Below are 55089 nucleotides of genomic sequence, written 5' to 3' on the forward strand. Positions count from 1 at the left end.
TGGGGTGGACGAGGCGAATCGTCTTGTCTGCACCCCGGGTCCATCGGGCCACTGCCAGGCTGAGCGAGTCGCCCTTCGGGGACGACCTGGCTGAGAGTTGCAGGGCTCGGTGGCCCGGGACGCGCAGATCGGCCATAGGGCTATGCGCCAAGGACCCGGCAAGGTCCCGGAGCGCCTCAGTGAGCGACCGACCGTCACGTCCCGGACCGGAGTGCTGAATCCGTGGGCTGACGGAAGGAGCACTCTCATGATTGAGGCTACGCCCACCTACGCCGGGATCGACTGGTCCTGGCAGCACCACGCGCTGTGCATCGTCGACGACGACGGACAGCGCATCGAGGAAGCAACCGTGCCGCACACACGGCCCGGGTTGACCAAGATCACCACCCTGCTGCGTCGCCATGGCGTGGAACGGATCGGGATCGAGCGCGGCGACGGACCGGTGGTCGAGCACCTGATCCGCGACGGGTTCGAAGTCGTCGTGATCAGTGCACGGCAGGTGAAGTCACTGCGTGCCCGCTACGGCTCCGCGGGGAACAAGGACGACCGGTTCGACGCGTTCGTGCTGGCCGACGCGTTGCGCACCGACGCCGGTCGCTGGGCGATCGTGCAACCAGACAGCGAACAGACGATCGCGCTGCGGATGCTGGTGCGCGCCCGCCACGATCTGATCGATCACCGGATCGCCGTGCACAACCAACTGCTCGCAGTGCTGCAGCACAACTTCCCCGGCGCGATCGGCCTGTTCAGCCAGCTCGACATCCCCATCAGCCTGGCGTTCCTGCGCCGATTCCCCAGCGAAGCCAAAGCAGCCTGGCTCAGCGAGCTGCGGATGGCGCACTGGCTCAAGGCCAACGCATACTGCGGCCGCCACACCCCGACCCGGCTGGTCGACCACCTGCACGAAGCTGCGACCGGCCGCGTCAGCGGCGCGGCAGCCGAAGCCAGCGAGGTCATCGTGCTGACCCTCGTTGATCTGCTCGCCACCCTGCGTGATGAACAAGCCCGGCTCGAGGCCCGGATCAAGGAAGCACTCCTGGCTCACCCCGACGGCCCGATCTTCCAGTCCCTGCCCCGCGCCGGGACCGTCCGCGCAGCCACCCTGCTGGCCGAGATCGGCGACTGCCGGGCCAGGTTCCCCGACCCCCCAGCACTCGCCGCAGCCGCCGGCGTCGCACCATCGACCAGGCAGTCCGGCAAGCACCTCAACGTCGCCTACCGACGCGGCTGCAACAAACAACTCCGGGCAGCACTGGTCGACTGGGCCCAAGACACGCCCCGCGCGAACGCCTGGGCACGCGACACCTACGACCGCGCCCGAGCCCGCGGCTGCCGACACCCCCACGCAGCAAGAATCCTGGCCCAAAACTGGACCAGGATCCTGTGGCGCTGCTGGCACGACCACACGCCCTACAACCCCGACCTACACGGCCGACTCAACAGCCTCCTGACGGAGGCTGCTTGACATAGGGCTCTCAGCGCCAGACGGCGACCATCGCGTCGTACGGGCCTGCGCTCATCGGCGGGGAGTCGGGCGGGAGCATCGCCAGCGCCGACTCCGGCACCACGTTGCGCATCGTCATCGACACGTCATCGCCCAGCTCGACGCTGACCTCCCACGCCCACTCCTCCATGTAGGGCGCCGAGAGATCGACGCGCGAGCCGTCCCGCGTCCCGGTCAGCTGCATGGGGCCGGGCTGCTGGTGCCACGTGTCGAGCAGCGACGCCTCGACGACCCCGTCCTCACCGACGCCTCCGACGAGCAGCACACCGCGCTGTTCGCCGTCGGCCGGGTGCACCCACGTGTAGTGGAGGGTGAAGCCCTGCTCGCCCACCCTCGTGACGAGTGCGGACGACGGCCCGTCGGCCAGCGGGTCGACCGGCATGAGCCGGAACGCGCAGGTCCCCGTGAGCGATTGGGTGGTGATCATGGGGTCGGTCCTCTCGTCGTCCCGGTGCGTCACCGGCGAACGTAGGCCCTGCGGCGCGGCCTGTCCAGATCGCGGGGTCACACTCGCACCTCGTCCCAGCTGTCCATGCGCGGAAGCGACCGCACGGGCCGGTAGGCGGCGCACACGACCGCGACGCCCACGCCGAGCAGTGCGAAGAAGCCATACGTGCCGGCCAGCCCCACCAGCCCCAAGCCCCAGCCCGCCAAGGCAGGCGACAGCGGCGCCATCAGGATGGCGAGGAAGGTGATCACCGACTCCACCCGCCCCAGCATCTCGTTGGGGACCACGTGCATCAGCAGCCCGCCGACCGCCGCGTTGACCGCCGGCGCCGACACCATCACGACGCCCAGGACCGGCAGCACCACCCGTAGGTCGGGCCAGATCGTCACGACCACCATCGCCGCCGCGAACGCCCCCATGCACGCGACGACGAGGACGCCCGTGGGGATGCGCTTGACCGCCTGCCCCGCCAGCACCGCGCCGAGGAGTGCCCCCGCACCGAGCGCGAACGTCACCATCCCGATCACCTCGGGCCTGTGGCCTGCCATCTGCATCGAGTAGAGCGTGGCCATGACCACCCCGTTCATCGCGAGGTTGAGGATCATGAACAGCCCACACGTCACGAGGATGAGTCGGGAGCGACCGACGAAGGCGAGCCCGTCGCGCAGGTCGCGCCACATCGTCGTCGGCTCCTCCCGACGAGCCCGGTGCTCGCCGTCGATGGCCGCGTTGGTCACCCACATGACGACGAACGACGCCGCCTGGGCGAGGAACGGCGCCGCGTATCCGAGCGCCAGGAGCAACCCTCCCAGCGGCCCGCTGGCCAGACTCACGGCCGCGTCGCGACCCTGGTTGTTCGCGACGGCCTGCGCCAGCTGCTTCTTGTCGACGATGGTGCGCAGCATCGCTTCCGACGCCGGGCTGAGCAGGCTCGCGCGCAACTGAAGGAGGAACCCGAGGTTCGCCAGCGCCCACGCATCGAGCAGGCCCAACGCGGCCAGCACTGCGATCGCCGCCGACAGGACCAGCCCGATCACCGCCGACCACGTCCGCAGCAGCCGCCGGTCGTACCGGTCGGCCAGCACGCCACCCGGAAGGAACCCGATCACGCCCCCGAGCGCCTGCGCGGCCGCAACGGTGCCCGCGACCGCCGGCGAACCCGTCACCGCCAACGTCAGCAGTGGCATCGCGAAGCACCCGAGGCCGAGCCCCAGTTGCTGGGCCGTGTCGCCGCCGAGCCACAGGAGGTAGTTGCGTCGGCGGAGTAGTGGCGCGCTGTGTTGGATGCACCGGTTCAGGCAGCCAGCCCGGCGATGATGAAGGCGATGTCGCACCCGCTGAGGGGGCGCATCCTCGCGATCGTCAACGTGCTCGGCCACGCTCGTTCCACCGACATCGCCGCGGAGCTGGGCGAGCCCGTGAATTCCATCAGCTTCCATGTGCGATCGCTGGCCAACGTCGGCATCCTGGTCGAGGTGCCTGAGCTTGCCAAGGACGCGCGCGAGCGGGTGTGGAAGCTCGGCCCGCCCACCATCAACGCAGACCTCGACCTTCTCAAGGACGACGCCGCCTACCGCACCTCCGCCTCCGCCTCGATCGGCCTCATCTACTCGGAGGTCGAACGGGCGATCACCGCGGCCATGGCCGCCGGACCCGAGACGCTCGCGCACTCGGAGGCGACGTCGCTCCGCCTCACGCGACACCAGGCCCGTGCCCTCGCCCTGCGGGTGCACGCGGTCATCGAGGAGTTCGACGACGACCCCGCCGCGGCCGCCGCGGGCACCCAGACCGAGGAAGACCCCGACGACACCGCCACCGCCATCTACACCGGGCTGTTCGGCATCGCCCCCGTCGGCCGCAAGGTCTAGCTCACTCGACCGACCACTGGTCGTCGGCGGGGCGCCCGGCCGCGACCACCCCGGCAGTGCCCTCGGCGACCTGGGACCAGCTGTCCAGCTCCAGCACCGCCAGCGCCGACGTCGGCATCGGCAGGAACCGCCCCGTCGCGAGGTGGATCAACTCCTCCATCGCCGGGTTGTGTCCCACCAGCACCACCGACGACGCCGACTCGGGCAGCCCCGCGACCAGGTCCGCGAGGTCGTCGCCGTCGAACGTGTAGGCGTCCTCGGCGTCGCGCACCTCGTCCGCGGACAGGTGCCGCGAGACCAGCTCCCACGTCTCCCGCGCCCGCGCCGCCACCGACACGACGGCGAGGTCGACGTCGCCGAACCGGCCAGCCAGCCACTCACCCGTTTCAGGCGCTTGGCTACGGCCCCGGCCGTTGAGCGGGCGGTCGCGGTCGGAGACCCCCGCATTCCAGTCGGACTTCGCGTGACGGATGAGGATGAGGCGTACTCCCATGATGGAACCCTAGCCACGCAGCGCCGCCGACGTGCCTGCCAGACCGGAGTGCGACGTCAGCGTCGGGCGCGCAACTCCGCCCGGACGAGCTCCAGGAGCCGTCCGATCCAGTTGCGGCCTCCGCGGTAGCTGGTCCAGAAGCCGTCGATGCCGTTGGCGTACTCGATGCGGCCGTCGGTGGCGAGCAGCGCCTTCGTCAGGTCCTTGTGTTGCGTGTACTTGGCGCGCAGGGCTGCCGCCATGAGCGCGAGGTTGGCATCGGGCCCGGCGCCCGGGCGCTGCAGCGCGTGGAACGCCGCCGTCACCGTCGGGTACGGCTGGCCGTCGACGACGATCTGCCGCGGGAAGTTGTTGTGCAGCACCTCCGGCGCCGGCGGCTGGGGCCAGTACTCGTCGCGCACGAACACCTTCTCGATGACGGTGGGAGTCCCCGTGAACTCGTGGAACTCGCGCTCCTTGTGGGCTTCCCACCGGGTGCGGTCGGCCCGGCGCTCGCAGAAGTACTCGATCCCCTGCGCCTGGACCTTCTCCGTGACGGTGACGCCCTCGGCCGTCGATCCGCCCAGAGGCGTCAGGAGAACCCGGATCGGCTGGTCCTTCACGTCCATGTCCGAGAGGACGTACGGCCGCAGGTGGGCCGGTACCCGCAGATACGCCTCCTGCATCACCAACCAGCGTTCGTGGCTCGGTTCCTCGGCGAAGGCCTCGGCGGCGTCGCGGCAGAGTTCGCGGGACGTGGGCCGACCGTTGAGGCGCTCGATCTGGTCGGCGACCTCCCTGACGAACTCCTCGTCAGCCACCGGCGGGCCCGACGGCAGGATGGAACCGTCCGCGTACACCTCGAGGTTCGTGACGCCGAAGTAGTGCCCGCCCCTCGAGTCACGGCGGCCGAGGACGTGAGTGACGACGCCGTCGACGCGCTCACCCTCGACAGGTCGGTACGTTCGCGTCCAGGTGCTCATGCGCCCAAGGTAGCGCCCGGGTGGTTCCCCGACTTCAGGACAGCCGCCGGTGCCGAGGTCGAGCGCGCTGGTCGCCGTCGCCAGCGCCTCGCGGCAGTCGCCCTCGAGGTCCCACCAGGGCTCGTCCGCGGTCATTCGCCCGTCGAGTCGGGAGAAGTCCCAGCCCACCATCGACGCCGCCGCGTGCGCGCGGTGCCACCGCGCCAGCGCGTCGTCGGCCGTCGGGTCGTTCACGGGCCCATCTTGCCCACACCCTGTGCTTGGATGCACGCATGAGCTCCACCACTCGACCCACGCCCGACGGCTCCTCGTTCCGCCAGACCCTGGCCGCGCTGACCGCAGCGGCGGAGGACCTGGGCTTCGTGCAGTCCTCCGAGGGCGACCTCGGCCGGCTGCTTCGACTCCTGGTCGCGTCGCGCCCGGGCGGCAGTTTCCTCGAGCTCGGCACCGGCGTCGGTTACGGGGCGGCATGGCTGCTCGACGGCATGGACGCCGACTCACGACTGGTCTCGGTGGAACTCGAGGACGACCTGCAGCGGATCGCGCGCGCCACCTTCGACGACGACCCCCGCGTCGAGTGGGTGCTGGGAGACGGCTCGGAGTGGCTCCGCGAGGCGGTCGCCCGCCCGGAGCGGTTCGACGTCGTCTTCGCCGACACCTGGCCCGGCAAGTACCACGACCGCGACCTCGCCATGGAACTGGTGAAGCCGCACGGCTGGTTCGTCCTCGACGACCTGTACCCGCAGCCGGGCTGGCCCGACGGCCATCAAGCCAACGTCGACCGCCTCATCGCCGACATGCAGTCAGTCGACGGCTGGCGCACCGAGTTCCTGCCGTGGGGCTCGGGACTCATGCTGTGCGTGCGCGACTGAGTCACACCACGCAGAACTCGTTGCCCTCCGGGTCCTCGCTACATCACGATCCACTCGCCCTGAGGGGGCTGCCGGAACTCCTCCACGACGTCGGCACCCGCGGCGACCAGCTTGGCCGCCTTGGCGCGCATCACGTCCCAGTCCTTCGGCTGGTCGGGGCCGCCGGCGTTGCTGTGGACGTCGATGTGCAACCGGTTCTTGGCGGTCTTGGGCTCGGGCACCTTCTGGATGAAGATCCGCGGGCCGTCTCCGACGATCGCGTAGGCGTCGTTCCAGCGCTCCTCGGGAAGACCCCAACTCGTCAGCGCCTCCTCCCACGTGGCGAAGTTCCCCGGTGGGTCCTCGGGCCGGTAGCCGAGCGCCAGCGCCCAGAAGTCACCCAGCCGCCTCGGGTCGGCGGCATCCATGGTCAGTGTGAAGGTCATGACCCATCGTCGCACCGAACGGCGTTTTCAGTGATGGATCTGGTGCCAATGACGGCACCAGATCCATCACTGAGAACGCCCCCTTCCTCACCCCTCCATCAGCCCGCTTCAGAACTTGACGTGCGTCAAGGAAAGAGACCTCGATCATGCGCAATTTCGAGGTCAAGATCACCCCGAAGGACGCATCATGAACAAGATCCACACTTGGCTCCACGGCCGCTGGGCCGTGCCCGCCATCTCCGGCGTCGCCATCGTCGCCTCCCTCATCGCCGACAAGCTGGGCGCGACCACCGTCGGCAACATCCTCATGCTGGCGGCCGCCGTCGTCGCCGGCCTGCCCATCGCCATCAAGGCCTTCCGATCGCTGATGGTCAAGCACATCAGCATCGACCTGTTGGTCTCCGTCGCCGCCATCGGCGCGATCCTCGTCGGCAACTTCTGGGAGGCCGCGGCGGTCACGTTCCTGTTCGCCGTCGGCGGCGCCCTCGAGGCCGCGACCCTCAACAAGACCCGCTCCGCGTTGGCCGAGCTGGTGGCCGTCGCCCCCGACACCGCGATCGTCCTCCGCGATGGCCAGCAGGTGGAGATCTCCGCCTACGAGGTCAAGCCGGGCGAGACCGTCCTCGTGAAGAACGGCGCCAAGGTGCCCGTCGACGGCGTCGTCATCGGCGGCAACGGCGCCATCAACGAGGCGTCCATCACCGGCGAGTCCATCCCGGCCGAGAAGAGCGACGGCGACCAAGTGTTCGCCGGCACGATCTCCACGGGCGGCTTCCTCCAGGTCGAGGCACGCGGCGTCGGCGCCGACACCACGCTGGCGCGCATCATCCACCGCGTCGAGGAGGCGCAGGACGCCAAGGCCAAGACCCAGAAGTTCATGGACCGCTTCTCGAAGTGGTACACCCCCGGGATCATGGTGCTGGCGCTGGTCGTCGGGCTCATCACCCGCGACGTGACCCTCGCCCTGACGCTCCTGGTCATCGGCTGCCCCGGCGCCCTGGTCATCTCGATCCCCGTGTCGATCGTCACCGGCATCGGCCGCGGCGCCCGCGACGGCATCCTCATCAAGGGCGGCGAGTTCCTCGAGACCTCCGCCAAGATCACCGCCGTCGCGCTCGACAAGACCGGCACCCTCACCGAGGGCAAGCCCAAGCTGACCGACGTCGTCGTCCTCGACCCGTCCCTCTCCGCCGACGAACTCCTCACCATCGCCGCCCGCGCCTAGCAGAGGCCACTGACACAACCGGTGCGCAACGACGGCGACTCGCCGCAGCAATGCCCACGGCGATCAAGACCCTTGACCCTAGGATGAGACTCAGGCTGACACGGCCTCTTCCCCCAGTTCCCCGGACCGTGTTTGGAGCAGTTTCGTGACCACTACGAGCGTCAGCGACCCCTTGGTGGGGCGCCTGCTTGATGGTCGCTACGAGATCTTGGCGCGCGTTGCTCGTGGCGGCATGGCAACCGTCTATCGCGCCCAGGATCGTCGACTCACCCGCATCGTCGCGGTCAAGGTGATGCACGACGGGCTCGGCGACGATGCCGATTTCGCGCGCAAGTTCGACCGTGAGGCCCGCGCCGCTGCCCGGCTGTCCAACCAGCACGTTGTCAGCGTCTTCGACCAGGGCATCGACCGGGACCGGCCCTACATCGTGATGGAGTTCGTGGAGGGCCGCACCCTGCGCCACCTGCTCAGCCGCGAGGCACCGCTGGAGCCGCTGCGTGCCCTCGACCTGCTCGAGCCGGTCGTCCATGCCCTGGCCAGCGCCCACGAGTCGGGGCTGGTGCACCGCGACATCAAGCCCGAGAACGTGCTGATCAGTGACCGCGGTGAGATCAAGGTGGCCGACTTCGGGTTGGCCCGTGCCGTCACCGCCCAGACCGCGACCGCCACCCAGGGTCTGCTGATCGGCACCGTCAGCTACCTGCCGCCCGAACTGGTCACCGCCGGCCGCGCCAACGCCCGCTCCGACGTCTACTCCACCGGTGTGGTGCTCTACGAGATGCTCACCGGTGAGAAGCCGCACAAGGGTGACACCCCCATCCAGGTGGCCTGGGCCCATGTCCACCATGACGTGCCCGCACCCAGCAGTGTCGTCCACGCCGACGGCACCTGGCGGCGCGACTCGCGTCGGATCATCCCGCCGTACCTGGATGCGCTGGTCCAGGCCTGCACCAGCCGCCAGCCCGCTGCGCGCCCGGCCGATGCCCGCGAACTGTTGAAGCTGCTGCGCAAGGCGCGTCGCGCCCTGGGCCAGGGCATCGTCGACGACCCCGCGCTGACCGAGTACATGCTCGCCAGCACCCGCCAGGCCCGCCCCGAGGAGCAGCCCAGCCCCACCGAGGTGACCACGGGCTTGGCTGCCGACCTCGCCGCGGTGGTGGCACCGGCCCAGCCGGTGTCCTTCCGACCGCGCAGCGCGTCCTCCCCGGTGACCTCGACCACCGGGTCGATCCCCCGGGGCACCACCCCCACCTCCCCGATCGACCTGCCGGCCGCCCGCGGCTGGCACCACGTCGACCGCGCGCAGGACGAGTCCGACGACACCGAGGACAGCGGCGCAGGGCTGGCATCCAGCCCGGTGCCCCGGCCCCGCAAGCTGGACGACACGGCTGCGCGACCGCATCGTCCGCGCAGCCAGGCCACACCGATCTTCCCGCACATGAGCCAGGACCCGGTGCACCGCCGCCGGCGGGGGCTGGTGGCCCTGGTACTGGTGGTGCTGCTCGCGATCACCGGGTCGGGAGCGGCCTACTGGTACGTGACCGAGGGCCGGTGGACCGAGACGGTCGCGCTGCAGACCCAGACCGGTGAGCAGGCGCGGGTCAATGCCGAACTGGCCGGGTTCACCTTCACCTCCACCGAGGCGTACTCCGAGACCGTCCCCAAGGGGCAGGTGATCTCCACCGACCCGGCCGGCGGCACCCGCGCACTCAAGGGCTCCGAGATCCGCGCGGTGATCTCGCTGGGCCCGGAGCGCTACGCCATGCCCAGCCTGGCCGACATGGACCTGGCCGCCGCCACCGAGGCGATCGTCAAGGCGAACCTCAAGGTCGGCACGGTGACGAAGGCCTACCATGCGAGTGCCCCGGTCGACCGGGTGCTGCAGGCTTCCCAGGCCCCCGGTGACTCGCTCAAGCGCGACACCCCCATCAACCTGGTCATCTCGCAGGGTCCGCGTCCGATCCCGATCAGCAACTACGTCGGCAAGCAGTCCACCGCTGCCACCAAGGAACTGACCGACCTCGGGTTCCGGGTCACCACCAGCGAACAGCACCACGACAGCGTCCCGAAGGGGCAGGTGCTCAGCCAGACCCCCGACAAGGGCTACGGCAAGGCCGGCGACACCATCGAACTGGTGGTCTCCAAGGGACCGGTCCTGGTCACCATCCCCAAGGTGACCGGTGCCGACGAGCAGACCGCCAAGCAGCGGCTGGCCAACGCCGGGTTCAAGGTGAAGGTCGTCTACAACACCGAGGACTGGGTGCGGCTGAACGTCGTCGCCGTGCAGGACCCGGGCGCCGCCAAGATGGCGCCGAAGGGTTCCACCATCACCATCTACGTCAGCTGACCCCAGGTGGGCTGACCCGCCCCAGCTCCACGTTCCTCCGGCGACCCGCGATGTCGCTACCGTGGAGGTCTGGCACCCGGTGGGTGCCCGGGTGAGGAGCAACGAGATGGACCCCTCTGTCATTGTCTGGATCCTGCTGGGCGTGCTGGCCCTGGCCGTGGTGGGCGTCATCATCTGGTACGTGCGGCGACGCGCCTACATCAAGTCGGTCACCGATCGCGGCTGGCAGTTCGTCGACCACCCCGGCCTCGAGGTGGTCCACGGCTACAACTGCCCGCCGTTCGGGCTGGGTGAGAACCGGCGCGTCGACGACATGATCATCGGGCAGAGCTCCTCGGGGCTGCGGTTCGAGGCCTTCGAGTACGACTCCAGCACCTACCGCGGCGGCGGGTACCTGGTCAGCATCCCGCTGCCGCGTTCCCTGCCGGAGTTCTACCACCTGCCCACCAAGGCCCGCGCGAACGGCTCGACCGGGTCGATCATCCACCAGGACGAGGCGGTCACCGTCGTGGCCGACAACCCCGACTTCGGACGAGCAGCCTTGTCGGCGCTCGGCCCGACGCTGGGCCGCTTCGGTGCGGTGCCGGCGAACCTGTCGGTGGACCACGACCGCCTGGTCGGGTTGGGCGCACCGAAGCCCGCCGAGGAACTGGCCGCCTACGTCGAGGCCCTCGCTGCCGGCGCGCAGGCCCTGGCCGGGCCGTCCCTGCAGCAGTTCAGCGGCCCGGCGAAACCGCCCCGGCTGAGCATCTACCGCCGGCCGAACTGGGAGTTCCGCAACCGGGACGATTCCCTGCTGGCCCACGTCCGCCACAGCGGCGGTGGCAGCAACCACCGCGCCGAGGGCTGCATCATCTCCTCCCACCCGACCCTGCCATTCATCGCGCTGACCCACAGGTGGGAGACCACGCGCACGGTGACCTCCACCGACGCCCAGGGCCGCACCACAACCCGCACCGTGACCGACCACCACGAGGAGGAGATCGTCGAGTTCCACCCGCGATTCACCTTCCGTCCGTTCAAGGTCAACCGCGGGCTGATGGGCAACAAGGTGAGCTTCGAGTGGCACGAGTTCAACCAGGCCTTCACCGTGCGCAGCCCCGACCCCAAGTTCGCCTCGGACGTGTTCCACCCCCGGCAGATGGAGTACATGATGCAGGCGCGGCCGGTGCCCTTCGAGTGGGACGAGCGTGGTGTCATCGAGACCGGCGCCCGGGTCGACGCGGGCACCTTGAAGCACACCGAGCAGTTCCTGGAGGGATTCTTCGCCCGGGTGCCGAACTTCGTCTGGGACGGGTTGGGCTACCAGCGGCCCCCGGTGGCCATCGAACGCGGCTGATCGGATAGACTTGGACGTTACGTCAGCATCCGCTTCACGAAAGGAAGGTGTTGAACGTGGCGAAGGACAAGGTCCAGAAGGCCGAGGAGAAGGCCAAGGCCCTGAAGAAGAAGGCCGACAAGAAGGCCGACAAGGCTGCCAAGAAGGCCCAGAAGGTGGCCAAGAAGACCGACAAGAAGGTCAAGGCTGCCAAGAAGTCAGCCGACCGGCAGGCCAAGAAGGCCGCCAAGAAGGCGAAGAAGTAGTCTCGTCCCGGGGGCAGGTCACCAACGAGGGTGACTGATCACCCAGCACGTCCGAAGGGGCCGCACCGCAACAGCGGCGCAGCCCCTTCGACGTTCCCCGGCCCGGGTGGACCTGCTGGCACAGCCGCGTCGGGTGGGCCGGCTCAGTCGGTGAACCGGTGCGGCTGCTGGTGGCGCAGGTCGACGAAGTCGGTGGCGCTCATCTCCTGGTAGCGGTTGAACGCCAGCGCCCAGCCGCGTTCGCTGAGCAGGCCGTCGTGGACCAGGAAGCCGTGGGGTGCCCCGACCGCGCGAATGAAGTCGATGTGCTCCTTCATCGCAGCCCAGGGGCCGTGCGCGGGCACCGCGAGCACGTCGACGCCGCTGGGCACGGTGTCCAGGGCATCACCGGGGTGGAAGAAGGTCTGGCCGCCGGCGACCTCGATGACCAGGCCTACGTTGCCGATCCTGGGGATGTCGGTGTGGATCACGGCGTGTTCACCGCCGACGGCACGCACCTGCACCCCGCCGCCGAGGTCGAGCTCCTCCCCCTCGACCAGTGCCCGGGCAGCCAGGTCGGGCTGCTGGGCGGCCAAGGACGCCTCCAGCGCGACAACCGCGTCCGGGTTTGCCGCGACCAGCCGGGGCCCGTGGTCGGGGTCGAAGTGGTCAGGGTGCTGGTGGGTCGCCAGGACCGCGTCGAGCCCGGTCAACCCGTGCCAGGCATCGGAGAAGTTACCGGGGTCGACCAGGATGCGTCGGCCGGCGGCCTCCACGAGCACGCAGGCGTGGCCAAGATGGGTGATCTGCATGTCACCCAGTCTTGCACCACGCCTGCGGCGGTGTCGGGCTCAGAGGTCCTTGGCCTCGAAGTGCTGCACGGGGTTGTGGCGCTGGGCACCCTCGCGCAGCCGCTCGGCGACGATGAAGGCCAGCTCCAGCGACTGGTTGCGGTTCAGGCGCGGGTCGCAGGCGGTCTCGTAGCGGGTGGCCAGGTCCTCCTCGCGGAGTTCCTCGACACCGCCGACGCACTCGGTGACGTCGTCGCCGGTGAGTTCGATGTGGACGCCACCGGGCCAGGTACCCAGGTCACGGTGCACGTCGAAGAAGCCGTTGACCTCTTCGCACACGTCGGAGAAGGCGCGGGTCTTGAAACCGTTGGCCGCCTCGTAGGTGTTGCCGTGCATCGGGTCGCACGACCAGACCACCGAACGTCCGGTGGCCTCGATGGCCTGGATCACCGGCGGCAGCTTCTCGCGGACGTTGCCGGCACCCATGCGAATGATGAAGGTGAGGCGTCCGGGGGTGAAGTCGGGGTCGAGCGCCTCGGCCAGGGCCACGGCGTCCTCCGGGGAGGTCTTGGGGCCCAGCTTGATGCCGATCGGGTTCTTGATGTGGCGCATCAGTTCGACGTGGGCGCCGTCGAGCTGGCGGGTGCGCTCACCGATCCAGACCATGTGCCCCGAGGTGTTGTAGGGCTCGTTGGTGCGCGAGTCGATGCGGGTCAGGGCGTGCTCGTACTCCAACAGCAGCGCCTCGTGGCTGGAGTAGAAGTCGACCTCGCTCATCGCGGAGTCGTCGAGCCCGCAGGCCACCATGAAGGCCAGCGCCCGGTCGATCTCGGCAGCCAGTTCCTCGTAACGTCCCTCGACGCGGGAGTTGGCCACGAAGTCGGCGTTCCAGGCGTGGATGCCGCGCAGGTCGGCGAAGCCGCCCTTGACGAAGGCACGCACCAAGTTCAGGGTCGACGCCGAGGCGTTGTAGACCTTGAGCAGCCGGTCGGGGTCGTGGCGGCGCGACTCCTCGGTGAAGTCGAAACCATTGATGGCGTCGCCGCGGAAGGCCGGCAGGGTGATGTCGCCGCGGGTCTCGGTGTCCTTGGAGCGCGGCTTGGCGTACTGGCCGGCGATCCGGCCGACCTTGACCACCGGCACCTGCGCGGCGTAGGTCATCACGACGGCCATGCTCAGCAGCACCCGCAGCTTGCCCTTGATGTTGTCGGCCCGCACCGAGGCGAAGGTCTCGGCGCAGTCACCTCCCTGCAGCAGGAACCCACGACCCTGGGCCACCGCCGCCAGCTGGTGGCGCAACTCGTCGCATTCGCCGGCGAACACGAGCGGGGGCAGCTGGCTGAGCGTGCTGACGACCCGGTCACGATGATCGGTGTCGAGATAGGTCGGCTGCTGATGCAGTGGACGCGAACGCAGGTCAGCCAGTGTGGGAATTGCCGAAGACATGCGCCCAACTGTAGCCACTGCGCAGGCGTGTCCCGCGCGGGTGCCCACAGGCGGACGCAGGTTTCCGCGACCGGCTGATTCAGTCCTCGTCCAAGCCCTGCTCGATGGCGTAGAGGGTCAGTTCGACGCGGTTGTGCAGTTGCAGCTTGCGCAGCACGTTCTGCACGTGGTTCTGGACTGTGCGGTGGCTGACCACCAGTTCCTCGGCGATCTCGCGGTAGGCCAGGCCCTTGGCAACGCGGCGCAGCACCTCCACCTCGCGGGGGGTCAGCACGGGGCCCTCGTCGTTGTGCTGCTGGGCGACGCTGACCATGCGCCGGAACTCGCCGAGCACCAGGCCGGCCAGGCCGGGGGTGAACACGGCATCACCTTCGGAGGTGCGCCGCACCCCTTCGATCAGTTCGGCCTTGGGTGCCGACTTCACCAGGTACCCCAGGGCCCCGGCCTTGACCGCCCGCAGGACGTCGTCGCGCTCCCCCGAGGCGGAGACGACCAGCACCCGTATGCCGGGGAACTCATTGAGCAGGATTTCGGCGCAGGTCGCACCGTCCGGGTGCGGGATCTGCAGGTCCATCACGATCACCCCGGGCCGAGTGGCCCGGGCCCGCCGCAGGCATTCCTCACCGTTGTGGGCCACGGCAACGATCTCGAAGCCCTCACTCTCGAGGTCCTCGCTGAGGGCATCGATCCAGATCGGGTGGTCGTCAACCAGCATCACCCGCCTGCGGTCCAGCTCGTTCACGTCGTGGCCTCCTCGTTCATCGCGGTCGGCGTGGTCAGGTTGCCCGGGTCGGGCCAGTGGATCGCGTCGGCGTCCTCACCATCATCGGCGGTGTAGGGAATCGTCAACTCCCATTCCACCCCACGACCGGGGCTCGAACGCACCTCGGCAGTGCCGCCCAGTTCATGGATGCGCCCGATGATGGACTCGCGGATACCCAACCGACCCGCGTCGACGGCCCTCTGCACCTGTTCGCGGGTCATGCCCACCCCGTTGTCACGCACCGAGATCATCATCTCGCCGTCACCCTCCTCCAGCAGCACCCACACCTGCGCGTCGGCGCCGGCGTGCAGTTCGCTGTTGAGCAGCACCTGGGCCACGGCGGCCCGGATCTCCAGGGCGACGGCGGCCGGCATGACCACCGAACCGGCCATCCGTGAGACGGTCACCCGGTCGGTCGACATCGCGTCCAGCATCGCCGACACGTCGACGCGACGTTCGCCGGGGTCGTCATCGGCGACCTCGACGGTGCGGTCCTGCAGCACAGTGCGCAACTGGATCTCCTGCTGGCGGGCCAGTTGCGCGAGGCGCTGGCCGCGGGGACCCATCGTCCGCCCCTCACGTTCGACCATCGAGAGCACCTGCAGGGCACCGTCGTGGACGATGCGGTTCATCCGGTCGCGTTCGGCCAGGGCCATCGTGGCGGCCAGGCTCCGGTCACGTTCGGCGGTGGTCTTGCGGAGGGTGTCGACCAGCTGGCCGATGCCCCAGGCGGCCAGGCAGGTGATGAAGATCGCCGACCAGAAGTGCATGTGGGTCAGCGGGGTCTGCACCACCCCGGCCAGACCGATCACCGCACCGGCAGCGAGCCCCAGCCAGCCGCCGAAGGTGACCGCCACCGCCAGGGCGGCCGCCACCTGCCAGTAGACCGAGGCGGGTGGGAAGGCGTTGGCACCCTCGGTGCCGACCACCCAGCGCGACGACAGCACGATCAGCAGCGCGATGCTGACGTCGAGCGCCAGCAGCACCGGTTGCCAGCGCTGCGGGGCGCCGGCCAGGTTCGCCAGCAGCAGGCTCCAGGCCAGGATGACGACGGTGATCGCGAGGAGCCACCCGGGCCGCAGCACGTCGTTGAGCCGCAGGATGTTGAAGATGGCGGCATGCAGCGCCAATGCGACCCTCGTCCACGACAGCACCCGCTGCGTGGACCGCATCAGGTGCTGGGAGGAGGGCACCTGGTTGCTCACGAGTCGGCCTGCTCCGTGTGGTCGTGGAGGGGCCGGTCGGGAACGGGGCTGTCGGGAACGGGGTTGTCGGGCGGGGGGACGACCCGGCGTTGGCGGTCGCGTTCGGCGGCCTGCTCGGCGCGGGTGCGGGCCTGCTCCTCGGCCTCACGGTGCAGCCGGGCCAGGTCGCGGCGTTCCTCGAGGTCGGCCAGTTGCCTGGCCTCGATCGCGCGACGCTCGGTCATTCGACGCTGCTCGGCGCGGGCCCTCAGCTGGTCGCGGCGCTTCTGCGTGCCGCTGCGCAACTGGTCGCGTGCGGTGGTCGGGTAGGTGTCTCGGTACCTGAGCCCACCCAGGTCGGCGATGGCCGCCATGGTCTCGTCGGTCACCCCGCGGGCCAGGGTTCGCTCGACCGGCAGGCCGCGGAAGCGGGAGAAGTCGAGTGCGGGCCCGAACACCAGGGAGGCTGCGCGGGTGTCGAGCACGGCAGGCACCACCGTCACCCCCGCGGCCAGCACCAGCCGACCCACGGCGTCGCGGCCCTTGTGCAGGTCGGAGTCCGGGGAGGGCGCACCCTCGGGGAACACGGCCACGACCTCACCCTCGGCCAACGCATCGAGGGCCTGCTGCCAGGCATCCCGACGACGGGGCTCGTGGCCGGCGCGGCGGGCACGGGTCGCGACCTCCAGGTCAGCGGTGGCGACCACGTGGACGGGGCGTGGCAGTGCGGCGGCCAGCGCGCGGGCATCGAGCACGTGGCGGTGGTTCACGGCCAGGATGACCGGGCCCTCCTGAGGCAGGTGGCGCAGGCCGGCGGTGGTGCCCTGGCCGCGCAGTGCGGTCAGCAGCGCACGACCCGGGGCTGCTGCCCGTCGCGCCAGGTCCCCGGCCTGGTCGGCGGCCCGACGGGAGGCACTCACGGCCAGGTCACGCACCCGCCCCGCGGCCGAGGCCACCGCAGCCAGCGTGTCCTGGTTCGGGGCGTCCGGGTTCGGGGCGGGCGGCTGGGGCAACCCGGGGTCGGGCCCCGCGGGCACCGGCGGCGGGCTGGTCATTCCGACGTCCCCGCGGGGGTGGGGTCAGCCGGTGGCGTGGGCTCGGCCGCGGGGGCGGCGTCGCTCGCGGGGGCGGGTTCCTTCGTGGCCGGTTTCGGCGGCGGGGGCAGTTCACCGGTGCCCGGTCGGGGCTTGATGTACTGCGAGCGGTCGACGTCCTTCAGGTCACCGAACTTGGCCCGGGTGGCGTAGACGTCGACGTAGTCCTGCCCGGTGAGCTGCTGCACCGCAGCCATCACCTCGTCGGTGACATAGCGCAGCACTTTCATCTCCCCCGCCCGGTCGGCCAGGTGGGAGAAGTCCATCGGTTCACCGATGATGATGCCCGGGTGCTTCATCACGGGGATGCCGAACAGGCCCTTCTGGAACTGGGTGCCCACGAACCCCACGGGGATGATCGGCACGCCGGCCTCCAGGGCCATCTTGGCGACACCGGTCTTGGGTTTGTACATCCGCCCGTCCGGTGACCGGGTGCCCTCGGGGAAGATGCCGACCATGCCGCCGTCCTGGAGCACCTGCATCACCGGGCTGAGGCCGGCGGCGCTGGCCTTGCCGCCCGAACGGTCCAGGGGCACCTGCCCGACCGCGGTGAGGAACCAGCCCACGATGCGCCCACCGAGGCTCTTCTGCTGGAAGATCTCGGCCTTCACCGGGAAGGTCATCCGACGCTTGATCATGGCCGGGAGCAGGAACGTCTCACCATAGGACAGGTGGTTCGCGGCGGTGATCACCGCACCTTCCTCGGGGATGTTGTCCGCACCCCGCATCCACGGACGAAACACCAGTCGGCAGACCGGGGTGAAAAGTCCGTACTTGAACAGGTTGTAGGCGAGCATGGCCATCACGATATGGCATTGGATGCGGCTGGACGGCGGGGACGTGCCCGGGGGCGCCTAGGCTGGTGCAATGACGCCCCATGACCCGGCCGAGGTTGACCGTCGGTTCCGGGAGATGATCCGCACCGAGTTCGCCGAAGAGGTCGACACGGTCGACCCCACGCCAACGGCACCGCCGCCACCCGACGTGGACGACGACGACCCGGACCCGTTCTTCGACGAGTCCTACCGTGAGGTGGACGAGGAGCCGCACACCTGGTCGCACCTGTCGCTGCTCGGCTTCGTCCTGTTCGGCGGGGGCCTGGCGGGGATGTTCGCGATGCTGTTCGGGATCCGGCTCGGGGCGCCCTGGGCGCAGGTGGCACTGGCGGCCACCATCGCCGGGCTGGTGGTGCTGATGGCGCAGGCGCTGCGCACGCCGGCCTCCGAGGACGACGACAACGGCGCCCGGCTCTAGTCCCGCGCCGCCTCGCGCCCCAGTCGCAGCGTCCGTCGACGGCGTCGGCGTCGCAGGCGGGGCCAGAACGCCCGACCCGGGCCGGGTGGTTCGGCCAGGGAGTGGCGGGCCAGGTCGGCGGCCCCCACCATGCCGGCGTCGTGGCGCAGGCCGGCCAGCACGATCGTGGCCGGCGGGCGGAACCCCCGCCCGGCCAACTGGGTCCCGAAGGTGTGCACGGCCGGCGCGAGGACGAGGTCACCCGCGCCGCTGACTCCCCCACCGATCACGAAGGTGTCGGGGTCCACCGCGGCCGCGACATTGGCCAGTCCCCGGCCCAGCCAGGTGCCCATCTGCGCCAGCAGTTCGACGGCGACCTGGTTGCCGGCCAGGGCGGCGTCGGTGATGCCGGGCCCGGTGAGTTGCGCCGGGTCACGGTCTTTGACGTGGTCGAGCAGTGTTTCGGCGCGGGGGCCACCGGCCTCCAGGATGGCGCGGGCTTCCCGCAACAGGCTGTTGCCCGAGGAGTACTGCTCCCAGCAGCCCCGGTTCCCGCAGGGGCACCGGTGGCCGTCTGGCACCACGGTCATGTGCCCGAACTCGCCGGCCATCCCGTAGCGGCCGCGAAACAGGCTGCCGTTGACCACCATCGCCCCGCCGATCCCGGTGCCCAGCGTGATCATGACCATCACCCGCGAATCGCAGCCGGCCCCGAAACGGTACTCGGCCCAGGCCGCGGCATTCGCGTCGTTGTCGACCAGCACCGGCACCGGCAGGCGGGCCTGCAGCCGCTGCTGCAGGGGCTCGTTGCGCCAGGCCAGGTGCGGTGAGAACCGGACGAGGGAGTGTTCGGCATCGATCCACCCCGCCGCCCCCACACCGACGGCGGTGATGGGCAGGTCGGTGCCCAGGTCGGCGACCACGGCGCAGATGGTGTCCTCGACCTGTTGCGGGTCGGTGGACGGCGTGGCCACCGTGGTCTTGGACAGGATCCGCCCCTGGGGGTCGACCACACCGGCGGACAGCTTGGTCCCCCCGATGTCAATCCCGATACTGAGCACCCGCCGAGTCTAGTGACCCTGCCCCGGCGACAAGCAGCGCACCCCCGGCCGGGCCCGTTGCAAGAAACAAGTAGCCAGCAGCACGAAATCGGCGTTTTGCCACCAGTGGAGGCCGCTGGCTACTTGTTTGTCGGGGTAGCGCACGCAGCAGCGCACCCCCGGCCGGGGCCGGGGGTGCGCTGTGAGTGTGGTGGTCAGCCGACGCGGCGGATCGAGTGGATCGGCATCCAGGAGTTCTGCAGCGAGATCATCCGGACGCCTGCCCGGGGGTTGGCGGCGTCGACGATCATGCCGTTGCCGACGTAGATGCCGACGTGGCTGGCACCGGAGTAGAACACCACGATGTCACCGGGCTGGATCTGGGACAGTGACACCTTCACACCTGCGGAGGCCTGGCCCTGGGAGGTGCGCGGCAGGGAGACCCCGGCCTGGCGCCACGCGGCCGAGGTCAGCCCGGAGCAGTCGAACGCATTGGGGCCGGTGGCGCCCATCACGTAGCGCTTGCCGACCTGCGCCTTGGCGTAGGCCACCGCGGCCGCAGCGCCACCGCTGACCGAGGGGGCCTTCGTCTCGGTGGGGGTCTTCGTCTCGGTGGGGGTCTGCTGGGTCTTCTTCTGGGTCGAGGTGCTGGTGCTGGTGGTGTTGCCGGTGTTCGCCGTGGTGTCCTGGTCGGCCAGGGCCAGCTGGCGGGCGGCCTCCTGGCGGCGCAGTTCCTCGAGGCGGGCGGCCTCTTCAGCGGTCAGCTTCTCGAGCAGCTTCTCGGCCTCGTCCAGCTTGGCGTGGTACTCCTTCGACAGCTCACCCTGCTTGTCCTTGGCAGCCTGGATGGACGCCTGGGTCTCGCTGAGGGTGGTCTCCTGCTGGGTCAGGTTGGCCTGCTCGGCCTGGAAGTCCTGCAGCTTGCCGTTGGTGCGGGCGGTGAGGCTCTGCACGGTCGACAGCTGGTTCAGCAGCGACTCGTCGTCGGGGCTGGCCAGCAGCTTCGCGGTCAGGTTCAGCCCGGAGTTCTGGTACTGGGTGAGGGCCAGGCTGCTCATGGACTTCTTCATGGTGTCGACCTTGGCGCGCTGCGCGGCAATGTCGACCTCGAGGGTCTTCACCTTCGCGTTGGCCTGGTCGAGCTGCTCGGTGAGCCGGGCGTACTCCAGGTCGATCTGGGTGCTCTGCTCCTCCAGCGCCTGGACCTTCTTCTGGGTCTCCTTGACGGCATCAGGATCGGCGCTGGCCAGCGCCGGGGAGCTCAGTGCGAGCCCGGCAGCCATGCCGAATCCGAGCAGGGTGCCCACGCCGGCCTTCAGCAGGGTTCGCACTCGCGTCACAGGGTTTCCTTCGTTCGAGGGTCGGATCCGGAGGCCGAATCCAATGACTGAGAAAATCCTAAGACACTCTTAGCGAGATTCAAAGCCGGACCCCGAATCTGGACACCCTCCCCCAGCGCCCCGCGGCCGGGTCCGTCGGCCGGCCCGTCACTGGGCGCGCGGCAGGTGCGCGGAGCCCCGTCCGCGGCCAGACCCGACCGTGACGACCACCTGCGGCGGGTCGTCGGGGGCGAGCATCCCCAGGGCATCGAACAGTTCCATGGCGCGGCGTTCGGCCAGGGTCAGGGGGTCAGCGCCCAGGGGGTCAGGGGCTACCACGGACGGGGTGGGCGCGGCCGGGGCGCTCACCGGCAGCAGGGCTGCCACCAGGCAGTCTTCCGGGGAGTGGCCGGCCTCGGCGCAACCGGGGCATTCGATCCTCAAGGTCTCCATGCGGTTCAGGGTGCCAACCGGGTCGGACATTTCCTGCAGGGCCCCGCGACCAGCAGCTGAGTGACAAAGATGTCAGTACCCCCACCTAGCGTGACCGACATGCCCAGCACAACACTTGCCCACCCACGACACCCGGCCGCCTACCGCGCCGTGCAGCCCTCCCTCGAAGACCTCGGTACCCCGTTGCCCGACGTGACCTTCGTGGTGGTCGACCTCGAGACGACCGGCGGCTCGGCCGACGACACGATCACCGAGATCGGTGCGGTCAAGGTGCGCGGCGGGCAGGTGCTCGGTGAGTTCCAGACCCTGGTCAACCCCGGTACCCCGATCCCCGCGCTGATCGCGGTGCTGACCGGCATCACCAACCAGATGGTCGCCACCGCACCCCGGTTGGGTGCGGTGCTGCCGTCCTTCCTGGAGTTCGCGGCCGGCAGTGTGCTGGTCGCCCACAATGCGGGCTTCGACACCGGGTTCCTGAAGCGGGCCTGCCAGCAGCAGGACCGGGAGTGGCCCGGCTTCCCGGTGGTCGACACGGTGGCCCTGGCCCGCCAGGTGCTGCTGCGCGACGAGGTGCCCAACGTGAAACTGGCGACCCTGGCCCGCTACTTCCGCGCCGGGACGACCCCCGACCACCGCGCCCTGAGCGACGCCCGGGCCACCGTCGACGTCTTGCACGGCCTGCTCGAACGGGTCGGCAACCTGGGTGTGGCCACGCTGGAAGACCTCAACGACCTCACCCACCGGGTCTCCCCGCAGCGGCGGGCCAAGCGGGTGTGGGCCGACCAGGTGCCCGAGAAGCCGGGCATCTACTGGTTCCACGCCGACCTGCCCGACCCGGACGACCCGTCGACGACCCGGCGTGAGGTGCTCTACGTCGGCAAGTCGGTGAACCTGCGCCGGCGGGTGCGCACCTACTTCACCGCCACCGAGAAACGCGCCCGGATGGAGGAGATGGTGCGGGTGGCCACCGGTGTCGACCATTTGGTGTGTGCGACCCCGTTGGAGGCCGAGGTGCGCGAACTGCGCATGATCGCCGCGCACTCGCCGCGCTACAATCGCCGCTCCCGCCGGCAGGACAAGGTGGCCTGGGTGAAGCTCACCCGCGAGGCCTTCCCGCGGCTGTCCATCACCGGCCGGGTGCTCGAGGACGGCGCCGACTACTGGGGCCCGTTCACCGGTCGCAAGCAGGCCGAAGAGGGGGTGTTGGCGCTGCACGACGGGTTCCCGATCCGTCAGTGCACCCGCAAGCTGTCGGCCCGCACCCCGAGTGCGGCCTGCGCCCAGGCCGAGATGGGTCGCTGCCCGGCTCCCTGCGAGCTGGGTGCCGGCGCCGAGCAGTACTCCGAGGTGGTCGAGCGGTTGCGCCGGGCCCTGCGCCAGGACGTCAGGCCGGTCGTCACCGCCATCGGGCAGCGGCTCGACCGGCTGGCCCAGCAGCACCGCTTCGAGGAGGCCGGGGAGCTCACCGGCCGACTGCACACCTTCCTCGCCACGACGCGGCGCTGGCACCGGCTCGCCTCGATCGCGCGCTGTGAACAGATCGTGGCGGCCCGCCACGACGGCCTGGGGTGGGAGATCCATGTGATCCGGCGGGGTCGGCTCGCCGGGGCGGCCTTCAGCCCGCCCGGCAGCAACCCGCGCACCGTGGCCGAGCAAGCCGTCCTGACCGCCGCGTCAGCCCCCGCAGCGCCGGCGGGGCTGCCGGCAGCCTCGGTGGAGGAGGCCGAGCGGATCGCCGCCTGGTTGGAGTCCGACGGGGTGCGGATCATCGAGATCGACGGCGACTGGGCCTGGCCGATCCGGGTGGGGCTGCCGGCGATCGACATCGCCCGCCTGGCCGATGTGAACCTGGAGGTCGATGCCTAGACTGTCGCCATGATCAACGCCATCGTCTTCGTGCACGCCGACGTCTCGTCCATCCCCGAAGTGGCCGAGGCGATCGCCGCGATCCCCGGGGTGACCGAGGTGTACTCGGTGACCGGCCAGATCGACCTGATCGCGCTGGTGCGGGTCAAGCAGGTCGATGAGGTGGCCGCCGTGGTTGCCGACCAGCTCAACAAGGTGCCCGGGGTGCTCGAGACCGAGACCCACATCGCCTTCCGGACCTTCAGCCGCCACGACCTCGAGGCCGCGTTCTCCCTGTGAGTCAGCACCCTGTGATCGGCAGCACCCTGTGATCTCGGCACCCCCGTGATCCCGGCACCCCTGTGATCTCGGCACCCCTGTGATCTCGGCACCCTGTGATCGCGGCACCCTGTGATCACCACGGTGAACGACAGCACCCAGCCGGACCGCCCGCCGGTGGCAGGCGTGGTGCGACTGGGTGCTGTGGAAGGTGTCGGGCTGCCCGGTGTGCCCGGGCAGGGGCTCAGACGAGTTCGACCGACTCGATGACCACCGGCTCGACCGGGCGGTCACGGCGGTCGGTCTTCACCGCGGCGATGGTGTCGACGACCTGCTGCGAAGCGGCGTCGGTGACCTCACCGAAGATGGTGTGGCGGTTGTCCAGGTGCGGGGTCGGGCCCACGGTGATGAAGAACTGCGAGCCGTTGGTGCCCGGGCCGGCGTTGGCCATCGCCAGCAGGTAGGGCTTGTCGAACTTCTTCTCGGGGTGGAACTCGTCGGCGAACTGGTAGCCGGGGCCACCGATGCCGATGCCCTGGGGGCAGCCGCCCTGGATCATGAAACCGTCGATCACGCGGTGGAAGATCAGGCCGTCGTAGAACTTGCCAGTGGTCTGCTCACCGGACTCGACGTCGGTGTACTCCTTGGTGCCACCGGCCAGTCCGACGAAGTTGTCGACCGTCTGGGGCGCGTGCTCCGGGAACAGGTCGATGGCGATGTCGCCGTGGTTGGTGTGCAGGATGACCTTGTCAGTCACGTGGGAACCTCTCGATGGGAACTGTTTTCCCGACCAAGTCTAGGACCCCACTCGTGAGCGCTACCACCTGTGGCGGTGTGGTGCGGCCTTGTACGGTGGAAGCACGCTCGACCACGAGCCTGCTCGACCACGAGCCCAAAACACTCCACGGAGGAAACGTGTCCCGCAAGAACAAGCACTTGCAGAAGGCCGCCGCGCAGTCGCAGTCGGCCGCCGACAAGGGAGCCGCAGCCATCGACCATGCTGCCGCCGCCCTGAACCAGGCCCTGGCCGCGCTGGGTGACTACGTCACCGCTGCGCAGGAGAAGGCCGGCCCCGCCGCGAAGAACGCGATCGGCAAGACCATCGAGGCCGCCGAGAGCGCCCGCGAGAAGGTCGAGCCGAAGCTGACCGAGGCGGTCTCCGCCGTCCAGCCGAAGCTGAGTGGCGCCTACGCCGCCGTCTCGCCCGGCATCGACCAGGCCCGCCACAAGGTTCAGGACGACCTGCTGCCGAAGCTGACCGAACTGCTGCACGAGGCTGAGCAGCACCCCGCCGTCGCCGAGGCCCAGAAGCGCGGCAACGCCGCCATCAAGTCCCTCAAGGGTGAACTGGTGGTCCCCGAACCGGCGCCGGTCGCCAAGAAGAAGAGCCGCGCCAAGTCGTTTGCCAAGATCGTGGCTGCCGGCGCGCTGCTCGCCGGTGCTGCCGTGGCCGTGCGCCAGTTCCTGCTGTCGAAGGACGACGGCTGGACCGCCCACGAGCCGAGCCCGGCCTACACCCCGCCGACCCGCCCCGAGGACGAGGTGGTCTTCACCACCAGCACCCCCGAGGCCGCTGCGGCTGACGCCGAGGCCGTCACCGAAGAGGTGCCGGTGACCGACGAGCACGGCCACCATGTCAAGCATGACCCGGACGTCACCACCGAGGGTGATCCGATCAGCGACATGGAGGAGGAGGGCGGCCTTGTCGCCGGGGCCGACGAGCACGACAACGGCACCCGCGACGAGCAGGCGGCCACCGCTGCCAGCCCCTACGGTGAGGGTGCCTACGTGGGCACCGAGCCGCCGGAGGGCTACATCATCAAGGGCAACGAGCGCTCGAAGAAGTACCACGTGCCCGAGTCGGGTGGCTACGAGCGCACCATCGCCGACGTGTGGTTCAACTCCGAGGACGCGGCCCAGGCGGCCGGGTTCTCCAAGGCACAGCGCTGAGCCGGCCTGACCGGCGCTGGCTGATGTGACCAGCACGGGGCCTGCGCCCCAGCACGCGGGGTCCGGACATTCGTCCGGGCCCCGCGTTTGCGTCCGGCGGCAGGCCGCAGCCGGTGGGGGTCCCGCGGGCGCGTGATCCCGGAGGGCCGTTCCTGAAGATTGGCGGCCCCGTCACACAAACACTGTTCCGGGATGGGCATTGACAGGTGAAAGCACCCGTCACCCAGGAGCCCCCCATGTGCCACTCCCCCGCCGGACCATCTCGCCACACCGCCCCGACCCGCACCACCGCCCGCACGCCGGCGCGTACCCTCACCCCGGGTGCCACCCCCACCGACCCACCGCAGGGGGTACCCGGCTGGGCGTTCCGGGCCCAGGTCCTGCATGTCGCCGAGGCCACCGGCTTGCCGTGGCGGGTGGTGACCCAGCAGGCCGGCCTCGATGCTGCTGCTGCCGCCCGGCTGCTGCGCTGCCGCCCACGCCGCGGGCGGGTGCCGTTGGCCGAGGCCACAGCCGTGTTCGGGCTGGACGCGGCGCGCCTGCGACACCGGGCCGAACTGTCGGTCGATGCCCACCACACGAGGGTGATGGTCCAGGCCCTTCGCCAGGCCGGTTTCCCGCTGGGTGATGTGGCCGGGTTCCTGCGCCTGTCCCGTCCGCAGACCAGGGCACTGTTCGATGCGCGCACCCGGCGCTGCTCACAGCGCACCGAGTGGTTGGCCCAGGCGGCGTTGCAGGCGCTCGGGGTACCCTGCCCGTTGTCGCAGCCGACCTGGGACCAGCCGCGCCTGACGGCTGCCCGACCCCGCGTTGCCTAGGCTGGCGGCGTGGAGACCACGGACTGGCACCTGCTGCTGTGGCCGGGCCTGGGCACCGGGCTGCTCGGTGCCGTGCTCGCCCTGCTGGTGGCCCGGTTCGTCGTGCCGCGCCTGCCCGAGCCCGAGCTCGAGGACGACTACGCCAAGCCGCTCTACCGTGACCTGCTGCACCCCCGCGCCATCGTCGGCAGCATCGTGCTCGGGTTCTGCGCCGCCCTGGTCGCCCCACAGGCAGGCTCGATGATGTGGGCGGCCGTGGCGCTGGCCGCGGCCGGGGCCGCGCTGGTGGTGGTCGATGCCCACACGACCTACCTGCCGGCCCGGCTGCACTGGCTCACGGTGGCCCTGGTCATGCTCGGGGGCCTGCTGGGCGTGACCCTGGGTGAGCCGCCGGGACGCTGGCTGGTCTTCGCGCTGGGAGCACTGTTCGGCGCGGTCGCCGGGTACGCGCTGTTCTGGGTGGTGTGGCGCTTCGGTGACGGCTTCGGTTACGGCGATGTCCGGCTGGCGGGACTGGTCGGCGGTTTCGCCGGCGCCATGGGCATCCAGCCGTGGTGGCAGTCGCTGCTGGCCTCCGCGGTGATCGGGGCGGTGCTGGGCATCGGGGTGGCCCTGTGGCGGCGACGCCGACCCTCACCGCTGGGCTCGGCCTTCCCCTACGGCCCGGCGCTGTGGGCCGGGCCCTTCGTGGCGCTGTGGATCGGGCTGGTGCCTTGACCCGGGCGCCGGTGCCTGCCCCACCTGCCGGCGGGGCCGGTCTTCAGTTGGCGGCGGCCAGGGACTGGCTGAGCGGCGCCCAGGATTCCAGCAGCCGCTGCGCAGCCCCCGAGTCGATCGCCTCGGCCGCGCGGCCCAGGGATGCCCGCAGTTGGTCGTCGAAGCCCCCGGACAGGTCGGGGTGGTCGTAGGCGACCAGGGCGGCAGCGGCATTCAGCACGACGATGTCGCGCACCGGCCCGGTCTGCCCGGCGAACACGTCACGCACCACCTGGGCGTTGTGCTCGGGCGGGCCACCGACCAGGTCGTCGGGCTGGGCGGCCTGCAGGCCCAGGGTGCTCGGGTCCAGGGTGGTCTCCACCACGGTCCCCTGGTCGAACAGCCACACCGAGGAGGTGGTCGTGGTGGTCAACTCGTCCAGACCGTCACCGCCGTGGAAGACCAGGCCGCGCGAGTCGCGGCGCGCCAGCACACCGGCCATGAGCGCTGCCATCCGCTCGTCGGCGACACCGATGGCCTGCGCCCGGGGCCTGGCGGGGTTGGACAGCGGGCCGAGGAAGTTGAAGGTGGTCTGCACGCCCAGTTCCTTGCGTGCGCTGGCGGCGTGGCGCAGCGACGAGTGGAACCGCGGCGCGAACAGGAAGGTCATGCCCACGGTGTCGAGGATCTCGGCGTGCTTCTCGTGGGGCACCTCCAGCGCCACCCCGAGTGCCTCCAGGCAGTCGGCGGTGCCGCACATGGAACTGGCGGCCCGGTTGCCGTGCTTGACGACCTTGGCGCCGGCGGCTGCCGCCACCATGGAGGCCATCGTCGACACGTTGACGGTGTTGGCCCGGTCGCCGCCGGAACCGACCACGTCCACGGCTTCCCGGTCGAGGTCCAGTTGCACGGCGCGCCCGAGCATGGCGTCGGCCATGCCGCCGATCTCGTCGATGGTTTCACCCTTGGCCCGCAGGGCCACGGCCAGGCCGGCGATCTGCACCGGGGTGACATCACCGGCGAGGACCTGGTCCATCGCCCAGCGGGCGGTGTCGTGGTCGAGGTCGCGGCCCTGGATCAGGCCGGTGACCAGGTCGGGCCAGGTGCTGGCCTTCAGCAGTCCGGGGTCGCCCTCAAGCATGGGTCACCGGGGCGTCGAAGGTCGCCACCTCGTCGGTGTCCCGGTCACGGTGCTTGCGCATCATCTCGGCGAAGATGCCGGGCAGGGTCAGCGGGTCGACGGGCAGGCCGGTGACGGCCTCGGCGCGCGACCAGGCCGCCAGCCAGGCGTCGTCCTGCCGGGCCACCAGCAGCAGCACCGGCGGGCAGTCGGCGATCTCGTCGTGCAGCTGGTAGCTCAGCCCCATGCCGCCGGTGGGCACGGCCTCACCGTCGAGGACCAGCGCGTCGAAGTTTTCGTTGTCGAGGGTGTGGATCACGGCCTGGCCGGTGGCCACGTCGACCGTCTCGATCGGCGGCAGGTCGGCAGCCACCACCCGGCCGAGCGCGGTCCGGATCGCCTGGCGGGTGTTGCGATCATCGGAGTAGACCATGACCTTCAGCGGCTGCTCAGCGCTCATCAGTGGTGCCCTTCACGTGGTTGTCCTGCTGTTGCCTCATTGTCCTGCGGGGCCTCGTCGTCCGGCTCGTGGGTTGCGACCTCGGCTGGTGCGACCTCGCGTGCTGCGACAACGGCGTCCTGCTGCCCCACTGTAGCGGTGGCTCCACCGGTTTCGTATCCGGAGGCGGCCTGCCAGACCTGCCGCAGTCGCTGGGCCTCCAGTTCCTCCTCCCGGTCGAGCGCGCGGTCTATTCGCCGGGCCTCCTTCTGGGAGTCCTTGAACCAGTTGATGCCCAGTGCGGTGAGCACGGTGAGCATGGTCAGGTCGCCGGTGGCCCACAGGATGCCGCCGGCCCACATCTGGTCGCGCATCGGGCTGATGCCCCAGTCCCGGTTGAAGGCCAGGTACCAGTCCTCGGCGATGAGCCGGGTGGCGCCCATGATGGTCACCCCGATGAAGGCGTGGCCGGGCATCGCCAGCAGAACGAGGAAGAACCGCAGCGGGTAGGGCAGCTTGTTCGGCAGCGGGTCGACACCCATGATCGGCACGAAGAAGGTGACCCCGGCGTAGACCATCCAGACGTGCAGCAGGTCGTGCATCCAGTCGTTGCGCATCGTCATGGCGTACAGGTCGGTCATGTACAGCAGGAACGGGTAGCCGATCATCACCAGGGTGGTCAGCGGCGGGAACAACAGCACCCGGGCCACCCACGAGTGCAGTACCGCGAGCAACCAGCCCCGCGGACGACGCGGCAGGGCGCGCAGGGCCAGGGTCACCGGCGCCGACTGGGCGATGTGCACCCCGACCACCATGGTCAGGATCATGTGCTGGACCATGTGCACCCAGAACAGGACGTTGTCGTAGACCCCCAGGAAGCTGAAGGCGGCCACCGCGATCCAGGTCATGCCCATCAGCCAGGACAGTGTGCGGTAGACCGGCCACTTGTCGCCGCGCCGCCGCAGCCGGGCGACCCCCCACAGGTAGAGCCCGACCGACACCAGGATCGGGACCAGCGCCCACAGGTTGACCTCCCAGGCGGTCAGGTAACGCCACCCCACGAGCGGTTCGACGGCGTCCTCGGAGCGGGCATGCAGGGGCAGCAACAGCATGTGGGGAATTATGGCACCCGCCCAACTGGGGCCCTTCCCCGGTGGCGTAGCGTCGTCGTCGGCAAGTTTCGTAGCCACAACGTGGTCACAAACTGCGTCCTGACATGACCGGACGCAGTTTTGTGGGCATAATCAGCCGCGTGGCTACTCAACAGACGACTCGCACCATCGCGGTGCCCAGTGGTGCGCTGCATCCCATTGCCCCTGCGCGCCTGAACAAGCCCGTCGGACGACCGGACATGGTCCCGGTGGGCACGTGGGTATGGCTTGCCTCCGAACTCATGTTCTTCGCAGCACTGTTCGCTGCGTTCTTCATGATCCGGGAGAACACCTACGCCCTGGCCGAAGCCGCCGGCACCACACCGTTGTGGGTCAGCGAGAAGTCACACCTGGCGATCACCTTCGCCGCGGTGAACACCGGCATCCTGGTGCTCAGCTCGATCACCTGTCAGTTCGGTGTCCACGCCGCCGAGCACTCCCACGTGAAGCGGCGCGGCAGCCTCGCCAACATCGCCAAGTGGGGCATGCGCGAGTGGTACATCCTCAGCTTCGTGCTGGGCTCGATCTTCATCGCCGGCCAGGTCTACGAGTACGCCACCCTGGTCAGCGAGGGCTTCACCCCCTCGTCCAACGTCTACTGGTCGCTGTTCTTCCTGGCCACCGGTTTCCACGGCCTGCACGTGCTGGGCGGGCTGATCGCCTTCCTGTTCGCCCTCGGCCGCACCTACCTCGCGAAGACCTTCACCCACGAGCAGACCGTCACCGCGATGGTTGTCTCGTACTACTGGCACTTCGTCGACGTGGTGTGGATCATCCTGTTCGCGGCCATCTACATCCTGCCCTGACCCGAAAGGAAGAACGCATGCGATTCCTCTCCAAGCGGCGCCGCCACCCTGCCGCCAAGCCACTGGCGCTGGTGCTGGCCCTGTTCGTGATGGGCGCCCTGTACGCCGTCCTGCTGCCGACGACGCAGTCGAACGCGGACGATTCCACCGCCCAGTCCCAGATCGCGCAGGGCAACGACCTGTTCGAGCTGAACTGCTCGTCCTGCCACGGCCTCAATGGCGAGGGCACCGTCGAGGCCCCCAGCCTGATCGGCGTGGGCGCGGCCTCGGTGGACTTCCAGATGGAAACCGGGCGCATGCCGATGGCACGCCCCGAGGCCCAGGCCCCACCCAAGAAGACCCTGTACACCGCTGAGGAGATCGCCGCGATCGCCGCCTACGTGGCCAGCCTGGCCCCCGGCCCGGCGATCCCCGAGGAGGACCAGTACAGCAACACCGGCCTGACCGCCGCCGAGCTGGCCCGCGGTGGCGAACTGTTCCGGACGAACTGCTCGGCCTGCCACAACTTCGAGGGACGCGGTGGCGCCCTGCCCGACGGCCGCTACGCCCCCGCCCTGACCAACACCTCGGACAAGCACATCTACGAGGCGATCCGCACCGGCCCGCAGCAGATGCCGGTCTTCTCCAGCAGCGTGCTGACCGATGAGGACATCACCCAGATCGTGGGCTACCTGAACAGCCTGCACGCCTCCCCCAACGGCGGTTTCGACCTGGGCGGTCTCGGCCCGGTCGGTGAAGGCCTGTGGGGCTGGGTGCTCGGTCTGGGTTCACTCATGTTGATCGCCGTTTGGCTTGCCAAGAAGGGAGCTCGTGCACGATGAGCGACAATTCCACCTTGCCGCTCAGCTCGAGTGTGCACCAGGGCCCGCTGGCCCCTGAGGATTACCCCGGCTCCGAGGTCGACGTCCTGCCCCCGGTGGACAACCCCGGGGTGGAGGAGCACGTCCCCCGCTACACCGACGCGGACCCCGCCGCCGGTGACCGTGCCTACCGCCAGGTGCTGTTCATGCTCGGCCTGGTGCCGGTGCTGGCCATCGCCTTCGTGGTGATCTACTTCGCGGTCGACAAGGAGACCACCTTCTCGTTCGGCCCGCTGCACACCTGGGCCCAGCACCTGGGCCTGGGCATCACCGGCGGCCTGGCCGTGCTGCTGATCGGCCTGGCCTGCATCCACTGGGCCAAGCAGCTGATGAACGACGCCGAGGTGGTCGAGGAGCGCCACCCCTCCGCCTCCAGCGACGAGGACAAGGCGATCGTCGCCCAGCAGTTTGCCGATGGTGTCGAGGATTCGGCCATCGGTCGCCGCAAGCTCATCGGTGGCGCCCTGGCCGGGGCCATCGGCATGGTCCTGGTGCCTGCCGTGGTCGTGCTCGCCGACATGGGCCCCCACCCGGGCCGCGGGCTGCGCCGCGCCACCATCGAGACCACCCTGTGGGCCGAGGGCGTCCGGCTGGTCAACGACGTCAACCGTGAGCCGCTGCGCCCCGAGGGCATTGAGATCGGCCAGTTGATCAACGGCCAGCCCGAGAACCTCTTCGACCTGCACGGCACCCCGTTCCAGCAGGCCAAGGCCAAGTCGTCCATCGTCGTGGTGCGCATGGAGCCCGACCGCATCAAGATCCCCGAGTCGCGCAAGGACTGGCACGTCGGCGGAATCCTGTGCTACTCGAAGATCTGCACCCACGTCGGCTGCCCGATCGGCCTGTGGGAACGCACCACCCACCACCTGCTGTGCCCCTGCCACCAGTCGACCTTCGACCTGGGCAACTCGGGCGTCGTGGTCTTCGGCCCCGCCGCCCGGTCGCTGCCGCAGCTGCCCATCAAGGTGGACGCCGAGGGCTACCTGGTCGCCCAGGGCGACTTCACGGTGCCGGTCGGCCCGAGCTACTTCGAGCGTGATTCCCGAAACGACTACAAGGACGGTGACAACTGATGGCCAAGCCAACATCAGTCTCTGACACCCCGTCGGACTCGATCACGCCGGGCAAGCCCGCCGAGAAGAAGGGCATGCCGAAGGCCGCCGCCGGAACCCTGAATTGGGCCGACGAGCGCCTCGGCCTGGCGGGCATCGGCCGGGCCGGCCTGCGCAAGGTCTTCCCCGACCACTGGTCGTTCCTGCTGGGCGAGGTGGCGCTGTACTCGTTCATCGTCCTGCTGCTGACCGGCATCTTCCTGACCATCTGGTTCAAGCCTTCGATGGCCGAAATCGAATACCAGGGCTCCTACCAGCTCATGCAGGGCCTGCAGATGTCGGAGGCCTTCGCCTCCACCCTGGACCTGTCCTTCGACATCCGCGGTGGCCTGCTGGTGCGTCAGATCCACCACTGGGGCGCCATCCTGTTCATGGCCTCGATCACCGCGCACATGCTGCGTGTGTTCTTCACCGGCGCGTTCCGCAAGCCCCGTGAGATCAACTGGCTGATCGGTGTCGGCCTGTTCGCACTGGGCACCATCGAGGGCTTCGCCGGCTACTCACTGCCCGACGACCTGCTCTCGGGCACCGGCCTGCGGTTCGTGGACGGCCTGATCCGTTCCATCCCGCTGATCGGCACCTGGGCGGAGTTCTTCGTCTTCGGCGGGGAGTTCCCCGGTGAGCTCATCGTGGCCCGCCTGTACATGGTCCACATCCTGCTGGTGCCGGCGATCCTGCTCGGCCTGGTCGCGGCCCACCTGGCGCTGGTCGTGTACCACAAGCACACCCAGTACCCCGGCCCCGGCCGCACCGAGAAGAACGTGGTCGGCTACCCGCTGTTCCCGATCTACATGGCCAAGGCCGGCGGGTTCTTCTTCGTCGTGTTCGGCGTGCTGGTGCTGATGGGTGGTCTCATGCAGATCAACCCGGTGTGGAAGTACGGGCCCTACAACCCGGCGCAGGTCACCGCAGGCTCCCAGCCCGACTGGTACATGGGCTGGCTCGAGGGTGCGATCCGCATCGTCCCGCCGATGGAGACCCACTTCTTCGGCACCACCTGGACGTGGTCGGTCTTCCTGCCCGGTGTGGGCCTGATGGGCCTGCTGTTCACCGGCCTGGCAGTGTGGCCGTTCATCGAACGCTGGATGACCGGTGACACCCGTGACCACCACATCCTGCAGCTGCCCCACCAGGCACCGACCCGCACCGCCTTCGGTGTGGCGGCGATGACCGCCTACGCGATGTTCTGGATCGGTGGGGGCAACGACATCATCGCCACCCAGTTCAGCCTGAGCCTCAACGCCATCACCTGGTTCCTGCGGATCGCGGTCTTCGTGGCCCCGGTGCTCGCCTTCATCATCACCAAGCGCATCTGCCTGTCGCTGCAGCGGCGCGACCGTGAGCGGGTATTGCACGGCGGCGAGACGGCGATCATCCACCGTGATGCTGAGGGCGGCTACTCCGAGCCCCACGAGCCGATCTCGCAGGACGAGGCCTGGACCCTCACCTCGCATGACGCGCTGCCCCCGCTGGAGGCCAACGAGGGCGTCACGGCGGCAGGTGTGCCGGACGGCACCAAGGTCTCGAAGTTCCGGGCCCGGATGTCGCGCTGGTTCCACGGCTACCAGATCCCCCAGCTCACCCGCGAAGAGATCGAGGCGGCCAAGCACCACCATGACGATGATCATGGGGACGACGACCACGCGCTGGGTGCCGACGAGCGCACGAAGGAGTTGGACTCGACCCACTGACCCGGCCCAGCCGGACTGGTCACACGAACGGGCGTTCCCTGCGGGGGCCGCCCGTTCGGCGTCCCCGGGGCCGCCCTGGGCGATCTGAGCGGCTCCCGGGTCAGGGTTGGCCGGCAGGCGGGTCGACCACCACTCCCCCGGCCGCCTCGAAGTCGGCAGCGAGCCTGGCCAGGTCGGCATGGTGGTCACGCATCCGAGTGCCCAGCCCGTTGGGTTTGATCCGGATGCCTTCTGCCGCCCACATCGCGCGGGCGGCGTCCAGCACGACCAGGTCACCGGCGGCGTTGGTCACCCGCCACCAGTTCGTCCGGTGCCCGTGGGTCGCCATGATGCGACCCACCCGGCGCGGGGAGGTACCGACGAGTGCCGCGAGGTCGCCGTAGCTGACCACTCGCCCGCTGGGGACCAGGTCGGCGGCCAGCAGGACCTGTTCGACGAGTCGGTCAGTCGCCGACGGCATCGCGCCCGCGCTGTACGATCTGCGGGTCTGCCTCGTAGACCACCGAGTTGTCGCGGCCCTCGTAGTCGAACTGGTTGAGGAAGAACCGCATCGCGTTGAGCCGGGCGCGCTTCTTGTCGTTGGACCGCACCGTCGTCCAGGGGGCGTGGTCGGTGTCGGTGCCGAGGATCATCGCCTCCTTGGCCTCGGTGTAGGCCTCCCACCGGTCCAGGGACTCCAGGTCCATCGGGGACAGCTTCCAGCGCCGCACCGGGTCGATCTGGCGGATCGCGAAGCGGGTGCGCTGCTCGCGCTGGGTCACCGAGAACCAGAACTTGGTCAGGTGGATGCCGGACTCGACCAGCATCCGCTCGAACTCGGGGGTCTGGCGCATGAACACGTCGTACTCGTCCTGGGTGCAGAAACCCATCACCCGTTCGACCCCGGCGCGGTTGTACCAGGACCGGTCGAACAGCACCATCTCACCGGCGGTGGGCAGGTGGCGGATGTAGCGCTGGAAGTACCACTGGCCGGCCTCTTCGTTGTTGGGCTTGGCCAGGGCCACGGTGCGCGCGGCCCGCGGGTTGAGGTGCTCGGTGAACCGCTTGATGGTGCCACCCTTGCCGGCGGCGTCACGGCCCTCGAAGACGATCAGGTGCTTCATGTCGTGGTCCTGGCTCCAGTACTGGAGCTTCAGCAGTTCCACCTGGAGCTTGTACTTCTCGTCCTCGTACTCGTCGCGGCTGAGCAGTTCCTCGTAGGGGTAGTCCTGGCGCCAGGTCTCGACTGCGCGCCCGTGCGGGTCGATGAGCGCCGGGTCGGGGCCTTCGGGGTCGCCGACGGTGTAGCCCTCGTGGACCAGCTGGTCGATGAACTCACGCAGGTTCACCCGGTCCTCGTGGAGCGTCTCGATCTTGTCGTCCAACTCGTTCAGGTCCACTGGTCGTCCTCTCCCGACGCGGCTGTGCTCACGCCCAACACTAGCCATCCGCACCGACGCGGAGAGGGCCTCCCGGGTGAACATTCGGTGCATCTGCGGTGCAGGTGAGACAATGCAGCACGTGAAGTTTCTAGGTGGCAACCCCGATTACGACCTGACCTACAACGACGTGTTCATGGCACCAAACCGTTCATCGGTGGGCTCGCGTGGCAATGTCGACCTGACCAGCACCGATGGCCTGGGCACACCGCTGCCGCTGGTGGTGGCCAACATGACCGCGATCTCGGGCCGAAGGATGGCCGAGACCATCGCGCGCCGCGGTGGCATCGCGATCCTGCCCCAGGACATCCCCACCGACTTCGTGGCCCGGGCGATCACCCGGGTCAAGGGAGCACACACCCAGTTCGACACCGCCATCACGCTGGCGCCGACGGCCACCATCGGTGAGGCGATGACCCTGCTGCACAAGCGGGCCCACGGGGTGGCCATCATCGTCGAGGACAGTGCCCCGATCGGGATGGTCTCGCCGGTCGAGTTCGAGAACGCCGACCGGTTCGCGCAGGTGCAGGACGTGATGACCAGCGACCTGACCCTGGTGTCCCCCGAGGCCACCCCGGAGGACGTGTTTACCACCCTCGCGGCCCAGCACCAGAAGGTCGCCCTGGCCGTCGACGAGAACGGCAAGCTGGTCGGCCTGATGACCTCGAAGGGCGCGCTGCGTTCGGCGCTGTACACGCCGGCGCTCGACCCGCAGGGCCGGCTGATGATCGGTACCGCGGTCGGCATCAACGGCGACGTCGCCGGCCGCGCCAGGGTGCTGCTGGAGGCCGGCTCCGACGTGCTGGTGATGGACACCGCCCACGGCCACCAGGAGAAGATGATCGAGGCCCTCGAGGCGGTGCGCGTGGTGCGCGACGAGTTCGAGGCCGGTACCGGACGCCGGATCCTGCTGGTGGCCGGCAACGTGGTCACCGCCGAGGGCACCCGTGACCTGGTCGAGGCCGGCGCCGACATCATCAAGGTGGGCGTCGGGCCGGGCGCCATGTGCACCACCCGCATGCAGACCGGGGTCGGACGCCCGCAGTTCAGCGCCGTGCTCGAATGCGCCGCTGCCGCCCGTGAGCTGGGTCGCTCGGTGTGGGCCGACGGTGGGGTCAAGCACCCCCGCGACGTCGCGCTGGCGCTGGCTGCCGGGGCCGGCAGCGTGATGATCGGGTCATGGTTCGCCGGCACCCATGAGTCGACCGGTGACCTGCAGGTCGACCACGAGGGCCGTTTCTACAAGGAGTCCTTCGGGATGGCCAGCGCCCGCGCGGTCCGTGCCCGCACGGCCAGCCAGACCCCCTTCGAGCGGGCCCGGGCGGCGCTGTTCGAGGAGGGCATCTCGAGCTCGAAGATGTACCTCGACCCGGCCCGCCCCGGGGTGGAGGACCTGGTCGACTTCATCACCTCGGGGGTGCGCTCCTCGTGCACCTACGCCGGAGCCGCCAACCTGACCGAGTTCGCCCAGCGCGCGCTGGTCGGTGTGCAGAGCTCGGCCGGCTACGAGGAGGGTCGGGCCGTCCCCGTCAGCTGGTGACCCCCGTCAGGCGACCCGGGTTCAGCCCGGACCCACGCCGGCCCCGGTTCCACCTGGGAACCGGGGCCGGAATGGTGTGGCGGGGTGTCTCAGTGGGCGTAGTCGCCGCGGTAGAACTCGAAGACCCAGCCGGACAGGGACCACAGGCCCATGCCGATGCCGGCCAGGGTCAGCCACCAGCCGAGCGGCGGGCCGAGCAGGATGACGGCGATGGTCAGCGCCACCCACAGCGGCCAGATGCTCTTCGGGGGGAAGAAGCCCATCTCGCCGGCACCCTGGTAGATCTCGCCGTCCACGTCGTCCGAGACGATCTGGCCAGTCCCCTTCGAGGCGATCGAGATGTAGGTGAACACGATCGCGCACATCACCCCGGACAGGGCCAGTGCGACGGTGCCGACCGGTTCGCGGGTCGTGAAGAAGTAGAGCGCGGTGACCCCGATGAAGTAGATCAGCAGGAACAGGAAGATCTTGGCAGAGGTCTTCATCGGGTGAGCTCCTTCGCGCGTTCCTCCTCGTACTGGGCGATGACGGCGTCATCGACCTCGTACTCGGCGTTGACCAGTTCCGGGTGCTTGGCGTCGAAGGCCGGGTAGGGCGAACGCACGCGCGGCAGCTTGGTGAAGTTGTGCCGCGGCGGCGGCGAGGAGGTCGCCCACTCCAGCGAACGTCCCCAGCCCCACGGGTCATCGACCCCGACCACGGGGCTCTTCCGGCTGATCCACACGTTCCAGAAAAACGGCAGGAAGCTGATGCCCAGCAGGAACGCCCCGAAGGTGGAGATCTGGTTCAGCAGGGTGAAGCCCTCCCAGGCGCCGTAGTCGGCGATGCGTCGCTGCATGCCCTCGACACCCAGCCAGTGCTGGACGAGGAAGGTCAGGTGGAAGCCGAAGAACAGGGTGAAGAAGTGGATCTTGCCCCAGGTCTCGTTCAGCATCCGCCCGGTGATCTTGGGCCACCAGAAGTAGAGGCCGGCGAACATGGCGAACACGACGGTGCCGAAGACCACGTAGTGGAAGTGCGCCACCACGAAGTAGGTGTCGGAGACGTTGAAGTCCAGCGGCGGCGAGGCGAGGATGACGCCGGTCAGGCCACCGAACAGGAAGGTGACCAGGAAGCCGATCGCCCACAGCATGGGTGTGTCGAGACTGATCGAGCCACCCCACATCGTGCCGATCCAGTTGAAGTACTTCACACCCGTCGGCACCGCGATCAGGAAGGTCATGAACGAGAAGAACGGCAGCGAGACCGCGCCGGTCACGAACATGTGGTGTGCCCAGACCGACACCGACAGGGCGCCGATGGCCAGGGTGGCCATGACCAGGCCGACGTAGCCGAAGACCGGCTTGCGGCTGAACACGGCGATCACCTCGGTGATGATGCCGAAGAACGGCAGGGCGATGATGTAGACCTCGGGGTGGCCGAAGAACCAGAACAGGTGCTGCCACAGGATCGGCCCGCCGTGGGCGGCGTCGAAGATGTGGGTACCGAGCACGCGGTCGGCCTCGAGCAGCAGCAGGCCCGCCGAGAGCACGGGGAAGACCAGCAGCACCAGGATCGAGGTGACCAGGATGTTCCAGCAGAAGATGGGCATCCGGAACATGGTCATGCCGGGGGCGCGCATGCAGACGATGGTGGTCAAGAAGTTCACCGCACCGAGGATGGACGACAGGCCCAGTAGGTAGAGGCCCATCAGCCACAGGTCGGCCCCCACGCCGGGGCTGTGGATCGCGTCCGACAGCGGGGCGTAGGCGAACCAGCCGAAGCTGGCGGCGCCGCCGGGTGTCAGGAAGCCCGAGCAGGCCATCAACGAGCCGAACAGGTACAGCCAGTAGGCCAGCATGTTCAGGCGCGGGAAGGCCATGTCGGGGGCACCGAGCTGGAGCGGCAGGATCGCATTGGCGAACCCTGCGAACAGCGGGGTGGCGAACATCAGCAGCATGATCGTGCCATGCATGGTGAACAGCTGGTTGAAGACCTCCTGGTGCATGTACTGCATGCCGGGGGCCGCTAGTTCGAGGCGAATGCCCAGCGCGAGCAGGCCGCCGAAGCAGAAGAAGGCGATCGTGGTGATGAAGTACAGGTGCCCGATCTTCTTGTGGTCGGTAGTGGTCAGGTAGTCCATCACCACCGAACCGATGGTGCGGGCCTTCGCCTCCTGGCGGGTTTCGGTGCGCAGGTCAGTGCGAGCAAGAGTGGTCACTCGTGGGGCTCCTTTGCGGGCTGGGTGGCCAGAGCAGTACCGGAGACCTGCGGCTTCTTCTCGCCGACCTGGCCGTTGGCGGCCAGTTCGTTGAGCTTGGCGAGGTACTCCTGCTCGGTCACCACGTGAACCTTGAAGATCATTTGGGCGTGGTAGGTGCCGCACAGCTCGGCGCACTTGCCGTCGTAGGTGCCCAGCTTGGTGGGCGTGACGTCGAAGGAGTTCGGGTGGCCGGGGATCGCGTCGAGCTTGAAGTAGAAGGCGGGAATCCAGAACGAGTGGATGACGTCGGGGGATTCCAGGTTGAAGCGGATGGTCTTGTCGACCGGCAGGTACAGGTCGGGGATCTGGCTCATGGTGCCGACCTGGTGGACGACATTGCCCACCTCACCGTTGTCCTGCTCCATGTAGTTGAAGGTCCACGACCACTTCTGGCCGACCACGTTGATGGTGTGGTCGACGGGCTCGCTCTGGTCGAGCACCTCGTTCTGCGCCCGGACGGTGAAGAAGAACAGCACCGCGACGATCAGCAGCGGCACCAGGGTGTAGAGCAGTTCCATCGGCAGGTTGTACTTGGTCTGGCGGGGAACGGCGTTGCCCTTGCGACGGCGGTAGCGCACGGGCGCGTACAGGATCAGCGCCAGGGTCAGGCCGCCGACGACGAACGCGGCGATCCAGAAGCCCAGCCACAGGTTGCCCATTGCGGGAGCCCGGTCACTGGCCGGCTCCAACAGGCCCAGTCGTGCCCCCTGGCCGCTGCACCCACTCAGGATGAGCAGCGACCCGGCGGCGATCGCCACCATCGCGCGGCGGAATCGCGATCGATTCAAGCTCACGTCGTCGTCCCTTTCGCCTACTCGTGCCGTATACCACCTCGACCTCGAGCGGTATCTACCCGGGTAGCGTAACGCAAAAGCGCCACCCCATCGGCCACTGCCGAACTTGGGATGGCGCAGTTGACAAGGAGCTCCGCTGGGGGCAGCTGCTTGTGGGTGCGGATCAGTGGAACGAGTCCCCGCAGGCGCAGGAGTTCTGGGCGTTCGGGTTGTCGATCGTGAAGCCCTGCTTCTCGATGGTGTCGACGAAGTCGATGACCGCACCCGACAGGTACGGGGCGCTCATCCGGTCGGTGACGACGCTGACGCCGTCGAACTTGTTGACCATGTCGCCGTCGAGGGAGCGGTCATCGAAGTACAGCTGGTAGCGCAGGCCCGAGCACCCGCCGGGCTGCACGGCAATGCGCAGCGACAGGTCGTCCAGGCTGCCCTCGGAGGTGAGCAGCGCCTTCACCTTGGCGGCGGCCCCTTCGGTCAGGGCGATGCCTTCGAGAGCGGGTTCAGCGGTGGTGGTCATGGTTTCCCTTCCAGAGGCATGAGACGGGTCCGGCACCATTTCTTCAGTGCAGTTGGGGTGATTCTACGCGTCGAGTCCAGCACAGCGAAGCCCAGTCAACAAGTGGCCGCGATGTCGCGCCCGGGTGTTCGCCGACGGCTGAGCACCACGAGCAGGTCCCAACACGGCGGACGAGCGGGTCACCAGGCCCAGGACCGGGCGATCCGCTGCGCGGCGGCCAACAGCTCGTCGGCATCGACCGGGTTCGGGTCGCTGGTGTCGCTGCGCACCGAGTAGGCGGCCTCGACCCCGATCGAGCGCAGTTCCCGCGGGGAGATGAAGTTGTTCTCGGCGACCACCACGACCGGTCGCAACGCGTCGGAGGCAACCGCCAGCACGGTGAACAGCACGTCGCCGCCCATGGTGCCGAAGTCGAGTTGCCCGGCGCCGGTGACGACCAGGTCGGCCTGGCCGATGGTGGTGGCCAGGTTGGCCAGGTCGCGCCCGTAGGCCGCGCCGGTGGAGACGCTGCCACCCAGGGCCAGGGCGGCGAAGCCCAGCCCGCCGGCGGCCCCGGCACCGGCAGCGCGTGACTGCGGCACCCGGTCGAGGGCTGCGGCGAGGTCGACGAGGGCCTGGTCGGTCGACAGCAGGCTGGCCGGGTCGAGTCCGATGGCGTGGCCGCGCACCGAGGTCAGTCCGCGCAGGCCGACCAGGTGACGGGTGTGTTCCTCGGCCGGCACGACCAGGTCGAGGCGGGCACCACCCAGCCAGTCGACCACCCCGGCCAGGTCGGCCCGGGTGATCCCGGCCAGGGCGGCGACGCCCTCGTCCAATGGTCGGTCGGCGGTGGCACCCCACGCTGCGAGCAGTCCCGCTCCCCCGTCGTGGGCAGGCCGGTCACCCACCTCGAGGACGATCCGCTCGACATGCCCGCGTTCGCGTGCCTGCTCGACAACGGTGCGCACGAGTCGGCCCACCTCGACCGAGCTGGCCTCGACGTCGATGCCCTCACCGGCGGGGACGTGCTCGGGGCGCACCGCCACCAGCAACCCACCGTCACCGGTCTCGGCCTCGACCACGTGGGCGATGCCGTGCTCGGTGCTGATCAGGTCACCGGAGGCAGCCAACAGGTCTGCCAGCGCCTCCTGAAAACCCTCCAGCGCATTGCCGAGGGGGACGACGGCCACCTGTGCACGTTGTTCCGCCCAGGCGGTGGCCAGTACGGCACTTGCCTGGGCGGAACTGAGTGCGGGGTAGCGGTCGGTGGCGACCACGACCCTCATCAGGCGGGGATCAGGCCTTCGTCGGAGCCCATGTCGTCAAGAAACTTGGCGACCTCTTCGAGGGTGGCCGTGGTGTCGGGGATGATCAGGTCGGAGTCGGCCAGTACATCATCGGGAACCGAGGAACCCAGTTCCTTGATGTGGGCGACCAGGCCCTCCAGCGCCTCGGTGAGGGCGTCCTGGTCCTGGTCCTGCAGGGCCTGCTCAACCTTCGCATCCGAGCTCTGCAGGTCGTCGAGCTGTTCAGGCTCGACGGTCCACTGACCCTCCCCCAGGATGCGAATGATCATGCCGTCTCCTCGGACTCGCCTGCCTCGACCACGTCGCCGACGGCCTCGGCGCGCTCGCGCTCCAGCCGGGTCAGGTCTTCCTTCGCCTGGGCCTGGTACTGGGGGGCGTCGTCGTCGACCTCGGGCTGGTAGCCGGGGTTGGTGTGGCTGTGGTGCTCCGGCTGGTAGTTGGGGTTGGCGTGCGTGCCGTCCTGGCCGGACTCGAACTGATCAGTCATGATGTGCTCCCTTGCTCGTTGTGTCACTAGAAATTCTGAGGGCCCTGGCCCTCGCCCTGCGGGTACTGCTCCGACGGCGAAGCAGGAGTGGCCTGGTCCGCGGTGTCGGGGGCCTGGTAATGGCCGGGCTGCTCGGCCTGGTAGCCGGCGTCCCCCTGGGGGGGCTGGTAGCCCGGGTCGGCGCCGGGGGCCTGGTACTGGCCGGGCTGCTCGACCTGGGGGGCCTGGTAGCCCAGGTCGGCGGCGGGGGCCTGGTACCCGCCCTGCTGGGCCGGCGGGGCCTGCTGGGGGGTGGCGCCGTTGCCCGCGGGCAACGCGGCCTGAGGCTGGGTACCGGCGCCGATGGCCATCTGGTTCTTCAGCGCGGCCAGCTCGTCCTCGACCTGCGAATCGGAGGCGAGTGCGTCGAGTTCGCGAGTGATGTCGTCCTTGTAGACACCCGAGGGGTCATCGAGCGCACCGGAGGCCAGCAGCTCGTCGACGGCCGACGCGCGGGCCTGCAGTTGCAGCGTCTTGTCCTCGGCGCGCTGGATCGCCAGGCCGACATCGCCCATCTCTTCGCTCATGCCGGTGAAGGCCTCGTTGATGCGGGTCTGCGCCTCGGCGGCCGAGTAGGTGGCCTTGATGGTCTCCTTCCGAGTGCGGAAGGCGTCGACCTTGGCCTGCAGTCGGGTGCTGGCCCGCACCAGCTTCTCCTCCTCGCCCTGCAGCTGGGCGTGCTGTGCCTGGAGGTCGGCGAGCTGCTGCTGCAGCCCGGACTTGCGAGTCAGCGCCTCACGGGCGAGGTCTTCGCGGCCGGCCTGCAGCGCGCGCTGGGCCGACAGGTTCAGCTTCTCAACCTCACCGTTGAGCTGGTTGGCCTGGAGTTCGACACGCTTGCGGCTGGTGGCCACATCGGCCACGCCGCGGCGCACCTTCTGCAGCAGTTCGAGCTGGCGCTGGTAGGAGTAGTCAAGGGTCTCGCGGGGGTCTTCCATCTTGTCCAGGGCCTTGTCGGCCTTGGCACGGAAGACTGTCGAGATGCGGGAAAAGATTCCGGCCATGAGAGTCTGCGTGTCCTTCCAGTGGTTGCCATGACGGCGGTACTCCCCCAGCCTATGCGCACCGGGGTGCGTGCGTAAGGTTTGTCAGGGACCAATGGGTGCCCACCCCCATACCCCGATGGCCCGAGGCGGCCCGGCGGGGGTCGATCGCCTAGACTGTGGCGGTACTGCCCGAGACTTCCGTCCAGAACCAAGGGGACACCACCGTGGGACTCCTGCGCCCGTACCAGCGCGACAACTCGAAAGACCAGGCCGCCGGTAACGACCCGGTCGACCCCGCGCCGGACACCGAAGAGGTCACCGTGATCACCACGAAGGGCCCGCGCAAGAAGAGCGGCCCGACCCCGACCCGCGCCGAGGCCGAACGTGCGCGGATGGACCGGCTGCACCCCAACCTGACCCCCAAGGAGCGCAAGCAGGCTGAGCGTGAGGCCAAGCGGGCGCTGCGCGAGGAGCGCTACGAGGCACAGCTGAACACCCCCGAGAAGACGCTGATGCGCGACTACGTCGATGCCCGCTGGACGATCACCGAGTTCCTGCTGCCCACCATGCTGGTGCTGGTGGCGGTGAGCTTCATGTTCAGCCGCAACGCCCTGGTGCAGTCGATCATCATGGGCGTGATGGTCTTCCTGCTGCTCAGCTGGTTCGCCAACGTCTGGTGGGCCTGGCGTGGGTTCAAGGCCGAAGCCAACCAGCGGATCAAGAACCCCCGCTTCCAGGGCCTGCTGCTGGAGATGAACTCACGGATGATGTCGATCCGCCGGTTCCGCAACCCGGGGCCGCGGATCAACCGGGGGGACTCCTACTGATGGCCTGGTACTGGGACGCCGAACTGTCCGCCGGGGCCGAGATCAGCGACGACGACCTCACCGGCGCCGGGATCGGACGACGCTTCGAGGACCAGGGCGCTGCCGAGCAGTGGCTGACCGAGAACTACCTCGACCTGGAAGACCTCGGTGTCGCCCAGGTCAGCCTCTTCGAGGAGGACCGGCTCGTCTACGGGCCGATGTCGCTGCAGCCCGAGTAGGTCGTCCGGCTTCGCCGAACGCACCCACAGGCGGACGGGACTTTTTTTGACCCTGCCTGTGGAAAACTGTGGACAGTTGTGGACGGAGCCTGTGATTCTCCCCGTCATCCCCGCGTGTCGGGCGTGTCGAAACGTCGTTTGGTAGCTGTGGACAACCGGTGGACAACGTGTGCGGCAGTGGCCGACATCACATCCGTGCCATCATCTCCGTGCGGGAGTCGGGTCAGGGGCCACCGCAGATGGGGTTGTAGGTCGGGGTGAACCAGATCGAGCCCTGCAGCGAGATCGACACCACCGTGTTGTCGATGACCTCGAAGTAAATGCTGACACTGCTGTCCTCGCTGACCCCGTCGGGGACGCGGTAGACCTGCATCCCCGAGAAGTTGCCCACGACATGGTCGGTGAGCCTGGAGCCGTACATGGCCCTGAGTTCGGTCAGGGAGGTGCCGATTCGGGCACGGAGGCGGTGCTGGCCCTGGCGTCGCGGAGAATGACCTTATTGATCTGTGACTCCAGGTCTCCCTCGATCGTGTGAACCTCGATCTCGCCGTACTTGGCGTGCGTCATTCTTGGGCCAATGCATTCCCACGCCGGCGTGAATTGCTTGCGCAGGTCTGAAGGGATGGGCTTCCAGTACTGCAGGGGGCCGAATCCGGTGGTGGTGAGGGTCCACTCCGGCTCGGCGACGGTCGTGGTCACGGTCACAGTGTGGACGAGCTGCTGGGTGGGGAAGGTGTCGACGAGGCCACGGATTTCGGTCACCAGGTGACCGCTGAGGGAACGCAGAATGGCGAGGATGACCGACAGCACTGGGACCTGGACCCCGTAGTTCTTGCCAATGATCGTGGCCCAGCACTCGAACACCCCCAGGCCGGAGTTGGCCGCCTCCCCGGGATTGGTGGCGGTGACCCGTTGGTGGGCGTCAATGATGCACTTGCCGACTTCCAGCAGTTCGGCCTCGGGGATGTCCAGGCCACCATGCATGGTGACCAGCATCTCGACACCAGTCAGCAGTACGGGCACCTGGGTCAAGGCGCTGCTGATCTCGAACGCAACGACCTGCTCCCCGGCTTCCAGCGGACCGGGGAACACCACCGTCGCCTCACCGCCCGGCTGCAGGATGCCCTGGTGGCCATTCAGGAACAGCGGCACGGCAAGTTGACCCATGACGACGCCCTCGAGGGTGCTGGGCGGGGTGAAGGTCGTCGTCCGGGCCGTCCTGGCCGAGGCCAGCCACATGTACGGCGAGTTGGGGGCAAGTTTGAGGGTGACCTGGTCACCGTCAATACCCACGCACGCGTGCATGAGGTCGGTGCTGCTGGCCAGGCTCACGGTGACCTGCCCCTGGGTGACCTTCTGCTGGCAGCCCTGCGGGGCATCCGTGGATTGCCCGAGGAACTTCGAGGCATTGTCGAGGAACTCGCCGGCCAACTTCTTCGCGTCCACGAACCACGCCCAGGACAGGTGGTCCAGTTCGGCGGTGGCCTGCGCCCCGGTGATCTCGACCGGCACCCCACCCCACTGGGCGTCGTCCGAGGGTCGGGTGATGAAGGCCACGGTCTCGGCGTCCACGCCGGCTGGGACGTCCCACTGGAACCGGATAGGTTGCGCCGGCTGCTTCGCACCGTCGTTGATCGTGACATTGAGCACCGGCGAACCCGACAGGTCCAGCCCATGCAGGTCGGCGGGGAGAGTGACCTCTTCCACGGTGACCGTGTCACCGATGTGGGCCACCCCGGCGGGTCCACTCACCTGGACGTCACCGACTCGAACCTGGAACCCGTCTGCGGTGACGCTCACCTGGTTGCCCGCAGAGGTAGCTGCTGGGCTGCTGCTCGCCGGTCGGTCGGGCGCGGGGTTCTGGTCCTGGGTGCACCCGGTCACCACCACCAGCAACACGCTGCACAGCACTGCCACAGTTGCACAGAATCGACGTGCCATCACCCTACTCCCGGGGACTCCTGCGGCCACTGCATTGACCGTCACCGAAAGGCTGGCAGGTTGCTGATCAGAACGCCATGCTGGGATGCCATATTTCAGTGTGGGCCCGGCCAGTGGGCTGCGCCGACGATCTCCGGCTCAGTGCTGGCTGAGCAGGCGTTCCTCCTCGGCGCTGGCGACACCGCGCGGCGCGCCTGTGCGGCGGTGCAGGAACAGGCCGAAGCCGGCGATCACCAGGCCCGAGATGATCACGGTCGGACGCTGGGCCAGGGCGGCAGCCTTGCGCTGCTCGTAGGTCTGGGTCTCGGTGGTGTGCAGTTCGGACATGCTCGACTTGTGGCACACGTCGCCCGGCCCCATCTCGACCCCACGGCACGTCTCGGGGCCGCGACCCTGGACGAAGGCCCCGTAGAGCACGACCAGCACCCCGACGACCACCAGCGACAGGTTCAGCCAACGCTGCCACGTCCTGCTCGCTGCCATGGTTGTCTCCTGGTGGTGGGGCGCCCGGGTCGGGCACCACGAGGTTACCCGGTCGGGCCAGCGGGGTGCTCCAGCGCCCACTGTTCGTAGGCCTCTTCAGCGGTGGGCAGGGTGGCGAAGATGAATTGCTCCCCCACCAGGTCGATGATCCCGGCCCGGGCGAGCTGGTCGCGCAGGTCCTGCTTGACCCTGGCCAGGGCCAGCACGACGCCACGCTTGTCCAGTTCCTCGTGCAGCGTGACCAGGGCGTCGACCGCGGTCAGGTCGACCTCGACATTCGCCTCGGCATTGATCAGCAGCCACCGCGCCGGGCTGGTGGCGGTGTCGACCGCGTCCAGCGCGCGGTGGATGAAGTTGTCGGCGTTGGCGAAGAACAGCGGGGCGTCGTAGCGGTAGACCACCAGGCCCGGCACCTGCACCGCGTCGGGGTAGTCGTCGATGTCGTGCATGCCCGCCACGCCCGGGGCCCGGCCCAGGATGCCGTCGTGCGGGCGGGCCAGTCGGCGCAGCAAGTCGAGCACCGACAGCCCCACGGCGATGCCGATGCCCACCAGGACACCCAGGAACATCACGCCGAGGGCGGTCAGCACGGCCAGCACCAGTTCGCTGTGGCGGAAGCGGGCCAGCCGGCGCCAGTCGGCCACGTCGACCAGTCGTATGCCGGCGTGGACGACCACCGCCGCCAGGGCCGCCTTCGGGAAAAGCGCCAGCACCGGGCCACCGACGAACATCACCGCGATGATCGCGGCTGCGGCGACCAGTGCGTGCAGTTGGGTCCTGGTCCCGGCGGCGTGGCCCACCGCCACCCGCGAACCACTGCAACTGACCGGCATGCCGGCGCTGAGGCCGGCGGCGAGGTTGGTGGCCCCGAGGGCGAGGAACTCCTGCCGGGGGTCGATCTGCTCACCGCGCCCGGCGGCGAATGAGCGCCCGACCAGCACCATGTCGGAGTAGGCGACCAATGCCACGCCCACCGCCGCCACGAGCAGGGGCGCGAGGTCCAGCCCGGTGACGTCCGGCAGCCCGGGGACCGACAGCCCGCGGGGAACCTCGCCGACCAGCGCGACCCCTCGTCCGCCCAGGTCGAACAGCCACGACGCCAAGGCCGCCAACGCCACGAACACCAGCGTGCCGGGCACCTTCGGCGCCACCGCCCGCAGCACGAACAACAGCACCAGCCCGGCCACCCCCAGCAGCAGGGTCGGCAGGTGCACCCCGCCCAGGCCGGTGAGGAAGGCGACCACCTCCCCGTAGGGGTTGTCGGCCTCGATGCTGATGCCGCTGATCGCCCCGAGCTGGCTGGTGACCATCAGCACCGCGATGCCGGTCATGAAGCCGATCAGCACCGGCTTGCTCAGCAGGTCGGCCAGGAACCCCAGTCGGGCCACCCAGCCCAGGAGTGCCACCAGGCCCACGCAGATCGCCAGCGCGGCCGCGATGTCGGCGACCCGCTCGGGGGCGAGTCCGCCGCTCAGCCCGGCGATGGCGGCGGCAGTCATCAGGGCGGTGGTCGATTCGGGCCCGACCGAGAGTTCGCGCGAGCTGCCCAGCAACAGGTAGACCAGCAACGGCCCGATGGTGGCCCAGAGCCCGACAACCGGGTCGAGCCCGGCCAGGGTGGCGTAGGCCATCACCTGCGGCACGAGGTAGGCGGCCACCGTGACCCCACCGACCACGTCGCCGCGCAGCCAGGCCCTCTCGTAGTGGCGCAGCACCACCAGGCCGGGCAACAGGCGTTGCCAGCGCGCCGGGCTGCGCTCCCCGGCTGATGCCGTGGTCACCATTGACCAATCCTAGGTGGACCCTCGGGCGTCGGGGCAGCCACGTGCGGCCTGTTTGCACCGCTTGCGCATCGCTGCCTCACTTCAACGCGGGGCAAAGCGTCGAACTGAGGCAAATGGCCCCGCCGGCCCTTGCGCTACACAGTAGTAGCGCTACGCTGGAATAGTACCAGTTCAGAAGTCACTGGTACTCCCACCAGATGAAGGAAAAGCCATGTCGCAAGACACCATGAACCCCACCACCACCTCGTCCAATGCCGCCTGGCCGACCGATCGCAAGTGGAAGACCTGGCCCGACTGGGTCAACCTCGTCCTCGGTGGCTACATGGCACTCGCCCCCCTGTGGACCACCGGCGCCAGCGCCGGCTGGTTCGTCACGCTCGGGCTGCTGCTGGTCGCGGGATCGCTGTGGGCACTGGGCAGTGCCTCCTCCCCCGCCTCCGAGTGGACCATGATCGTCCTGGCCGCCGTCCTGTTCCTGGCCCCCTGGATGGGTGGCTTCGCCGCCGCCACCGGTGCCGCCTGGACTGCCTGGATCGTCGGCCTTGCCGTGATCGTGTTCTCCGCCGTCGGGTTGAGCCAGCGGAAGAAGTCGGCTGCATGACCCGCGGCCGCCCCACGGGGCGGTCGGAACATCCAGTTCGACCCGGCGTCATCACTGCGATGGCCCGGCCCCACCAGGGCCGGGCCGTCGTGGCGTCGGGCACAATGTCGACAACCACGACGCGGACGAGAACCACGGCGCGGACGAGAACCACGAGGAGGCAGCAGGTGAGCGTGCAGTCGGCCACGACCCCCCGAAAGGCCGCGATCCGGTCGGCCACCGACAGGAAGATCGCCCGGGCGGCGCTCGACCTCGTCCGCAGCCAGGGCCTCGACGCGGTGACGATCGAAAACGTGGCCGCCGCCTCTGGCGTGGCGAAGACGACGATCTATCGCCGCTACAAGGACCGCTACGAGATGCTCTCGGGCATCGCCGCACACCTGTCCGAGGGTGTCGTAACCGACTACCCCACCACCCGGACGGGGCTCGCCCACCTGGTCGCGGACGTGCAGCGGGTCTTCGAGGACAGGATCGGCCTGCGGGCGGTGGGCGCGCTGCTGGCCAGCCCCGCCTCGTCCCTGCAGGACTGGAGGGACCGACTGGTGTCACCCTCCATGGAGGCCCTTGAGGGCTTCTTCGCCACCGGCGTCGAGGCCGGCACCCTCAGGTCGGACGTCGACTACGACCAGGTGGTCGAGTTGATCGTCGGCGGCATGTTCGCCAGGGACGCCCTGCGCGGGGACGTGCCGGACGAGTGGGGTGAGACCCTGGCGTCGCTGATCTGGCCCTCGATCGCGGTCGGTGGCGGTGAGTCGGCGCAGTGACGCCACATTCGTCAACGCCAGGAGGTCCTGCATCAAATCCCGTGCCCGCGTTGGCGACCTCCTGACCAGCGAACGTTGGCCGACGTCCGGGCTGTGTGCACCGCTTGCCCATCGTTGCCTCACTTCAACGCGGGGCAGGGCGTCGAACTGAGGCAAGGCGCTGATCGATGTCCGGCCTGGTCCAGCGAGGGGCCGGCGCCGTGACCGCAACGGGCCCGGCCTGTGCATGAATCCCCAGCACCCTTGCCGAATGGCAGGGGTTTTGAGCCCTCCAGGTAAACAAACGGTTAACAGCATCACGAAGTTATCCACAGATCTGGCGAACAGTGTCAGGAATGGCCTCGTCACTGCCTAGCCTCGGCGGGGTGAGCGACATCAATGGCGCGCTGACCGCTCAGCGCACCCCCTCAGCCATTCCCGCCGACAGCTGGGAGGCCGGACCTGTCCGAGCCCCCGGGGCGGCGATCCGGGGACGCCGCAGCCCCCGGCTGGTCCTCATCGGCGTGCTGTGCGCGGTGTTAGGGGCCCTGGGCGTCACCGCGGCGTTCACCCAGGCCAACCAGACCCACACCGTGGTTGCCATGGCCCGCAGCGTGCCCCGCGGGGTGGTGGTCCAGCCCGGAGACCTCACCACCGTCACCATCGGCTCGGTGCCCGGGGTGAGCACCGTGCCCGCCGACCAGCTCACCGACCTGATTGGCCAGACCGCCCTGGTCGACCTGCCGCAGGGGACCCTGGTCGGCTCCGGGGCGGTCGGCACACCTGTGCTTGACCCCGGCACCACGCACCTCGGGCTGAAGCTCGGCGCCGGGCGACTCCCGGACACCTCGATGCCACCGGGCACGAAGGTGGTCCTGGTGGCCGTCAGCAGCGCCGCCGAGGGTGCGGCCGGGGCCACCGCGTCAACCGCCGGCCAAACCTTTGAGGCAACCCTGGTCAGCGTGCCACGGGAACTGCCCGACGGCACCAGCTGGGTACTCGACGTGAGCGTCAGCCAGGCCGATGCCGCCACCATCGCCGAACTGGCTGCCGCCGGTCGGCTCGTGCTGGCCAGGAGTTCCTGATGGCCGTCGTGCTGTTGTGCTCCATCAGCGGCGCGCCGGGGACGACCACCACCGCGCTGGGACTGAGCCTGCAGTGGCCCCGGCCCGTGGTGCTGGCCGATTGCGACCGGGACGCCCCGCAGGCCATCACCGGCGGGTACCTGGGTGGTCAGGGTGACGGTCGAGGGCTGACGACGCTGATGCAGGCCGCCCGGCTCCACTCTTCCATCCGCGGCGGGCTGCTCGAGCACACGCAGCGCCTCGACCTGGACGGCCGCCGCCTGTTCCTGCCCGGTTTCCGCCACCCGAGCGCCTCGGCGATCTTCTCCTCGTGGGCGCAGGTGGCCGAGGAGTTCAGCGACCTGCACCACCGCGGCATGGACGTGCTGGTCGATGCCGGCCGGGTGGGGCCGGCCGGCCTGCCCACCGAGCTCGTCCGACGTGCCGATCAGGTGCTGGTGGTGACCCGCTCGACCCTGCGATGCCTGGTCGCCCTCTCGGCACACCTGCCGACGCTGCTCGACCAGGTCGAGTCGCTCAGCGCTGCCTGCGAGGTGGGCCTGGCGGTCGTGGGGCCGGGTCGTCCGTACTCGAATGCCGAGGTCAGCGCCCAGTTCGGGGTGCCGGTGGCGCTCAGTGTCGACTGGGCGCCAGACCACGCCGCGGTGCTCAGCGACGCCGCCGACCCACCCCGCCGCTTCGACACCAGCGCCTACCTGACCAGCCTGGTGAAGGCGGCCCACGGCCTGCAACGCCGGCTGGGCACCCGACTGGCCCACCGCGACCCGGTCGCACCGCTCGCAGTGCACCCGTTGACCACCCACGGGAGCACCCGATGAGGCGCGCCGAACCCGTGGCCGGCGGAAGGCCCAGCACCCAGGAAGCACTCGAACGGGTGCTCACCCGGCTGAGCGCCGAGCCGCTGCCCCCGCTGGCGGCACCCCACCTGTCGGCGGCCGACGACCGGCCGACCCGCATGGCCACTCGTCCGGCCCACGACCCCGGCCCGCGGGTCGACTGGGGTGAGGTGGTCGTCCTGCGCCGCCGCGCGGCCGAGCAGATGACCGAGGCATTCTCCGCGTGGGAGACCGAGCACCGACGCACCCTGGGCACCCAGGACCGGCGGATGCTGGGCCGCAGCGTGATCAGCCAGGTGGTCCGGGCCCGCGGCGAGGAACTGGCCGCCGGCGGGGAGGCGCTGTGGACCCCCGACGACGAGGCCGACTACCGGGTGGCGGTCGACTCAGCCATCTTCGGGTACGGGCGGCTGCAGCCCCTGTTCGAGATCGAGGACGCCGAGAACATCGAGATCCACGGGTGGGATTCGGTGGTCGTCCAGCACACCGACGGTCGGCGATCCCACCACCCGCCGGTGGCCGACACCGACGAGGAACTCGTCGAGGCCATCCGCTTCCTCGGTGAGACCGCCCAGCCGGCTCGTCCGTTCGACGATGCCCACCCGATGATGACCATCGCGCTGGGCAACCGCTTCAGGCTGCACGCGATCGGCTTCGGGCTGAGTTTCCGGCCCTCGATCGTGATCCGCCAGCACCTGCACACCGACATCACCCTGGACGACCTGGCCGACGGTGGGCTGATGCCGCGGGAGTTGGCCACCATCCTGCGGGCCGGGGTGCTGGCGCAGAAATCCACCGTGGTCTCCGGTGACCAGGGCGCCGGGAAGACCACGCTGCTGCGGGCCCTCATCGATGCCATCCCGACCAGCGAACGCTTCGGCACGCTGGAGACCGACTACGAACTGCTCACCCACCTGCAACCGCACCGGCGCAACATCCTGGCGCTGCAGGCGCGGGTCGGGCTCGGGGAGCAGGTCGATGGCCGCTCGCTCGGTGCCTGGACGGTGGCCGACCTCATCCCCGAGGCGCTACGGCAGAACCTGACCCGGCTGGTGGTCGGCGAGGTACGCGGCGAGGAGGCCGGCGCGCTGTTCCAGGCGATGCAGTCAGGGGCGGGTTCACTGTCGACGACCCACTCGCACTCCGCGGTCTCGACCATTGACCGACTCGCCAGCCGGGTGGCCCAGGGCGGGGTGGTCACCGTGGAGGAGGCCTACCGGCAGATCGCGCACCACCTGCATTTCCTGGTGCACGTGAAGCTGGTCGATGACACCTGGCGGGGCGGCGCCCGGACCCGCTACATCAGCGAGGTGCGCACCCTGACCGGCGGGCTCGAGAACGGACGACCCACCACCCACCTGCTGTACCGCGCCGACGGCCCGGGCAGGCCTGCCCTGCTGCACCCCGAACCCGCCCTGCTCGACGAGCTGGCCCCCTTCCTGCAGGAGGCGCGATGAGTGCCCCGCTGGTCGTGCTGGCCGGCAGCTTCCTGGCGATCCTCGGGATGTGGTGCCTGGTCCGTGGGTTGGTGCCCGCCGATCGCCGGCAGCCCGAGGACCCCGGCCCCGGTGTTATCACCCGGCTGCGGTCGGCCTGGGGTCGGCTGTCGCGGCGGTGGCGGGTGCTGCTGGTGAGCGCGCTGGCCGCCGGGGTGGTGGCCTTCGCACTGACCGGCTGGGTGGTGCTGCTACTGGTCGTCCCGGTGACCGTGCTGGGGCTGCCGTGGCTGCTGGGCACCCCGCCCAACCGTGAGTTGGTGCTGCTGCAGGCACTGGACCAGTGGGTGCGGTTGTTGAACTCCTCGATCCTGACCGGCAAGTCGGTGGCCGACGCGATGCGGGCCACCCGCCGGCAGAGCCCCGAGGTACTGCAGCCCTCGATCCAGTTGGCCGTCAGCCGGATGGACGGACGCTGGTCGACCGCCGACGCCCTGCGGGCACTGGCCGACGAGCACGGCACGCCCGAGGTGGACACGGTGGTGGCGGCGCTGATGCTGGCCTCCCAACGTGGCGGCACCGGCACCAGCGACACCCTGGCCGGGATCGCCGAGGCCACCCAGGAGCGGTTGCGGGCCATGCGTGAGGTCGAGGCCGAGCGGGCCAAGCCGCGCATCGTGGTGCGCCAGATCACCCTGATCACTCTGGTCGTGCTGGCCGCCGCACTGCTGCTCGGCGGGGACTACTTCGCGCCCTACGGCACGCTGACCGGGCAGGTGGTGCTGGCCCTGCTGCTGGCCGCCTACGTCGGTGCCCTGGTCGTGCTGCGGCAGCGGACGATGCCCCCACGCCGCCAACGGATCCTGAGCGGGGGCTGGTCATGACCGGGCTCGCGGTGGCGCTTCGCTGGTCTTCCCTGCTGCCCCTGGTGGGCGGGGCGCTGTGTGCGCTGGGGCTCTGGGCGGTTGTTGTCGGCCTGACCCGCCGCGCGCCCCGACTGGCCGATGTCCTGGGCACTTCGCCGAGCGCCGGCCCGAGCAACCTGATCGTCGAGCCGGGCAACCCGGACGACGGCCTGCTCGACCGGCTGGGGCTGCGGCTGTGGAACCTGGTGCCGGTCAGCCGGCGCACCGCGACGACGCTGCAGATGCAGGGCCGCACCGGAGCCGACTTCATGGCCGAGAAGTTCGTCATGGCCCTGATCGGGGCGCTGGCCCCCGGCCTGGTCTCACTGCTGGGCTGGTTGATGGACCTGCCGCTGGGGTTCGCCTCGGCCGGCTGGGGGCTGCTCGGCGCGGTGGTGGGGTGGTTCGTCCCCGACCTGCTGCTGGCCCGGTCCCGCGGCAACCTGCACGAGGCCGCCGGTGAGGCCGTGTTCACCTACATCGACCTGGTCACCCTGGAACGGCTGGCGAACCAGTCCTCGACGCTGGCCCTGACCCGTGCCGCCGCCCTGTCGGACAACATCCTGTTCGTCCAACTGCGGCAGGCGCTGGAGCGGGCCCGGTTGGAACAGCGACCCGCCTGGCAGGGGCTCGAAGAGGTGGCCGACCGCCTTGACCTGCCCCCGCTGCACGATGTCGCCGATGTGATGCGCCTCGACGAACAGGGCGCGGCCCTCGGTGGCGCGCTGCGGGCACGGGTCCGCGAACTGCGCGACAGCCACCTGATGACCCAGAAGATCGAGGCCCAGAAGGTCAGCGAATCGCTCACCGTGTGGATGGTGATCCCGGCGCTGGTGTTCGGGCTGATCCTGCTCGCACCTCCCCTGCTCCGGATGATGTCCGGCTGAACCACCCCCTCCCGTGGCCGGACTTCGGCCCCGGGACCCACCCCTCACCACGAAGGAACCCGATGCGTACCCTCAACATCATCGTCGGCCTGCTGGTCACCACCCTCGTCACCACCCTGATCGCCGGCCCCCGCCCTGCGACCCGCCCCGGGCGGGGTGGCGAGCGTGGGCTGTCGCAGTCCACCGAGAACGCGATCCTGCTGGCCGGGGCGGTGGCCGTGGCCGGGATCGTCATCA

Annotated in this window: 59 protein-coding genes and 2 pseudogenes (1 of these 61 only partly in view); 29 read left to right on the top strand and 32 right to left on the bottom strand. The window is 69.3% G+C overall.

Translation table 11 applies throughout. The features are described 5' to 3' along the window. The first annotated feature begins 247 nt into the window (after window positions 1-247). Complete coding sequence (locus tag ACQE3C_RS12760) at window positions 248-1465, top strand: IS110 family transposase (protein ID WP_434539564.1); 1218 nt, start codon at window positions 248-250, stop codon at window positions 1463-1465. Between the two features lie 10 nt (window positions 1466-1475). On the opposite strand, the gene ACQE3C_RS12765 is transcribed toward ACQE3C_RS12760, so the two are convergent. Further along, window positions 1476-1931, bottom strand: coding sequence for a hypothetical protein (locus ACQE3C_RS12765; protein ID WP_434539565.1), 456 nt, complete (start codon window positions 1929-1931; stop codon window positions 1476-1478). A 77-nt stretch (window positions 1932-2008) separates the two neighbouring features. Continuing rightward, window positions 2009-3391, bottom strand: a complete 1383-nt coding sequence (locus tag ACQE3C_RS12770; RefSeq protein WP_434539566.1) for an MFS transporter — start codon at window positions 3389-3391, stop codon at window positions 2009-2011. Between ACQE3C_RS12770 and ACQE3C_RS12775 the strand changes: the two genes are divergently transcribed. After that, on the top strand, window positions 3278-3820 hold the full coding sequence (locus ACQE3C_RS12775; protein WP_434539656.1) for a hypothetical protein: 543 nt from the start codon (window positions 3278-3280) through the stop codon (window positions 3818-3820). The two genes, ACQE3C_RS12770 and ACQE3C_RS12775, sit on opposite strands and share 114 nt — an antisense overlap. A gap of 1 nt (window position 3821) precedes the next feature. Here ACQE3C_RS12775 and ACQE3C_RS12780 read toward each other — a convergent pair whose 3' ends face one another. Further along, window positions 3822-4313, bottom strand: coding sequence for a SixA phosphatase family protein (locus ACQE3C_RS12780; RefSeq protein ID WP_434539567.1), 492 nt, complete (start codon window positions 4311-4313; stop codon window positions 3822-3824). Between the two features lie 56 nt (window positions 4314-4369). Next, complete coding sequence (locus ACQE3C_RS12785; RefSeq protein WP_434539568.1) at window positions 4370-5509, bottom strand: DUF7639 domain-containing protein; 1140 nt, start codon at window positions 5507-5509, stop codon at window positions 4370-4372. A gap of 38 nt (window positions 5510-5547) precedes the next feature. On the opposite strand from ACQE3C_RS12785, the gene ACQE3C_RS12790 reads away from it, so the two are divergent. Then, entirely contained in the window at window positions 5548-6147 is a 600-nt protein-coding gene (locus tag ACQE3C_RS12790) for an O-methyltransferase (RefSeq protein ID WP_434539569.1), read from the top strand. Window positions 6148-6185: 38 nt separating this feature from the next. On the opposite strand, the gene ACQE3C_RS12795 is transcribed toward ACQE3C_RS12790, so the two are convergent. After that, the gene (locus ACQE3C_RS12795; RefSeq protein WP_434539570.1) at window positions 6186-6572 is read right to left on the bottom strand and encodes a VOC family protein; all 387 of its coding nucleotides are present in this window, start codon (window positions 6570-6572) and stop codon (window positions 6186-6188) included. Window positions 6573-6759: 187 nt separating this feature from the next. Between ACQE3C_RS12795 and ACQE3C_RS12800 the strand changes: the two genes are divergently transcribed. From ACQE3C_RS12800 to ACQE3C_RS12820, 5 genes and pseudogenes are all read left to right on the top strand, one after another. Continuing rightward, a complete protein-coding gene (locus ACQE3C_RS12800; RefSeq protein ID WP_434539571.1) occupies window positions 6760-7797 on the top strand; it encodes a heavy metal translocating P-type ATPase in 1038 nt (345 codons plus the stop codon). Window positions 7798-7942: 145 nt separating this feature from the next. Beyond that, a pseudogene (locus ACQE3C_RS12805) lies at window positions 7943-9307 on the top strand (protein kinase domain-containing protein); the annotation flags it as partial. Window positions 9308-9334: 27 nt separating this feature from the next. Further along, window positions 9335-10144 (top strand): PASTA domain-containing protein, encoded by an 810-nt coding sequence (locus ACQE3C_RS12810; protein ID WP_434539653.1) that lies wholly within the window; start codon window positions 9335-9337, stop codon window positions 10142-10144. A 106-nt stretch (window positions 10145-10250) separates the two neighbouring features. Beyond that, window positions 10251-11483, top strand: a complete 1233-nt coding sequence (locus tag ACQE3C_RS12815) for a hypothetical protein (RefSeq protein WP_434539572.1) — start codon at window positions 10251-10253, stop codon at window positions 11481-11483. A gap of 56 nt (window positions 11484-11539) precedes the next feature. Next, window positions 11540-11728 (top strand): hypothetical protein, encoded by a 189-nt coding sequence (locus ACQE3C_RS12820; protein WP_434539573.1) that lies wholly within the window; start codon window positions 11540-11542, stop codon window positions 11726-11728. A 143-nt stretch (window positions 11729-11871) separates the two neighbouring features. On the opposite strand, the gene ACQE3C_RS12825 is transcribed toward ACQE3C_RS12820, so the two are convergent. The 6 genes from ACQE3C_RS12825 to ACQE3C_RS12850 all read right to left on the bottom strand — a co-directional run bounded on the left by ACQE3C_RS12825 (window position 11872) and on the right by ACQE3C_RS12850 (window position 17788). Further along, complete coding sequence (locus ACQE3C_RS12825; protein ID WP_434539574.1) at window positions 11872-12519, bottom strand: MBL fold metallo-hydrolase; 648 nt, start codon at window positions 12517-12519, stop codon at window positions 11872-11874. Between the two features lie 39 nt (window positions 12520-12558). After that, entirely contained in the window at window positions 12559-13944 is a 1386-nt protein-coding gene (locus ACQE3C_RS12830) for a class II 3-deoxy-7-phosphoheptulonate synthase (RefSeq protein ID WP_434539575.1), read from the bottom strand. 79 nt (window positions 13945-14023) lie between these two features. Beyond that, a complete protein-coding gene (locus tag ACQE3C_RS12835) occupies window positions 14024-14686 on the bottom strand; it encodes a response regulator (RefSeq protein ID WP_434539576.1) in 663 nt (220 codons plus the stop codon). Further along, window positions 14683-15912 (bottom strand): sensor histidine kinase, encoded by a 1230-nt coding sequence (locus tag ACQE3C_RS12840; protein ID WP_434539577.1) that lies wholly within the window; start codon window positions 15910-15912, stop codon window positions 14683-14685. Before ACQE3C_RS12840 ends, ACQE3C_RS12835 begins: the two co-directional genes overlap by 4 nt. After that, on the bottom strand, window positions 15909-16946 hold the full coding sequence (locus ACQE3C_RS12845; protein ID WP_434539578.1) for a lysophospholipid acyltransferase family protein: 1038 nt from the start codon (window positions 16944-16946) through the stop codon (window positions 15909-15911). Before ACQE3C_RS12845 ends, ACQE3C_RS12840 begins: the two co-directional genes overlap by 4 nt. Further along, window positions 16943-17788 carry a lysophospholipid acyltransferase family protein gene (locus ACQE3C_RS12850; protein WP_434539579.1) on the bottom strand — a complete coding sequence of 282 codons (846 nt, stop codon included), beginning with the start codon at window positions 17786-17788 and terminating at the stop codon, window positions 16943-16945. The genes ACQE3C_RS12845 and ACQE3C_RS12850 overlap by 4 nt, the downstream gene beginning before the upstream one ends. A 64-nt stretch (window positions 17789-17852) precedes the next feature. Between ACQE3C_RS12850 and ACQE3C_RS12855 the strand changes: the two genes are divergently transcribed. Then, the gene (locus ACQE3C_RS12855; RefSeq protein WP_434539580.1) at window positions 17853-18239 is read left to right on the top strand and encodes a hypothetical protein; all 387 of its coding nucleotides are present in this window, start codon (window positions 17853-17855) and stop codon (window positions 18237-18239) included. Here the strand turns inward: ACQE3C_RS12855 and ACQE3C_RS12860 are convergent. From ACQE3C_RS12860 to ACQE3C_RS12870, 3 genes are all read right to left on the bottom strand, one after another. Next, entirely contained in the window at window positions 18236-19279 is a 1044-nt protein-coding gene (locus ACQE3C_RS12860) for an ROK family glucokinase (protein ID WP_434539581.1), read from the bottom strand. The genes ACQE3C_RS12855 and ACQE3C_RS12860 overlap by 4 nt on opposite strands. A 194-nt stretch (window positions 19280-19473) precedes the next feature. Then, window positions 19474-20598, bottom strand: coding sequence for an NlpC/P60 family protein (locus ACQE3C_RS12865; protein ID WP_434539582.1), 1125 nt, complete (start codon window positions 20596-20598; stop codon window positions 19474-19476). Window positions 20599-20745: 147 nt separating this feature from the next. Further along, window positions 20746-21030, bottom strand: a complete 285-nt coding sequence (locus tag ACQE3C_RS12870; RefSeq protein WP_434539583.1) for a hypothetical protein — start codon at window positions 21028-21030, stop codon at window positions 20746-20748. Between the two features lie 99 nt (window positions 21031-21129). Here ACQE3C_RS12870 and ACQE3C_RS12875 point away from each other — a divergent pair, with 99 nt between their 5' ends. Further along, the gene (locus tag ACQE3C_RS12875) at window positions 21130-22896 is read left to right on the top strand and encodes a DEDD exonuclease domain-containing protein (protein WP_434539584.1); all 1767 of its coding nucleotides are present in this window, start codon (window positions 21130-21132) and stop codon (window positions 22894-22896) included. Between the two features lie 9 nt (window positions 22897-22905). Beyond that, on the top strand, window positions 22906-23175 hold the full coding sequence (locus ACQE3C_RS12880) for an Lrp/AsnC family transcriptional regulator (protein WP_434539585.1): 270 nt from the start codon (window positions 22906-22908) through the stop codon (window positions 23173-23175). Window positions 23176-23398: 223 nt separating this feature from the next. Here ACQE3C_RS12880 and ACQE3C_RS12885 read toward each other — a convergent pair whose 3' ends face one another. Next, window positions 23399-23911 (bottom strand): peptidylprolyl isomerase, encoded by a 513-nt coding sequence (locus ACQE3C_RS12885; protein WP_434539586.1) that lies wholly within the window; start codon window positions 23909-23911, stop codon window positions 23399-23401. A 158-nt stretch (window positions 23912-24069) separates the two neighbouring features. Here ACQE3C_RS12885 and ACQE3C_RS12890 point away from each other — a divergent pair, with 158 nt between their 5' ends. The 3 genes from ACQE3C_RS12890 (at window position 24070) to ACQE3C_RS12900 (ending at window position 26639) form a co-directional block, all read left to right on the top strand. Next, entirely contained in the window at window positions 24070-25104 is a 1035-nt protein-coding gene (locus ACQE3C_RS12890) for a sunset domain-containing protein (protein WP_434539587.1), read from the top strand. A 236-nt stretch (window positions 25105-25340) separates the two neighbouring features. Further along, window positions 25341-25922, top strand: a complete 582-nt coding sequence (locus ACQE3C_RS12895; protein WP_434539588.1) for a hypothetical protein — start codon at window positions 25341-25343, stop codon at window positions 25920-25922. Between the two features lie 9 nt (window positions 25923-25931). Further along, window positions 25932-26639, top strand: coding sequence for a prepilin peptidase (locus tag ACQE3C_RS12900; RefSeq protein WP_434539589.1), 708 nt, complete (start codon window positions 25932-25934; stop codon window positions 26637-26639). A 43-nt stretch (window positions 26640-26682) separates the two neighbouring features. Here the strand turns inward: ACQE3C_RS12900 and trpD are convergent, their stop codons facing one another. From trpD to ACQE3C_RS12915, 3 genes are read right to left on the bottom strand one after another with little or no spacing between them, the layout of a single operon-like run. Beyond that, on the bottom strand, window positions 26683-27759 hold the full coding sequence (gene trpD, locus ACQE3C_RS12905; protein WP_434539590.1) for an anthranilate phosphoribosyltransferase: 1077 nt from the start codon (window positions 27757-27759) through the stop codon (window positions 26683-26685). Then, the gene (locus ACQE3C_RS12910; RefSeq protein WP_434539591.1) at window positions 27752-28198 is read right to left on the bottom strand and encodes a response regulator; all 447 of its coding nucleotides are present in this window, start codon (window positions 28196-28198) and stop codon (window positions 27752-27754) included. Before ACQE3C_RS12910 ends, trpD begins: the two co-directional genes overlap by 8 nt. Further along, a complete protein-coding gene (locus ACQE3C_RS12915) occupies window positions 28198-29289 on the bottom strand; it encodes a cytochrome c oxidase assembly protein (RefSeq protein ID WP_434539592.1) in 1092 nt (363 codons plus the stop codon). Before ACQE3C_RS12915 ends, ACQE3C_RS12910 begins: the two co-directional genes overlap by 1 nt. Window positions 29290-29429: 140 nt before the next feature. Here ACQE3C_RS12915 and ctaE point away from each other — a divergent pair, with 140 nt between their 5' ends. From ctaE to qcrB, 4 genes are read left to right on the top strand one after another with little or no spacing between them, the layout of a single operon-like run. Continuing rightward, entirely contained in the window at window positions 29430-30134 is a 705-nt protein-coding gene (gene ctaE, locus ACQE3C_RS12920; RefSeq protein ID WP_434539593.1) for an aa3-type cytochrome oxidase subunit III, read from the top strand. Window positions 30135-30151: 17 nt separating this feature from the next. Next, the gene (gene qcrC / locus ACQE3C_RS12925) at window positions 30152-30955 is read left to right on the top strand and encodes a cytochrome bc1 complex diheme cytochrome c subunit (RefSeq protein WP_434539594.1); all 804 of its coding nucleotides are present in this window, start codon (window positions 30152-30154) and stop codon (window positions 30953-30955) included. Beyond that, entirely contained in the window at window positions 30952-32067 is a 1116-nt protein-coding gene (gene qcrA, locus ACQE3C_RS12930) for a cytochrome bc1 complex Rieske iron-sulfur subunit (RefSeq protein WP_434539595.1), read from the top strand. Before qcrC ends, qcrA begins: the two co-directional genes overlap by 4 nt. Beyond that, complete coding sequence (qcrB, locus tag ACQE3C_RS12935; protein WP_434539596.1) at window positions 32067-33797, top strand: cytochrome bc1 complex cytochrome b subunit; 1731 nt, start codon at window positions 32067-32069, stop codon at window positions 33795-33797. The genes qcrA and qcrB overlap by 1 nt, the downstream gene beginning before the upstream one ends. A gap of 100 nt (window positions 33798-33897) precedes the next feature. Here the strand turns inward: qcrB and ACQE3C_RS12940 are convergent, their stop codons facing one another. Continuing rightward, window positions 33898-34257: an MGMT family protein gene (locus ACQE3C_RS12940; RefSeq protein ID WP_434539597.1), complete on the bottom strand. Its 360-nt coding sequence runs from the start codon at window positions 34255-34257 to the stop codon at window positions 33898-33900. Further along, on the bottom strand, window positions 34241-35176 hold the full coding sequence (gene ppk2 / locus ACQE3C_RS12945) for a polyphosphate kinase 2 (RefSeq protein ID WP_434539598.1): 936 nt from the start codon (window positions 35174-35176) through the stop codon (window positions 34241-34243). Before ppk2 ends, ACQE3C_RS12940 begins: the two co-directional genes overlap by 17 nt. A 112-nt stretch (window positions 35177-35288) precedes the next feature. On the opposite strand from ppk2, the gene ACQE3C_RS12950 reads away from it, so the two are divergent. Beyond that, window positions 35289-36755, top strand: coding sequence for a GuaB1 family IMP dehydrogenase-related protein (locus ACQE3C_RS12950; RefSeq protein WP_434539599.1), 1467 nt, complete (start codon window positions 35289-35291; stop codon window positions 36753-36755). Between the two features lie 89 nt (window positions 36756-36844). Here the strand turns inward: ACQE3C_RS12950 and ACQE3C_RS12955 are convergent, their stop codons facing one another. The 8 genes and pseudogenes from ACQE3C_RS12955 to ACQE3C_RS12990 all read right to left on the bottom strand — a co-directional run. Further along, on the bottom strand, window positions 36845-37240 hold the full coding sequence (locus tag ACQE3C_RS12955; RefSeq protein ID WP_434539600.1) for a cytochrome c oxidase subunit 4: 396 nt from the start codon (window positions 37238-37240) through the stop codon (window positions 36845-36847). Next, window positions 37237-38877, bottom strand: a complete 1641-nt coding sequence (gene ctaD / locus ACQE3C_RS12960) for an aa3-type cytochrome oxidase subunit I (RefSeq protein WP_434539654.1) — start codon at window positions 38875-38877, stop codon at window positions 37237-37239. Before ctaD ends, ACQE3C_RS12955 begins: the two co-directional genes overlap by 4 nt. 74 nt (window positions 38878-38951) lie before the next feature. Then, on the bottom strand, window positions 38952-39791 hold the full coding sequence (gene ctaC / locus ACQE3C_RS12965) for an aa3-type cytochrome oxidase subunit II (protein WP_434539601.1): 840 nt from the start codon (window positions 39789-39791) through the stop codon (window positions 38952-38954). 163 nt (window positions 39792-39954) lie between these two features. Next, window positions 39955-40308: a HesB/IscA family protein gene (locus ACQE3C_RS12970; protein ID WP_434539602.1), complete on the bottom strand. Its 354-nt coding sequence runs from the start codon at window positions 40306-40308 to the stop codon at window positions 39955-39957. Between the two features lie 179 nt (window positions 40309-40487). Further along, window positions 40488-41573 (bottom strand): glycerate kinase, encoded by a 1086-nt coding sequence (locus tag ACQE3C_RS12975; RefSeq protein WP_434539603.1) that lies wholly within the window; start codon window positions 41571-41573, stop codon window positions 40488-40490. Continuing rightward, on the bottom strand, window positions 41573-41863 hold the full coding sequence (pspAA, locus tag ACQE3C_RS12980) for a PspA-associated protein PspAA (protein WP_434539604.1): 291 nt from the start codon (window positions 41861-41863) through the stop codon (window positions 41573-41575). Before pspAA ends, ACQE3C_RS12975 begins: the two co-directional genes overlap by 1 nt. After that, on the bottom strand, window positions 41860-42081 hold the full coding sequence (locus tag ACQE3C_RS12985) for a hypothetical protein (RefSeq protein ID WP_434539605.1): 222 nt from the start codon (window positions 42079-42081) through the stop codon (window positions 41860-41862). The genes pspAA and ACQE3C_RS12985 overlap by 4 nt, the downstream gene beginning before the upstream one ends. A gap of 287 nt (window positions 42082-42368) precedes the next feature. Beyond that, window positions 42369-43124 (bottom strand): annotated as a pseudogene (locus tag ACQE3C_RS12990) (PspA/IM30 family protein); the annotation flags it as partial. 206 nt (window positions 43125-43330) lie between these two features. Here ACQE3C_RS12990 and ACQE3C_RS12995 point away from each other — a divergent pair. Together ACQE3C_RS12995 and ACQE3C_RS13000 are read left to right on the top strand one after the other, a co-directional pair. Beyond that, window positions 43331-43933 (top strand): DUF3043 domain-containing protein, encoded by a 603-nt coding sequence (locus tag ACQE3C_RS12995; protein ID WP_434539606.1) that lies wholly within the window; start codon window positions 43331-43333, stop codon window positions 43931-43933. Continuing rightward, window positions 43933-44151 (top strand): hypothetical protein, encoded by a 219-nt coding sequence (locus ACQE3C_RS13000; protein WP_434539607.1) that lies wholly within the window; start codon window positions 43933-43935, stop codon window positions 44149-44151. The genes ACQE3C_RS12995 and ACQE3C_RS13000 overlap by 1 nt, the downstream gene beginning before the upstream one ends. A gap of 223 nt (window positions 44152-44374) precedes the next feature. Here the strand turns inward: ACQE3C_RS13000 and ACQE3C_RS13005 are convergent, their stop codons facing one another. The 4 genes from ACQE3C_RS13005 to sulP form a co-directional block, all read right to left on the bottom strand. Continuing rightward, window positions 44375-44572, bottom strand: coding sequence for a hypothetical protein (locus ACQE3C_RS13005; RefSeq protein WP_434539608.1), 198 nt, complete (start codon window positions 44570-44572; stop codon window positions 44375-44377). A gap of 14 nt (window positions 44573-44586) precedes the next feature. After that, window positions 44587-46092: a hypothetical protein gene (locus tag ACQE3C_RS13010; RefSeq protein ID WP_434539609.1), complete on the bottom strand. Its 1506-nt coding sequence runs from the start codon at window positions 46090-46092 to the stop codon at window positions 44587-44589. 138 nt (window positions 46093-46230) lie between these two features. Continuing rightward, window positions 46231-46575 (bottom strand): hypothetical protein, encoded by a 345-nt coding sequence (locus tag ACQE3C_RS13015; protein WP_434539610.1) that lies wholly within the window; start codon window positions 46573-46575, stop codon window positions 46231-46233. Between the two features lie 44 nt (window positions 46576-46619). Then, complete coding sequence (gene sulP, locus ACQE3C_RS13020) at window positions 46620-48359, bottom strand: sulfate permease (protein WP_434539611.1); 1740 nt, start codon at window positions 48357-48359, stop codon at window positions 46620-46622. A 211-nt stretch (window positions 48360-48570) separates the two neighbouring features. Between sulP and ACQE3C_RS13025 the strand changes: the two genes are divergently transcribed. The 8 genes from ACQE3C_RS13025 to ACQE3C_RS13060 form a co-directional block, all read left to right on the top strand. Then, window positions 48571-48960 (top strand): SPW repeat domain-containing protein, encoded by a 390-nt coding sequence (locus tag ACQE3C_RS13025; protein ID WP_434539612.1) that lies wholly within the window; start codon window positions 48571-48573, stop codon window positions 48958-48960. A 167-nt stretch (window positions 48961-49127) separates the two neighbouring features. Continuing rightward, a complete protein-coding gene (locus tag ACQE3C_RS13030) occupies window positions 49128-49724 on the top strand; it encodes a TetR/AcrR family transcriptional regulator (protein ID WP_434539613.1) in 597 nt (198 codons plus the stop codon). A 365-nt stretch (window positions 49725-50089) separates the two neighbouring features. Then, window positions 50090-50788: an SAF domain-containing protein gene (locus ACQE3C_RS13035; protein WP_434539614.1), complete on the top strand. Its 699-nt coding sequence runs from the start codon at window positions 50090-50092 to the stop codon at window positions 50786-50788. Further along, window positions 50788-51606: a hypothetical protein gene (locus tag ACQE3C_RS13040; protein ID WP_434539615.1), complete on the top strand. Its 819-nt coding sequence runs from the start codon at window positions 50788-50790 to the stop codon at window positions 51604-51606. The genes ACQE3C_RS13035 and ACQE3C_RS13040 overlap by 1 nt, the downstream gene beginning before the upstream one ends. Beyond that, window positions 51603-53081, top strand: coding sequence for a CpaF family protein (locus ACQE3C_RS13045; protein WP_434539616.1), 1479 nt, complete (start codon window positions 51603-51605; stop codon window positions 53079-53081). Before ACQE3C_RS13040 ends, ACQE3C_RS13045 begins: the two co-directional genes overlap by 4 nt. Beyond that, complete coding sequence (locus ACQE3C_RS13050) at window positions 53078-53944, top strand: type II secretion system F family protein (protein ID WP_434539617.1); 867 nt, start codon at window positions 53078-53080, stop codon at window positions 53942-53944. Before ACQE3C_RS13045 ends, ACQE3C_RS13050 begins: the two co-directional genes overlap by 4 nt. Then, window positions 53941-54852, top strand: coding sequence for a type II secretion system F family protein (locus ACQE3C_RS13055; protein ID WP_434539618.1), 912 nt, complete (start codon window positions 53941-53943; stop codon window positions 54850-54852). Before ACQE3C_RS13050 ends, ACQE3C_RS13055 begins: the two co-directional genes overlap by 4 nt. Window positions 54853-54914: 62 nt before the next feature. Then, window positions 54915-55089, top strand: partial view of a hypothetical protein gene (locus ACQE3C_RS13060; protein WP_434539619.1) — the 5' portion only. 41 nt of this gene lie beyond the right edge of the window; the window shows 175 of its 216 coding nt (coding positions 1-175); its start codon is at window positions 54915-54917; its stop codon lies beyond the right edge, outside the window.

The sequence above is a fragment of the Aestuariimicrobium sp. Y1814 genome (assembly GCF_050113895.1).
Classification (GTDB): domain Bacteria; phylum Actinomycetota; class Actinomycetes; order Propionibacteriales; family Propionibacteriaceae; genus Aestuariimicrobium.

Bases quoted from the DNA above. Each gene is read 5' to 3' on its own strand.
- ACQE3C_RS12760 (WP_434539564.1), top strand. From the start codon at position 248: ATGATTGAGGCTACGCCCACCTACGCCGGGATCGACTGGTCCTGGCAG.
- ACQE3C_RS12765 (WP_434539565.1), bottom strand. From the start codon at position 1,931: ATGATCACCACCCAATCGCTCACGGGGACCTGCGCGTTCCGGCTCATG.
- ACQE3C_RS12775 (WP_434539656.1), top strand. From the start codon at position 3,278: ATGTCGCACCCGCTGAGGGGGCGCATCCTCGCGATCGTCAACGTGCTC.
- ACQE3C_RS12770 (WP_434539566.1), bottom strand. From the start codon at position 3,391: ATGGAAGCTGATGGAATTCACGGGCTCGCCCAGCTCCGCGGCGATGTC.
- ACQE3C_RS12780 (WP_434539567.1), bottom strand. From the start codon at position 4,313: ATGGGAGTACGCCTCATCCTCATCCGTCACGCGAAGTCCGACTGGAAT.
- ACQE3C_RS12790 (WP_434539569.1), top strand. From the start codon at position 5,548: ATGAGCTCCACCACTCGACCCACGCCCGACGGCTCCTCGTTCCGCCAG.
- ACQE3C_RS12795 (WP_434539570.1), bottom strand. From the start codon at position 6,572: ATGACCTTCACACTGACCATGGATGCCGCCGACCCGAGGCGGCTGGGT.
- ACQE3C_RS12800 (WP_434539571.1), top strand. From the start codon at position 6,760: ATGAACAAGATCCACACTTGGCTCCACGGCCGCTGGGCCGTGCCCGCC.
- ACQE3C_RS12815 (WP_434539572.1), top strand. From the start codon at position 10,251: ATGGACCCCTCTGTCATTGTCTGGATCCTGCTGGGCGTGCTGGCCCTG.
- ACQE3C_RS12825 (WP_434539574.1), bottom strand. From the start codon at position 12,519: ATGCAGATCACCCATCTTGGCCACGCCTGCGTGCTCGTGGAGGCCGCC.
- ACQE3C_RS12830 (WP_434539575.1), bottom strand. From the start codon at position 13,944: ATGTCTTCGGCAATTCCCACACTGGCTGACCTGCGTTCGCGTCCACTG.
- ACQE3C_RS12845 (WP_434539578.1), bottom strand. From the start codon at position 16,946: ATGACCAGCCCGCCGCCGGTGCCCGCGGGGCCCGACCCCGGGTTGCCC.
- ACQE3C_RS12850 (WP_434539579.1), bottom strand. From the start codon at position 17,788: ATGGCCATGCTCGCCTACAACCTGTTCAAGTACGGACTTTTCACCCCG.
- ACQE3C_RS12855 (WP_434539580.1), top strand. From the start codon at position 17,853: ATGACGCCCCATGACCCGGCCGAGGTTGACCGTCGGTTCCGGGAGATG.
- ACQE3C_RS12870 (WP_434539583.1), bottom strand. From the start codon at position 21,030: ATGGAGACCTTGAGGATCGAATGCCCCGGTTGCGCCGAGGCCGGCCAC.
- ACQE3C_RS12875 (WP_434539584.1), top strand. From the start codon at position 21,130: ATGCCCAGCACAACACTTGCCCACCCACGACACCCGGCCGCCTACCGC.
- ACQE3C_RS12880 (WP_434539585.1), top strand. From the start codon at position 22,906: ATGATCAACGCCATCGTCTTCGTGCACGCCGACGTCTCGTCCATCCCC.
- ACQE3C_RS12895 (WP_434539588.1), top strand. From the start codon at position 25,341: ATGTGCCACTCCCCCGCCGGACCATCTCGCCACACCGCCCCGACCCGC.
- trpD (WP_434539590.1), bottom strand. From the start codon at position 27,759: ATGCTTGAGGGCGACCCCGGACTGCTGAAGGCCAGCACCTGGCCCGAC.
- ACQE3C_RS12910 (WP_434539591.1), bottom strand. From the start codon at position 28,198: ATGAGCGCTGAGCAGCCGCTGAAGGTCATGGTCTACTCCGATGATCGC.
- ACQE3C_RS12915 (WP_434539592.1), bottom strand. From the start codon at position 29,289: ATGCTGTTGCTGCCCCTGCATGCCCGCTCCGAGGACGCCGTCGAACCG.
- qcrC (WP_434539594.1), top strand. From the start codon at position 30,152: ATGCGATTCCTCTCCAAGCGGCGCCGCCACCCTGCCGCCAAGCCACTG.
- qcrA (WP_434539595.1), top strand. From the start codon at position 30,952: ATGAGCGACAATTCCACCTTGCCGCTCAGCTCGAGTGTGCACCAGGGC.
- qcrB (WP_434539596.1), top strand. From the start codon at position 32,067: ATGGCCAAGCCAACATCAGTCTCTGACACCCCGTCGGACTCGATCACG.
- ACQE3C_RS12940 (WP_434539597.1), bottom strand. From the start codon at position 34,257: ATGCCGTCGGCGACTGACCGACTCGTCGAACAGGTCCTGCTGGCCGCC.
- ACQE3C_RS12950 (WP_434539599.1), top strand. From the start codon at position 35,289: ATGCAGCACGTGAAGTTTCTAGGTGGCAACCCCGATTACGACCTGACC.
- ACQE3C_RS12955 (WP_434539600.1), bottom strand. From the start codon at position 37,240: ATGAAGACCTCTGCCAAGATCTTCCTGTTCCTGCTGATCTACTTCATC.
- ctaD (WP_434539654.1), bottom strand. From the start codon at position 38,877: ATGGACTACCTGACCACTACCGACCACAAGAAGATCGGGCACCTGTAC.
- ACQE3C_RS12970 (WP_434539602.1), bottom strand. From the start codon at position 40,308: ATGACCACCACCGCTGAACCCGCTCTCGAAGGCATCGCCCTGACCGAA.
- ACQE3C_RS12975 (WP_434539603.1), bottom strand. From the start codon at position 41,573: ATGAGGGTCGTGGTCGCCACCGACCGCTACCCCGCACTCAGTTCCGCC.
- pspAA (WP_434539604.1), bottom strand. From the start codon at position 41,863: ATGATCATTCGCATCCTGGGGGAGGGTCAGTGGACCGTCGAGCCTGAA.
- ACQE3C_RS12985 (WP_434539605.1), bottom strand. From the start codon at position 42,081: ATGACTGATCAGTTCGAGTCCGGCCAGGACGGCACGCACGCCAACCCC.
- ACQE3C_RS13000 (WP_434539607.1), top strand. From the start codon at position 43,933: ATGGCCTGGTACTGGGACGCCGAACTGTCCGCCGGGGCCGAGATCAGC.
- ACQE3C_RS13005 (WP_434539608.1), bottom strand. From the start codon at position 44,572: ATGTACGGCTCCAGGCTCACCGACCATGTCGTGGGCAACTTCTCGGGG.
- ACQE3C_RS13010 (WP_434539609.1), bottom strand. From the start codon at position 46,092: ATGGCACGTCGATTCTGTGCAACTGTGGCAGTGCTGTGCAGCGTGTTG.
- ACQE3C_RS13015 (WP_434539610.1), bottom strand. From the start codon at position 46,575: ATGGCAGCGAGCAGGACGTGGCAGCGTTGGCTGAACCTGTCGCTGGTG.
- sulP (WP_434539611.1), bottom strand. From the start codon at position 48,359: ATGGTGACCACGGCATCAGCCGGGGAGCGCAGCCCGGCGCGCTGGCAA.
- ACQE3C_RS13025 (WP_434539612.1), top strand. From the start codon at position 48,571: ATGTCGCAAGACACCATGAACCCCACCACCACCTCGTCCAATGCCGCC.
- ACQE3C_RS13040 (WP_434539615.1), top strand. From the start codon at position 50,788: ATGGCCGTCGTGCTGTTGTGCTCCATCAGCGGCGCGCCGGGGACGACC.
- ACQE3C_RS13045 (WP_434539616.1), top strand. From the start codon at position 51,603: ATGAGGCGCGCCGAACCCGTGGCCGGCGGAAGGCCCAGCACCCAGGAA.
- ACQE3C_RS13050 (WP_434539617.1), top strand. From the start codon at position 53,078: ATGAGTGCCCCGCTGGTCGTGCTGGCCGGCAGCTTCCTGGCGATCCTC.
- ACQE3C_RS13055 (WP_434539618.1), top strand. From the start codon at position 53,941: ATGACCGGGCTCGCGGTGGCGCTTCGCTGGTCTTCCCTGCTGCCCCTG.